Here is a 54,662-nt window from a genome sequence, read left to right as displayed (position 1 = left end):
CTCTACTTCGCCTCCCAGATGCTCGGCGCGGTCATCGGCGCCGGACTGGTCTGGGTGACCTACATGGGCCAGTTCACCGCCCACCTCACCGACCCTGAGATCGTCGGTGACAAGAAGGGCCACGAGGGCATGGTCGACAAGGCCGCCGCCCCGGACGCCGGCCCGGTGCTCGGTGTCTTCTCCACCGGTCCGGAGATCCGGAACACCGTGCAGAACATGCTCACCGAGATCATCGCGACCGCGGTGCTGGTGCTCGCGATCCTCACCCAGGGGCTCAACGGCGACGGCAACGGCCTGGGCATCCTCGGCGTGCTGGTCACCTCGTTCGTGGTGGTGGGCCTGGGCCTCTCGCTCGGCGGCCCCACCGGCTACGCCATCAACCCGGCCCGCGACCTGGGCCCGCGCATCGCGCACTTCTTCCTGCCGCTGCCCAACAAGGGCGGCTCGGACTGGGGCTACGCCTGGATTCCGGTCGCCGGTCCGCTGATCGGCGCCGCCCTCGCGGGCGGTCTCTACAAGATCGCTTTTGTCTAGCCTCCAGCTTCCGAACCGCACGCAGACTTCGCAGGAGACCACCACATGACCGAGACCCACACCACCGGCAGCCACGGACACGGCCCGTTCATCGCGGCCATCGACCAGGGCACCACCTCCAGCCGCTGCATCGTCTTCGACCGCGACGGGCGCATCGTCTCCGTCGACCAGAAGGAGCACGAGCAGATCTTCCCGAAGCCGGGCTGGGTGGAGCACAACGCCACCGAGATCTGGCAGAACGTCCAGGAGGTGGTGGCCGGCGCCATCACCAAGGCCGGCATCACCTCCGCCGACGTCAAGGCGATCGGCATCACCAACCAGCGCGAGACCACCCTGCTGTGGGACAAGGCGACCGGTGAGCCGGTGCACAACGCCATCGTCTGGCAGGACACCCGCACCGACGCCCTCTGCAAGGAGCTGGGCCGCAACGTCGGCCAGGACCGGTTCCGCCGCGAGACCGGCCTGCCGCTGGCCTCCTACTTCTCCGGCCCCAAGGTCCGCTGGCTGCTGGACAACGTCGAGGGCCTGCGGGAGCGCGCGGAGCGCGGCGAGATCCTCTTCGGCACCATGGACTCCTGGGTCATCTGGAACCTCACCGGCGGTGTCGACGGCGGCCGTCACGTCACCGACGTCACCAACGCCTCCCGCACCCTGCTGATGAACCTGCACACCATGGAGTGGGACGACAAGATCCTGACCTCCATGGAGGTCCCGGCGGCCGTGCTGCCGGAGATCCGGTCCTCCGCCGAGGTGTACGGGGCCGTCAAGGGCGGCGTGCTGGACGGCGTTCCGGTCGCCTCCGCGCTCGGCGACCAGCAGGCGGCCCTGTTCGGCCAGACCTGCTTCTCCGAGGGTGAGGCGAAGTCCACCTACGGCACCGGCACCTTCATGCTGATGAACACCGGTGAGAAGATCATCAACTCCTACAGCGGTCTGCTGACGACCGTCGGGTACCGGATCGGCGACCAGAAGCCGGTCTACGCCCTGGAGGGCTCGATCGCCGTCACCGGCTCCCTGGTGCAGTGGATGCGCGACCAGATGGGCCTGATCAACTCCGCGGCCGAGATCGAGACGCTGGCGTCCTCCGTCGAGGACAACGGCGGCGCCTACTTCGTGCCCGCCTTCTCCGGCCTGTTCGCCCCGTACTGGCGCTCCGACGCCCGCGGGGTGATCGCCGGCCTGACCCGGTACGTCACCAAGGCGCACATCGCCCGTGCCGTGCTGGAGGCCACCGCCTGGCAGACCCGCGAGATCACCGACGCCATGACCAAGGACTCCGGCGTCGAGCTGACCGCGCTGAAGGTCGACGGCGGAATGACCTCCAACAACCTGCTGATGCAGACGCTCTCCGACTTCCTGGACGCGCCGGTGGTGCGCCCGATGGTGGCCGAGACGACCTGCCTCGGCGCCGCCTACGCCGCCGGTCTCGCCGTCGGCTTCTGGCCGGACACCGACGCGCTGCGCGCCAACTGGCGCCGCGCCGCCGAGTGGACCCCCCGTATGGAAGCGGACGTTCGCGACCGCGAGTACAAGAACTGGCTCAAGGCCGTGGAGCGGACCATGGGCTGGATCGAGGACGAGGAGTAATCATATGACCACCCTGCAGAGCGCCCCGGCCCTCGGGGCGCACCCGGCTGCCGGTTCGAACCCGAGCCGCGCCGAAACCCGGGAACAGCTGTCCAAGGCTTCGTACGACCTCCTGGTGATCGGCGGCGGCATCCTGGGCATCACCACTGCCTGGCACGCCGCGCAGTCCGGACTGCGGGTGGCCATGGTGGACGCCGGCGACTTCGCCGGCGCCACCTCCTCCGCTTCCTCCAAGCTGCTCCACGGCGGCCTGCGTTACCTCCAGACCGGCGCGGTGAAGCTGGTCGCGGAGAACCACTTCGAGCGGCGCGCGGTCTCCCGCAGCGTCGCCCCGCACCTGGCGAACCCGCTCACCTTCTACCTGCCGGTCTACAAGGGCGGCCCGCACGGTGCGGCCAAGCTGGGCGCGGGCGTCTTCGCCTACTCCGCGCTCTCCGCCTTCCGCGACGGCGTCGGCCACGTCATCTCCGCGGAGAAGGCCGCGCGGGACGTCCCGGAGCTGCGCACCGAGGGGCTGAAGGCGGTCGCGGTCTACGGCGACGGCCAGATGAACGACAGCCGGATGGCCCTGATGACCGTCCGCGCGGCCGCCGAGGCGGGCGCCACCGTCCTCAACCACGCGGAGGTCGTGGGGCTGCGCTTCACCGACGGCCGGGTGACGGGTGCGGAGCTGAAGGACCGCACCGACGGCACCGAGTTCGGCGTCAACGCCCGCCTGGTGCTCAACGCCACCGGTCCGTGGGTGGACCACCTGCGGAAGATGGAGGACCCGAACGCGGCCCCCTCCATCCGGCTGTCCAAGGGCGCGCACCTGGTGCTCAAGCGCACCGCGCCCTGGAAGGCGGCCCTGGCCACCCCGATCGACAAGTACCGCATCACCTTCGCCCTCCCGTGGGAGGACATGCTGCTGCTCGGTACCACCGACGAGGAGTTCGAGGGCGACCCCGCGGACTGCCGGGTCAACGACAAGGACATAACCCAGATCCTGGACGAGGCCGCGTTCTCCATCCGGGACCAGCAGCTCTCCCGCGACCTGATCACCTACTCCTTCGCCGGTCTGCGGGTGCTGCCGGGCGGGCCCGGCGACACCGCCAAGGCCAAGCGGGAGACCGTGGTCACCGAGGGCAGGGGCGGGATGCTGTCCATCGCGGGCGGCAAGTGGACGACGTTCCGGCACATCGGCCGTACCGTCATGAACAAGCTCGCCGCGCTGCCGGGCCACCCGCTCACCGACGACATGGAGCCGGTCTCCCAGCTGCCCAAGCACGTGCCGCTGCCGGGCCTGGCCAACCCGCACGCGGTCGAGCACCGGCTGCTGGTGGACGGCGGCACGCCCGGCCCCCGGATGGCCGCCGACACCGCGCGCCACCTGGCGACCCACTACGGCTCGCTCTCCTTCGACATCGCCCGGCTGGCCAACGAGGACCCGGCGCTCGCCGAGCGCATCCACCCCGACGCCCCGGAGATCTGGGCACAGGTGGTCTACGCCCGGGACCTGGAGTGGGCGCAGACGGCGGACGACGTGCTGCGCCGCCGGACCACGCTGACCATCCGCGGCCTGGACACCGACGAGGTGCGGGCCAAGGTCCAGGACCTGCTGGACCGCCGCGCCTGATCGCGCCACGGCCGGCGCCCGGGGCGCCGGCCGGCACGGGGGGAGGGGCTCCGCCGGGCCCCTCCCCCCGTCGGCTTCCTCCGCACCGGCCCGCACCGGCACCCCTCGCGACCCGGCCCGCCCGCACCGTGCCGCGCCGGCCCACGGCGACCCACACCGGCCCACACCGGCCCGGCACCTTCCGCGACCCGCCCCGTGCCCGCCCGCACCGTCCCGGGCCGATCCGCCGGCCCGCACCGGCACCCCCGCGACCCGCCCGGCGCCCGCCCCGCCGCACCACCCCCGGCCACGACGCGGCGGTGCAGCGGAACTCCACAGCGACTCGCGTCCCGGCTGGAAGAGTGGGCGCGGGTGCGCGTCCGGTGCGCCGCGCGCCCGCACCCCACTGGCCTGACGCCGCGGCAGCGGCGGGATGCGAGGAGCCCGTATGGATGTGCACACCTCCCTCACTGCGGCGGTCGGCAACACCCCGCTGGTCCGCCTCAACCGGGTGACCGCCGGCCTCGGCACCCCGGTGTACGCGAAGCTCGAGTACGCCGGGCCCGGCGGCAGTGTGAAGGACCGCGCCGCGCTGTCCATGGTGGAGGCGGCCGAGGAGGCGGGGCTGCTGCGGCCCGGCGGCACCATCGTCGAGGGCACCTCGGGCAACACCGGGGTGGGGCTGGCCATGGTGGCGGCGCAGCGCGGCTACCGGTGCGTGTTCACCCTGCCGGACAAGACCAGCGCCGAGAAGATCGCGGTACTGCGGGCGTACGGCGCCGAGGTGGTGGTCTGCCCCAGCGGCCTGCCGCGGGAGGACCCGCGCCATGTGTTCAACGCCGCGAAGCGGATCGCGGCCGACACCCCCGGCGCCTGGCACTCCAACCAGTACGACAACCCCGCCAACCCGGCCGCGCACTTCCGCACCACCGGCCCGGAGATCTGGCGGCAGACGGACGGCCGGGTCACCCACCTGGTGGCCGGGGTCGGCACCGGCGGCACCGTCACCGGGACCGGCGAGTACCTCAAGCAGGCCAGCGGCGGCCGGGTGACGGTGGTGGGGGCCGACCCGGAGGCGTCGGTGTACTCCGGTGGCGACGGGCGCCCGTACTTCGTGGAGAGCATCGGGCTGGTCCGGCACGCCGAGACGGTGGAGAACCCCTGGCCGGAGTCCTACCGCCCGGCGGTGGTGGACCGGTTCGAGCGGATCGGGGACCGGGAGTCGCTGCACACCGCGCGCCGGCTGGCCCGCGAGGAGGGGCTGCTGGCGGGCGGTTCGGCGGGCACGGCGGTGGCCGCCGCGCTCCGGGTCGCCGCCGGGCTGGGCCCGGAGGACCTGGTGGTCGTGGTGGTGCCGGACTCGGGCCGCAACTACCTGTCCAAGGTCCACGACGACGGCTGGCTGCGGCGCTGGGGCTTCCTCGACGGGGACGGCACCCACCCGGTGGTGGGCGACGCCCGGTCGGTGCCGCCGGTGCCCGGGCTGCGGGCCTCGGACACCGTCAAGCAGGCCCTCGCCACGCTCGACGAACCCGCGCCGGGCCGCCCGGCGGAGGCGGACCACCCGGTGCTGGTGTCGGCGGCCGGAGCGCGGGCGGACGGGGTGATGACGGCGTCGGAGGTGCTGGGCTCGGTCACCGCCCGCGGACTGCGCACCGCGCTCGATTCCGGTGCCGCGCGGTCCGACGACCCGGTGCGCTCCCTCCTCGCCCCGCCGCCGCCCGCGTTCGGCGTGGGGGAACCGGCGGCCCAGGCGCTGGCGGCGCTGGAGGAGAAGGCCGCGGACATCGCCGTGGTGGTCCTCGACGGCCGGGTGCACGCGCTGGTCCGCCGCGCCGCGCTGGCCGCCGCCGTCCGCGGGGCGAGGGCCGGGCAGGCGGCCGGGGACGCGGTGCCGCGTCAGCCGGAGGGGCGGCCGGGCGGGGTACCCGCGCAGGACGCGCACGGCGGGTGAGGCCGGGCCCGGCCGGCTCCCGGCCGGCCGGCGGCGCGCTGCGTGCGGTTCCCGTGACGTCTCCCGGGTTCGCCGCCCGGGTCCCGCACCCGCGCGTACCGCACCCGCGGCCGGCGGCTGAGCTTCGCGGACCGCACCCCGGGCGGTCCGGCCACGGGTTACGGTGCTCAGTGGCCATGGCCATGCAACGTCGCGCGGCCGTGACCTCGCCCTGGTCGGGGGAATCACCGGTCCGCGGTTCCCGGCCCCAGTCGCCGAGCCCTTGAGGAGTGCGTCGTGACCCTGCTGACCACGTGGCCGGAAGCCGGCCCCGACACCGGCGTGCGCCGCGCCACCGCCCCCGTGCCGACCGGCACCGGGCCGGCCGGGCTCCGCCTCCCCCGGGCGGACTGCCGGATCGGCGGCCCCACCGGCAGTGGCATCGCCGGGCGGTCCCCCGGCCTCGACGGGCCGGCGGCCGGGCGGGCAGCCGCGTGACGGCCTCCTTCACGGCGCGCTCGGTCGTCCTCGACATCGAAGGCACCATCAGCGCCACCGGTTTCGTCGTGTCCGAGCTCTATCCGTACTCGCGGGCGCGGTTCGGTTCCCTGCTGACCGACCGCGCCGCCGAACCCGAGGTGAGCCGGGCGGTGCGGCAGATACGCGAGCTGATCGGCGAGCCGGACGCGGACTCCGCGCTGCTGGAACGGACGCTGTGCCGCTGGCTCGACGAGGACCGCAAGGCCGCCCCGCTGAAGACCCTGCAGGGGATCATCTGGTCCGAGGGGTTCGCCCGCGGTGATCTCGTCTCGGACTTCTATCCGGACGTGATCCCGGCCCTGCGCCGCTGGCACGCCGCCGGGATCCGGCTGATCAGCTACTCGTCCGGATCGGTGGCCGCCCAGCTCGCGTGGTACCGCTCCACCCCCGACGGCGATCTGCTGCCGCTGCTCGACGGGCTGTACGACACCGAGAACGCCGGGCCCAAGCAGTCCCCCGGCTCCTACCGGGCCATCGCCGCGGATCTGGCGGCCGCCCCCGGCAGCCTGCTGTACCTCTCCGACCGCCGCGCCGAACTGGACGCGGCCCGGGCGGCCGGGTGGTCCACCCTCGGCGTGCGGCGGCCGGGCGAGCGGTACTACGGGGAAGGCGTCGGCGACCACCCGGAGACCGCGTCGTTCGACCGGATCGGCATCGGACGCGGCAGGGCCTGACCGGGCCCCGGGCCCGGCGGAGGCGGGTGCCGTACCGGCAGCCGGGACCGGCGGGTTCGCCTCCTCCGGCCGGACGCGCCACTCCGCCGGCCACGTCTCCGTCGCGCCGGGCCGCGGCCGCGACCCGCTGCGGGCGGCGGTCACCGCACCGGGGTGGCCTCCCGGCCCGTCGCCGGCGGCCGGCCCGCCCGGGCCCCCGACGGACCGGCCGGCGGCCACCCGCCCGGTCAGCCCTCCCCCACCCGCACGAGCATCTTGCCGGTGTTCTCACCGCGCAGCATGCCGAGGAAGGCGTCCACCACGTGGTCGAATCCCTCGACCACGGTCTCGTCCGGGACGACCCGGCCGTCCCGCAGCGCGGGCGCCAGGAAGTCCTCCAGTTCCTGCTGCAGGTGGCCGTACTCGTGGACCAGGAAGCCCTCCAGCCGGATGCTCTTGCCCACGATGTCGTAGAGGTTGCGGGGCGCGGCCGGCGGTTCGCCGCCGTTGTACTGGGCCACCGCGCCGCACCAGGCGATGCGTCCGTGGTCGCGCAGCACCTCGATCGCCCCGGCCAGGTGGTCGCCGCCGACGTTGTCGAGGAAGACGTCGATCCCGTCCGGCGCCGCGCGGCGCAACTGGTCGCCGACCGGGCCGTCGTGGTAGTCGAAGGCCGCGTCGAAGCCGAGGTCGTCCACCAGGTGCCGGACCTTCGCCGCGGACCCGGCGCTGCCGATGACCCGCCCCGCGCCCAGCAGCCGGGCGATCTGCCCCGCGGCGGAGCCGACGCCGCCGGCCGCCGCGGAGATGAACACCGACTCCCCCGGCCGCAGCTGGGCGATCTTCACCAGGCCCACGTAGGCGCTCAGTCCGGTGCCGCCCAGCACGCTCAGCCAGGCGCTGAGCGGGACGCCCGGCAGCGGCTTCAGCACCCGGCTCTCCTCCGGGCGGACCAGGGCGTGGGTACGCCAGCCGTGCCGGTGGAAGACGATCGCGCCGACCGGCAGCCGGGGGTCCCGGGAGGTCACCACCCGCCCGATCGCCCGGCCCTCCAGGGGGGTGTGCAACTCCCACTCGGCGTCCATGGATTCGCGGTGGTAGGGGTCGACGGAGAGGTAGAGGTTCTCGACCAGGGCGGTGCCCGGCCCGGGTGCGGGCAGCGGGCCGGCCACGAAGGCGAAGTCGGCGGCGGTGGGGAAGCCCTGGGGTCTGCTGATCTGGTGCACGGCGCGTGCGGTGGTGGACATGACGCTCACGCTAGGGGCCGGGACGGCGGCCGGGCAGACCCGATCGCTGCTGGAAGACCCCCATCCATGAGAGTTCTTCATGGGTGGGGTAGGTTCGGCGGCGTGACCGATCTCGCCCCTCATGAACTGCGCGTACTGGCCGCCGTGGACCAGGAGCGCAGCTTCACCGCCGCGGCCGCCCGGCTGGACCTGACCCAGTCCGCGGTCTCGCACACGGTGCGCGTCTGTGAGCGCAAGCTCGGCGCGGTGGTCTTCGAGCGGGGGCGGTACGGCGCCCGGCCGACCGCTGCCGGTGAGCGGGTGGTCGCGCACGCCCGGCAGATCCTGCGGCTGCTGGAGTCGATGGGCGCGGAGGCGCGGGCCGCCGGCCGGGAGGAGCCCGCGGCGCTGTCCGGGCCGCTGCGGATCGCGGCCTTCCGCAGCGCCGCGGCCCATCTGCTGCCGCCCGTGCTGGAGCGGCTCACGGCCCGGCACCCGGGGCTCACCCCGCAGGTGCGGATCGTACGGGAGATCGACCGCGGCACCGCGGGCGAAGTGGCGGACGGGCGGGCGGACCTGGCGATCGCGACGCTGTCGGAGGGGTCCGTCACGCCACCCGGGCTGCTGGTGTCCGAGCTGTACCGGGAGACGTACGCGCTGGCCCATCCGGTGGGGCACCCGGACCCGCGCCGCCTCCCGCTGATCGACTGGCAGGAGAACTGCGGTTCCTACACCCGGCGTTGGTGGGCCGAGCAGGACTGGCTGCCGCCCGCCACCGTCACCGCGGAGGACGACAGCGTGGTGCTCTCCATGGTCGCCCAGGGCATGGGGATGGCCGTCGCGCCCGAGCTGACCCTGGCCGGGGCGCCCGCCGGTATCGCGGTGACCGACCTGGGCCCGCACCCGCCGACGCGTGGCATCGGCTACGTCACCACCCCGGCGCTGGCCGGCACCCGCGCGGTGCGGGAACTGGTCCGGGAGTTGCGCGCGGTGCGGCGGGAGCGGCCGCCGGTCCCGGACCGGTCCGGGGAGCCGGTCCGGTAGGGCGTACGCCGGGCGCACGGTGCCGGGTGCCGACCGGGCGCGCGGCGCCGGCCCGCGAGCCGGCGGCCGGCGGCTATCAGGTGGTGCCGATCCATGTCCACTCCTGACGAGGGGCTGCGGCCGGATGCCCGGGAAGCCGTAGGCTGGGGGCGCACGCACTGGAACTGCAGCCGGCGGCGGTACGGACCGTCCGCCCCGGCCGGAAGGAGGCGCTGGGTGATCGAGCTTGAGGGAGTTCCCGAGCTGATCGACCCGGTCATGATCTGTGCCTTCGAGGGCTGGAACGACGCCGGAGACGCCGCCTCCACCGCGGTGGGGCACCTGGACCGGGAGTGGAAGGGCGAGGTGTTCGCCGCGCTCGACGCCGAGGACTACTACGACTTCCAGGTCAACCGGCCGACGGTGTGGCTGGACGGCGGGGTCCGGAAGATCACATGGCCGACGACCCGCCTCTCCGTGGTCCGTGCCGGCACCGGCGACAAGCCGCGCGACCTGGTGCTGGTGCGCGGCATCGAGCCGAGCATGCGCTGGCGCTCGTTCTGCAACGAGATCCTGGGATTCGCCCACGAGTTGGGCGTGGAGATGGTCGTGGTGCTCGGGGCGCTGCTCGGCGACACCCCGCACACCCGGCCGGTGCCGGTCAGCGGTGTCACCTCCGACCCGGACCTGGCGCGCACCCTGGATCTGGAGGAGACCCGCTACGAGGGCCCCACCGGCATCGTGGGCATCCTGCAGGAGGCGTGCACCCACGCCGGGGTGCCCGCGGTCAGCCTGTGGGCGGCCGTGCCGCACTACGTGTCGCAGCCGCCCAACCCGAAGGCCACCCTCGCGCTGCTGAACCGCCTGGAGGACCTGATCGGGATCCGGATCCCGCTCGGCGAGCTGTCCGAGGACGCGCGCGCCTGGCAGCTGGGGGTGGATCAACTGGCCGCCGAGGACAGCGAGGTCGCGGAGTACGTGCAGTCGCTGGAGGAGGCGCGGGACACCGCCGAGCTGCCGGAGGCGTCCGGCGAGGCCATCGCCCGCGAGTTCGAGCGGTATCTGCGCCGGCGGGACGGCCAGCCGGGACCGGGCGGCCACGCGGCGGAGCCCGGCGGCGTCGCCGACGTGCGGGACGCGGCCTCCTATCTGCGGGACGCGTCCAGCGGCCGTACCCGGCCGCGCAAGCCGCCGGCGAAGGACCAGGCGGCGGAGTCCGGCGCGGGCGGCCCGGCGGACGGGGCGCCGGACGACGGTACGTCCGCCGCCGGGGACGCGGGCAACGGAGACACGGACGCCGGAGACGCGACGGGGCCGGAGGCCCCCGGGAGCGGCGGGTCCGGCGGCCGGGCGGACCGCGACGGCGGCCCGGGCACCACCGGCGGGGGCGGCGACACCCCCGGTGACGACGCTCCCGGTGACGACGTTGACGGGGCCGACGCCCCCGGTGACGACGGGGCCGACGGCCGGGACTGACGGCCGGGGCCGACGGAGCCCCCGGACGGGCGGACCGGCCGGTGGTTCGGCGATCGGCCGCCGTCCCGCAGGGCGCGCTCGGCCCGGCGCCGCCCGGCACGAAATCGGGGCGGCCACCCCCGGAACGACCCGGGGGCGGCCGCCCCGAGCACGTCAGCGCCCGCCGGTCACGGCACGCGCGAACCGGTGGCGGCGGGGGCGCGGGCCCCCACCGCCACCGGTCGGCCGCCGGTACCGCCGGGCGGTCCGGCTACAGCGCGACGCCGAGCAGCGCGTCCACGGTGCGGGACACCAGACCGGGCGCTCCGGTGTCGGTGCCGCCGCCCGCTTCCTGGGCGGCCGCCCAGCGGTCCACGGCGGCCAGCGCCGCGGGCGTGTCGAGGTCGTTCGCCAGGGCCTCCCGGATCTCCTCCAGGAGCGCGTCGGCGGACGGTCCGTCCGGGCGGGACACCGCCGCGCGCCAGCGGCCCAGCCTGGCCACCGCCTCCCGCAGCACCTCGTCGGTCCACTCCCAGTCCGAGCGGTAGTGGTGCGCCAGCAGGGCGAGCCGGATCGCCACCGGGTCCACGCCCTCGCGGCGCAGGGTGGAAACGAAGACCAGGTTGCCCTTGGACTTGGACATCTTCTCGCCGTTCAGCGCCACCAGGCCGGCGTGCACATAGGCCTTGGCGAAGGGGTGCTCGCCGGTCAGCACCTGGGCGTGCGAGGCGCCCATCTCGTGGTGCGGGAAGGCCAGGTCGGAGCCGCCACCCTGGACGTCGAAGCCCATGCCGAGGTGGTCCAGGGCGATGGCGACGCACTCGATGTGCCAGCCGGGGCGGCCCGGGCCGAGCGAGGCCCCGTCCCAGCTCGGCTCACCCGGGCGGGCCGACAGCCACAGCAGCGGGTCCAGCGGGTTCTTCTTGCCGGGCCGGTCCGGGTCGCCGCCGCGTTCGGCGGAGAGCAGCCGCATCGCCTCCGCGTCCAGGCCGGAGACACCGCCGAAGGCCGGGTCGGACTCGACGGAGAAGTAGATGTCGCCGTCCAGCTCGTACGCGGCGCCGGCGTCCCGGAGCCGCTCCACGAGCGGAACGATCCCGGGTATCGCCTCCACCGCGCCGATGTACTGGGCGGGGGGCAGGATCCGCAGCGCGGTCATGTCCTCGCGGAACAGAGCGGTCTCCCGCTGGGCGAGCTCGGTCCAGTCGTCCCCGTTCGCCGCCGCCCGCTCCAGCAGCGGATCGTCGATGTCGGTGACGTTCTGGACGTAGTGAACCTGCCGCTTGGTGTCGAGCCACACGCGCTGCACCAGGTCGAACGCGTTGTAGGTCGCCGCATGACCCAGGTGGGTCGCGTCGTACGGGGTGATACCGCAGACGTAGATGCGGGCGACGGGGCCGGGGTCGAGGGTGATCGGACCCCCGGTCGCGGTGTCGTGGATCCTCAGGTCGCGGCCTCTGCCAGGCAGGGCGGGAACCTCGGAAGCGGGCCAGGCATACATGTCATGAGCGTAACCGGATGCGGCTTCCGGATACGAACCGGATCTGCACGGTTGGCCGAAGAGGCGCTCTTGCGCCGGGGGCGGTGATCTGCTGCACCGCCCCTCGGGCCGCGAGGCCGCGGGGACCGGTCACCACAGATCCCCGCGGGCCCCACCGGATGCCCGCGGACCCTCCCGGGAGCACCCGGAACGCCGCGGACATGCACAGAAGCGGCACCAGCGGTGCTCTCGTGACGGATGCGCTCAGACCGGGGGCCAGGGGATCGCCGGCCACTGACCGCTCGGCTCCGGGTGCCGGCCGGTGTCCAGCAGGGCGTCCACCCGGGCGCGCAGCGCATCGATCTCGGCCGCGGTGAGGAGCTCCGCCAGCCGGGTGGCGAGCGGCCGCCCCTCGGCGAGGGCCTCGGCCAGCCGGCCCAGGACCGCCAGCGCGTCCTCGGTCAGCGCCTCACCGGCCCAGCCCCACAGCAGGGTGCGCAGCTTGTCGTCGGCGTTGAAGGTGACCCCGTGGTCGATGGCGTAGACCCGGCCCTCCGCGGTGGGCAGCAGGTGCCCGCCCTTGCGGTCCCCGTTGTTGATCACCGCGTCGAGGACGGCCAGCCGCCGCAGGGTGGCGTCGTCGGCGTGGACCAGCAGCGCGGTCTGCCCGGGCCCCACCTCCGCGAAACCCACGGCCTTCCATCCGTCGGCGGGCTCGTCGCCCTCCACCAGGGCCAGCAGTTCGGGGGCGTCGCCGTCGGTGGTGGTCTCTATCCACAGCTGGCACATGCCCGGGCCGTACGGCCCGTCGCGCAGCACGGTCGGCGGGATCAGCCCCCAGCCGGTGGCCTCGGAGATCTCGTACGCGGCGACCTCGCGCTGGGCGAGGGTGCCGTGCGGGAAGTCCCACAGCGGGCGCTCCCCGGCGACCGGCTTGTAGACGCAGGACGCACGGTGACCCTGGTACTCGACGGTGCAGAAGAGCACCGCGTTGGACGCCTCCCGGACCTGGCCGCGGACCGTGAGCTCCCCCCGGGCCAGCAGTCGGGCCGGGTCCGGCGGACCGTCACCGGCCGCCGGCGGCGTCACGCTCCGCGACGGTATCCGTTCTGGCGCGGGCATACGTGTCCCTCCGGGTCGAGCGGAAGACTGCACAGCGGGCAGGGCGGGCGACCGGCGTTGACGACGTCCAGCGCGCGCTTGGCGAAGGCCCGGGCCTGGGTGCCGGTGAGCCGCACCCGCAGCATCGGCGGGCCGTTCATCTCGTCCTGGAGCAGCCGCTCCTCGGCCTCGGCGAGGTCCTCCTCGGAGTCCGCGTCCAGCTCGACCAGCGCCTGGGCTTCGACGATCATGCGCTGCTCGTCGCCGTCCCAGGCGAGCGCCATGGTGCCGACTCTGAACTCCTCCTCCACGGGGGTGTCCAGCGGCGCGGTGTCACTGAGTTCGGTGGGGGCCACGGCCGGGACCGCCGCGTTGCCCCCGGTGCGCCGCACGACCTCGTCCAGCAACTCGTCGATCCGCTCGGCGAGCGCCGCGACCTGGGTCTTCTCCAAGGCGACACTGGTGACCCGGCCGCCCGCCGAGGCCTGCAGGAAAAACGTACGGCGGCCAGGCAGCCCGACCGTACCGGCGACGAACCGGTCCGGCGGGTCGTAGAGGAACACCTGACGGGTCAACGTCCTGCTCCCTGGGGTCTCGGGTGGTCGTGGTGCTTCGACCGCTGAAGATCGAATGCCTTGCGCGCGACGGGACGGCGCCGCGGCACCACCCTACTGCGCGCGCAGATCATGGCGCGCCCGCGCCACCTCCCACGGCCGCTTCCGGGCCCGCCGCGTCGCCTCGTTCCTCGCGCGGGGCGAGCCCGCCCAGCTCACCGGTGTCGCCGAGCCGCACCACGAAGGGCCGTACCGGGGTGTAGCGGATCGCGGTCACCGAGCACGGGTCGACCGCGATCCGCTGGAACAGGTCGAGGTGCAGGCCGAGGGCGTCGGCGACGAGCGACTTGATGATGTCGCCGTGGGAGCACATCAGGTAGACGGCGTCGGCACCGGACTCGGCCTCGATCCGGTCGTTCCAGTCGCGCACCGCGTCCACCGCGCGCGCCTGCATGGCCCGCATCGACTCGCCGCCGGGGAACGCCGCGGCCGACGGGTGCTGCTGCACCACGGCCATCAGCGGCTCGTCGGACAGCTCCGACAGCTTCCGCCCCGACCAGTCGCCGTAGTGGCACTCGCCGATCCGCTCCTCGGTGTGCAGCGCCAGTTCCGGACGGGCGGCGAGCAGCGGGGCGAGCGTCTCCTGGCAGCGCTCCAGCGGCGAGGACACGGCGGCGGCCAGCGGGACGCCGGCGAGTCTGGCCGGCAGCGCGGCGGCCTGCCGGGCACCGCGCTCGTCGAGGTGGACGCCGGGCGTCCAGCCCGCGAGCACCCCGGCGGTGTTGGCGGTGGACCGGCCGTGCCGGACGAGGATCAGCGTGGGCATGCCGCCACCCTACGGCCCCCGGCGCGCCCGGCGTCCCCGCTCGCGGGTGCGGTCCGGGCCGGAGAGCGGCAGAATGCGCCGGGTGATCGTGGATTGTGCCGTCTACCGTGACGGGCACCGGGAGGACTGCCCGGCCGACTTCTCCGGTGCGCTGGGCCAGGCCCGGGCGGCGGGCGACGCGTTCCTGTGGATCGGCCTGCACGAGCCGACGGAGGAGGAGTTCGCCCGGGTGGCCGGGGAGTTCCGGCTCCACCCGCTGGCCGTGGAGGACGCGCTCAAGGCCCACCAGCGCCCCAAGCTGGAGGTGTACGACGACTCGCTTTTCCTGGTGCTCAAGCCGGTGCGGTACACGGAACGGGACAGCACCGTCACCACCGGCGAGCTGATGGTCTTCGTCGGCGACTCCTTCGTGGTGACCGTCCGGCACGGCGAGGCCAACCCGCTGCGGACGGTGCGGGACCAGCTGGAGCACGCCCCGGAGGTGCTGCGGCAGGGCCCGACCGCGGTGATGTACGCGGTCTCCGACGCGGTGGTGGACCACTACCTGGAGGTCGCCGAGGCGCTCCACACCGATCTGGAGACGCTGGAGGCGGAGGTGTTCAGCCCGGAGCGCGGCCCCGGCGGGCGCACCGCCCGGCGGATCTACGCGTTCAAGCGCCAGGTGCTGGAGTTCCGCCGGGCGACGGGGCCGCTGGCCGAGCCGATGGCCCGGCTGGCCGGTGCCGGGGTGCCGTTCGTGCACGCGGGCTCGCAGCCGTTCTTCCGGGACGTGGGCGACCATCTGACCCGCACGAACGAGCAGGTGGACGGACTGGACCGGCTGATGTCGGACGTGCTGGCCGCGCACCTGGCGCAGACGGGCGTCCGGCAGAACGACGACATGCGGAAGATCTCGGCCTGGGCGGCGATGGTGGCCGTCCCGACGATGATCGCGGGCGTCTACGGCATGAACTTCGCGCACATGCCGGAGCTGGGCCAGGTCTGGGGGTATCCGGTCGCGGTGGGGCTGATGGCCGGGATCGTGCTGGGGCTGTACCGGTTCTTCAAGCGGCGCGGCTGGCTGTGAGCGGTCCCCGGCGCCGCCGGGGCCGGCCTGCCGGGCCGGCGGCGCCGCGCGGGCCGCGGTGGGCGGACCGGTCGGCTGCCGCAGGCCCCGGGCGCGGGCCGGTTCCGGGCCGCGGCCGCCCGCGCGGGCCGGTCGGTCAGGCGAACCCGGGCTCGGCGGTGGCGGCGCCGCCCAGCGCGTCCCGCCGCTCGGGCATCCGCAGCGACACCATGCGCCGCCAGCCGCCGAGCCGCTCGACGGCGTACACGGCGTGGACGCCGGCGGTCAGCACCGCGGACTTGGCGCGCGGCCAGCGCAGGATGCGGCCCATGTGCGCCATCACCGCGAGGCTCACGTCCCGGTACACCTCGGCCTCCGCCAGGGCGCTCTCCCGGAGGGTGCGCTGGATCAGCCTGCCGTGTCCCGCGGCGGCCAGCCCGAGCAGTTCCTCATGGCAGTAGGCGAGGTGGTTGTCCTCGTCGGCGGAGATCATCCGGACCGCGCGGCCGACGTCCGGGTGGTCGCCGAAGTACTTGCGCAACATCCTCATCTGGGCCGCGGCGCGCTCCTCGGTGACCCGGCTGTGCGCGAGGTAGACCACGATGTCCCGTTCGGTGAGCGGTTCGTCCCGGCGCAGCTTGTCGTGGGCGAGCCCGATCCCCCGCGACTCCAGCAGCATGGTGTAGTCGGTCTCGCGCGGCACTTCGACCGGTTCCAGGCCGCGCTTGCGCAGCAGCGCGTTGAAGATGCGGCCGTGCTTGTCCTCGTCCGCGCCATGCCGCGCGATCTTGGGGGCGAGGTACCGCCGGCTGTCCGGTACCAGGGCGGCGATGCGGCCGTTCTCCCAGCCTCCCTGGGCCTCTCCGCTGGCCGCGATCGAGCAGAACAGCCGGAAGGAGTCGTCGTCGTCGAGTATCTCCGTGAACACGCTTTTCGCCGTGAGCATCTGCCACCTCCGTGCGACGTCCGCGCAGGAGTCCAGTGAAATCCCGGCTCGGGGACGGGGCAACAGCTGGCCCGGCGGGGCTGGGCCGTACGGGGGACACCGGCCACCGGACGGCCGCCGCCGGATGGCGCGCCGCGCCCGCCGGGGGTAGGCGGGTGAGCCCGCGGGGCCCGGGCGGTGCGGGAGCCGGTGGTCCGGAAGCGACCGGTATCGGCACGGGCGCCCTCTCGGGCGTCACGGGACCGCGGGCGGCACGGGCCGGCCGCCGGGCCTCGGGTGCGGCGCGGGCGGCGCCGGGACGGACCGGGAAGGCTGGGGCGGTGCCGGGGCGGGGCGCAGGTACGCCTGCGGGCCGGTGCCGGAGGGGACGAAGGGGGCGCGAGGGCCGCGCGGGCGGGGCCGGGGCGGCCGGAGGGGCCCGGAGACGGGTGCCGGGACGGACCGGGAAAGGCTGGGCCGGTGCCGGGGCCGCCCCGGGCCCGGGGCGGGCCACCGCCCGGGACCGGCGGTGGTCCGCACCACCGCCCGCCCCCGCCGCGTAACCGCCCGGCGGCCGGGGCGTTGAGTGGGGTGACGGCCGTGGCGGGGAAGACCCCCGAGCCCCCACCACGGCCGCAGAGCTCGCGGGCGGCGCCCGCCCGGGCCTCCCGGAGGGCAGCGGCGCACCGGAGACCGGAGCCGGGGCCGGCGGCCGGGCCGAGGAGCCCGGCCGTCGGCCCGGTCGCAGGCCGGGCGCCCCGTCCGGCGTCAGGCCAGGCCGGCCCGCTCCAGCGCCTCGGTGCCGGCGCGCAGCGCCGCGATTCGCTCGTCCAGGGTGAAGCCCGCCGGGGCGAGGGTCAGCGTGGTGACACCGGCCTCGGCGTAGCGCCGCATGCCGTCCGCGATCCGGTCCACCGAGCCCAGCAGCGTGGTGGAGTCGATCAGCTGCTCCGGGATGGCCGCGGCCGCCCCCTGCTTGTCGCCGGACAGGTACTTGTCCTGGATCTCGGCGGCCTCCTTCTCGTACCCCATGCGCCGCGCGAGCTGGTTGTAGAAGTTCTGCTTGCGGCTGCCCATGCCGCCCACGTACAGCGCGGTGTACGGGCGGAAGGTGTCGGCCAGCGCGCTGACGTCCTGGTCCGCGCCGAGCGCCAGCGGAACGGTCGGGCAGACGTCGAAGCCGTCCATCGTCTTGCCGGCCTTCTCCCGGCCCGCCCGCAGGTGCCTGAGCGCGGTCTCCTCCAGGTGCTCGGCCGCGGGGAAGATCAGCAGCGCGCCGTCGGCGATCTCACCGGTCTGCTCCAGGTTCCGGGGACCGATCGCCGCGATGTACAGCGGGATGTCCGGGCGCTGCGGGTGCACGGTGAGCTTGAGCGCCTTGCCGGGGCCGTCGGGCAGCGGCAGCGTCCAGTGCTCGCCCTCGTGGGTCAGCCGCTCGCGCGACAGCGCCTTCCGGACGATCTCGGCGTACTCCCGGGTGCGGGCCAGGGGCTTGTCGAACTTGACGCCGTACCAGCCCTCGGAGACCTGCGGGCCGGAGACGCCGAGCCCCAGCCGGAACCGCCCGCCGGAGAGCGAGTCGAGGGTGGCGGCCGTCATCGCGGTCATCGCGGGCGTCCGGGCCGGGATCTGGAAGATGGCCGAGCCGACGTCGATCCGCTCGGTCCGGGCCGCCACCCAGGAGAGCACCGTGGGCGCGTCGGAACCGTACGCCTCGGCGGCCCAGCAGACCGAGTAGCCGAGGCGGTCGGCCTCCTGGGCCACCGCGAGGTTGTCCGCATCCATCCCGGCACCCCAGTAACCGAGGTTGATCCCGAGCTTCATGCAACTCCCCTTACCGATGAGTAACGTCCCTTTCCGGGGACTCTAGCGCGCCTCGCCGTGGTACGTCAGTGCCACGTTGTCCACAGGGCGGCACAGCCGGTCGCACGCCCAGTAATCTCGACGTCCATGGAGCTAAGGCACCTCGGCCGCACGGGCCTGCGCGTGTCCCGGATCGGGCTCGGCACGCTCACCTGGGGGCGGGACACCGACGAACACGACGCAGCCGAGCAGCTCAAGGCGTTCTGGGACGCCGGCGGAACACTCGTCGACACCGCCGACGTCTACTCCGACGGCGGTGCCGAGTACCTGCTCGGCCAGTTGCTGGAGGATCTGGTGCCCCGCCGCGACCTGGTCATCGCGACCAAGGCGGGCAGCGTGCCGGACCCGGACCGCCGGTTCGACGGCTCCCGCGGCCATCTGCTGGCGGCGCTGGACGCGTCGCTGGAGCGGCTGGGCACCGACCATGTCGACCTGTGGCAGGTGCACGCCTTCGACCCGCTCACCCCGCTCGAGGAGACCCTGCAGGCCCTGGACATCGCGGTCAGCAGCGGCCGCGCCCGGTACGTGGGGGTGTCGAACTTCTGCGGGTGGCAGCTCGCCAAGGCCGCGACCTGGCAGCTCGCCGCACCCGGCGCGGGGCGTACCCGGCTGGCCAGCACGCAGATGGAGTACTCCCTCCTGCAGCGCGGGGTCGAGCGGGAGGTGCTGCCCGCCGCGCTCGACCTGGGCGTGGGGCTGCTGCCCTCCTCACCGCTCGGCCGCGGGGTGCTGACCGGGAAGTACCGGCACGCCACCCCCGCCGACTCGCGGGGCGCCTCCGAGCATCTGGCCCCGTTCGTGGCCCCGTACCTGGACGACGAGGCCGGCCGGATCGTCGACGCCGTGACCACGGCGGCGGACGGGCTGGCGGCCACCGCCCTGCAGGTGGCGCTGGCCTGGGTCAGGGACCGGCCGGGGGTCGTCGCCCCGATCATCGGCGCCCGGAACGCGCAGCAGCTCAGAGCGGCGTTGTCGGTGGAGGCGCTTAGTCTTCCCCCCGAGATCCGCCAGGCGCTCGACGATGTGTCGGCGCCCGTGCACCGCTACCCCGACCAGGACTGGAGCACCCTGTGAGTACCGACCGCCTCGCCGGCGAGGACGCCACCCCGCCCGAGGAGGAGCCCGAGACCCCGACCGCCGCGGACCCCGGGCCCGAGGCGGCAGCGGCGGGCCCGGCGGACGCCCCGGAGGACGGCGGCCCCGCGGACCCGTCCCGGTCCCCGGAGGGTGCGGCGCCCGCCGACGGCGGCGCGGACTCCGAGGGCGACCGGCAGGCCGGGGGCGTCCCGGACGACGGCCGGCGGCCCCAGGACACCGGGGACACCCCGCGGGCCACCGGGGACACCGGGGGCGCGGCGTCTCCGGGCGCGCCGGAAGGCGCGCGGAAGCGGTCGGCCGCGGCGGAGGCGCTCGCCGCGGCGGTGCGCGCGGTGGAGAGCGGCGAACGCTCGGCGGCCTCGTTCTTCACCGAGGAGTCCCGGCCGGCCGGGGCACCCCGGCCCGGTGCGCCCGCCGGGCGGCCCGCGGGGGCGACCCCCGCTCCCGGCGGCGGGCCGGCCGGCGGTGGTCCCGCCGGTGGACCGGCGCCGTCCGGCGTGCGGCCGCCGGCCCCCCGCCCGGTGCTCGCCGACACCGCGGGGATCCGCGAGGTGCTGGCCGCGGGCGGCGCCCCGGAGCAACTGGCGGTACCGGTCGCGGAGGCCCTCGGGGAGCGGGCCGCGGTGGCCCTGCGCGAGGACCCCTGGCAGCTGCTGGACGTGCCCGGGGTGCGGCCGGAGCAGGCGGACTCGTTCGCCCGGGCGCTGCTCGGCGCGGACTGCGGCCCGGACGACGAGCGCCGGGCGCAGGCCCTGGTGCGCTGGGTGCTGGAGCGGGCGGCGCTGGAGGGTCACACCGCGCTCGAGGCCGACGCGGTGCGCCGGGCGCTGGCCGGACGGGCGGTGCCGGACCCGGACGAGGGCCTGCGCGTCGCGGTCGGCGCGGGTGACGTGCTGGTCTTCCAGGACGCGCTGGACGAGGTCCCCGGCGGTGGCCGGCCGGCCACCGCCGGGGACGCGTCGGAGGAGGCCCCTCCGGTGCGGGTGCTGCTCGGCCTGGAGCGGTTCGCACTGGCCGAGGAGAGCCTGGCCGACGGCCTGGCCCGGCTGATCGGCACCGTCGTGCCGCCCGGGGCGGCGGAGGCCGCGGACGGCGCCGTGGATGGCGCCGCGGACACCGCGGTACCCGGCGCGGACGCCTGGGAGGCCGCGGCGGCCGGGGCCGGTTCGCCGTCCGCCGCCGAGCTGGTGGCCGCCGTCGCCGGACACGGCCTGGTGGCCCACAGCGGCGGCGAGCAGGCCCGGGCCGAACCGGTGGCGCTGGTCGCCGCGGCCCGCGCGATGGGCCTGCGTGCCTACGCCGCCGCGCACGGCGAGAACGGGCGGCGGCGGCTGGCCGCCGCGCTCGGTGCCGCCCCGGCCGGCGAGGCCGGGGCCGGACGGGAGCCCGCCGGGGACGCGCCCGCCGTCACGGTGGCCGGGCTGCTCTCCGGCGCGGAGGGGCCGGGCCGGGACGGGGACGGCGCGCTCGCCCTGGACCTGCTCGCCGTGCTGGACGCCCCCCAGCTGGACGTGGAGACCGCGGCGATGCTGGTGGAGTCCCTGCCGGACGGCGCCCGCCTGGTGCTCAGCGGCGACCCCGGGGTGCTGTGGTCGGCGGGTCCGGGCCGGGTCTTCGCGGACCTGCTGGCCGCCCGCCGCTGCCCGCAGGTCGTCTCCCGCACACCCGACCCCGGGCCGATCGGCGAGCTGGTGTCGGGCATCGGCGTCGGGGAGCTCGGCGAGGTGGCGGCGCCCGGCAAGGAGGTCGTGATCGTGCCGGTGCGGGACGCCGGGGAAGCGGTGCACCGGACCGTGCAGCTGGTGGCGGACTCGGTCCCCCGGGTGATCGGCGTTCCGGCGGACCAGGTGCAGGTCGTCACCGTGGGCCACGGCGGCGCGGCCGGCACCCGGGTGCTCAACCAGGCCCTCAAGGAGCGGCTGAACCCGGGCCCGGGGCAGTTCGGCGGCTTCGACCCGGGAGACCGGGTCGTGCTGGTCACGGCGCCGGGGCGGACCCGGTCCGGGACGGTGGTCTCGGCGGACGCCGAGGGCCTGCGGCTGGACTGCGCCGGCACTCCGCTGGTGGTGCCCCGGGAGCAGGTCGCCGACGCGGTGCGGCACGGTTGGGCGGTCACCGCCCACCAGGCCGCGGGGCAGCGGTGGCCCGCGGCCGTGGTGGTGCTGCCCGGCGACGCGGCGGCCGGTCTCACCCGGTCCTGGGTCTACACCGCGTTCAGCCGGGGCGAGCGCCACCTGTCCGTGGTGCACGGGGTGGAGGAGGCGCTGCCGCGGGCGGTGGCACAGATCCCGGCCAAGGAGCGGACCACCCGGCTGCGGTCCCTGCTGGAGGCGCAGCGCCCGCCGGCCGGGTGACCTGCGGTGTCATGGCCCCGGGCGGTCAGCGCTCGGGGCCGAGCACCTCCAGGTCGTCGTCCGCGTCCACCACCTCGTCGTCGTCCCCCTCCGCGCCGCGGACGACGTCCGCGGCGCCCAGCCTGCCCTCGATCTCGTCCTCGTCCTCGTCCAGCTCCTGGTCGAAGACCTCGCTGACGTCGAAGCGGCACACCACCCGCTCCGGATCCACCTGCTCGAACGGGGTGGACAGCCACTCCCCCGGCTCGGCGAGTTCGTCGGCGGCGGCCACCCAGAGGGTGGAGTCGCCCTCCTCCAGGCCGAACTCCGCGTGGCGGGAGGCGATCTCGTCCGGCTCGTACTCGCCGAAGACCACCCCCAGTGCGGCGTGGACGCTGCCGCCGACCGTGCCCGTCGCCCCCAGGGCGCCGTTCCCGGCCGTGACGTCGGGGTCCAGATCGGCGACCCGCTGGGCCTGGGCCAGCAGACGTTGCGGTTCGGCGAGCGCGTAGTCCCTGCGGATCAGCACGCTCACCGCGGACGGCTCCTCCGGCCCGGCATAGGCGGGCATGCCGTCGCTGGGGATCTCGAAGGGGGTGACCTCGTCGTAGGCGTCGTAGAGCAGCTCGTCGTAGGCCTCGGCCGCCGCGGCCAGCTCGTTGAAGGCGGCGTAGACAGCCGGGTCGTCCTCGCCCGAACGGCGTTCGACAGCGTCGAGGTGTCGGTCCAGCGCGATCTTGACCGCTTCGGCGGCGGCCCGTACCTCGGCAGCGGATGGCTGCGCAGCATCAGACATAGTGCAGACGCTATCCGTATCAGGGCAGTTCCCGCACAATAGATGCGATGCCGGAATACGAATTCTGCGATGTGTATGTGCCGAGGGGGGTCTCCCGCAAGGCCGCCACACGCCTGCTGACCGACCACGCCGAGTACGGACACTGGGAGTTGGACCGACTTCGACTCAATCCCGACGGCAGTCGCAAGGTGCGCCTGCGCCGCCGGATCATTCGCCAGCTCCGGGCCACGTGGTGATTCCGGCCACCTGGTGAATGCTCCCTGAAGAACCGAGAAACGGGCCTCGCAGTGCGAGGCCCGCTCCGTTTCCGCCGGGAGGGCGGCTCAGTGCTGACGCGCGCGGGTGCGGCGGTAGAGGATCCCGCCTCCCAGCAGCAGGCCGGCGCTGGCCGGGATCAGGACCTCCAGGGAACCGGCACCGGTCTCGGCGAGCTGCTCGGTGTCGTCGTCCTGCTGGGCGACCGGCTGGGTCCGCGACACGTGGCGGATCTGCTCCGGCGCCGGGCCCTGCGTCCGCGGCGGGGTCTTGCCCGGCTGCTGCGGCTTGGGCTTGGCGTGCTTGGGCGGCTGCACCGGACGCTCCCGGACCGGGGCCTCGCCGTCGTTCACGCAGGTGTTGCCGCCGGCCGTGTTGAGGAGCCCGACGACGTCGATGCTGTTCCCGCAGACGTTCAGCGGGATGTTGACCGGCACCTGCACCTGGTTCCCGGAGAGGATGCCCGGCGAGCCGTGCGTCCGGCCCTCGGCCACGGCGCCGCCGCCGTGGTCACCGCCGGCCCGGGACCCGTCGTGGTGCGAGCCCTGGCCCTTGGTGCCGGAGCCGCCCTGCGGGTCCTTGGCGTGCTTGCCTCCCTTGGCGTGCTTGCCACCCGTGGTGTGCTTGCCGCCCGCGGCGTGCTTGCCGCCGGAGCCGTTGACGCAGACGTTGCCGGCGGCCGTGTTGAGCAGACCGACCACGTCGACGGTGTTCCCGCAGACGTTGATCGGCACGTTCACCGGCACCTGCACCGTGTTGCCGGACACGATCCCCGGGGAGCCGCTGGCGCCGGCCTCGGCGCTCGAGCCCGCCGCACTGGCGTAACCGGCGGTCGCGGCGAGCACGCTGCCCGCCGCCGCAACCGTCATCAGACTGTTTCTCGCAACCTTGCGCATGGGTCCGTCCCCTGCCTTGCCTTGCCTCGTAATGACCTGCGCGCGGGCAGAGCGCCCGTGCGTCGAACCCGTGTGGTCCCGGAGTGCCCGAGGAGCACTCCGGGACCACACGGGGATGGCTCCCTGGGAGCTGCGGCTCAACGTCAGCCGTTGATGCAGAAGTTGCCGAAGGCGGGGTTCAACAGTCCGATCAGGTCGATCGTGTTGCCACAGACGCTCGCCGGCACGTGCACCGGCACCTGGACGACGTTGCCGGAAGCGATGCCGGGCGAGCCCGCCGCGACACCCTTCGCTCCCGAGTCGGCAACGGCCAGGCCCGCACCGGCGAGCACGAGGCCCCCGGTGGCGGCCGCAGCAGCGACGACCTTCTTGATCATTGTTCCTCCTTGCTGGCAATGCGGTCCGATCACTCGGACCGCACCCCCTGTAACGAGGAGGGGTGAGGCAGGCTACGAAGCGAAACTTCCATTCACCCGTTCCAGCGAACAGCGCCGGAACGGTGACGTGTTCAGCAGTTGTCCAGGAAGCGGTCCAGGACCCGCACGCCGAAGGTGAGCCCGTCCACCGGCACCCGCTCGTCCACGCCGTGGAACATGCCCGCGAAGTCCAGCTCCGGGGGCAGCTTGAGCGGTGCGAAGCCGAAGCACCGGATGCCGAGGTCGTCGAAGGACTTGGCGTCCGTGCCGCCGGAGAGGCAGTAGGGGACGGCCCGTGCGATCGGGTCCTCCGCCTTCAGCGCCGTCTGCATCGCCTCGACCAGCGATCCGTCGAAGCTGGTCTCCAGCGCCTTGTCCGCGTGCACGTCCTCGCGGTGCACCCGCGGCCCGAGGATCCGGTCCAGATCGGCCAGGAACTCCTCCTCGTACCCAGGCAGGAAGCGCCCGTCGACGTGTGCCGTGGCCTGGCCCGGGATGACGTTGACCTTGTACCCGGCGCCGAGCATGGTCGGCTGCGCGGTGTTCTGCAGCGTGGCGCCGATGATCTTGGCGATGCCGCCCAGCTTGGCGAGCGTCTCCTCCATGTTCTCCGGGTCCAGCGGGGTGCCGAGCGCGTCGGAGAGCTCGTCCAGGAACGACCGCACGGTCTTCGTCACCCGGACCGGGAACTTGTGCCGTCCCAGCCGCGCCACCGCCTCGCTCAGCTCGGTGATCGCGTTGTCGTTGTTGGTCATCGACCCGTGGCCGGCCGTGCCGTCCACCGTGAGACGCATCCAGTGCATGCCCTTCTGGGCCGTCTCCACCAGGTACAGCCGCAAGTTCTCGTTCACGGTGAACGAGAAGCCACCGACCTCGCCGATCGCCTCGGTCACCCCCTCGAACAGGTCCGGGTGCCGGTCGACGAGGTGGCGGGCGCCGTACACGCCGCCCGCCTCCTCGTCGGCGAGGAAGGCGAGCACGATGTCCCGCGGGGGCTTGCGGCCGGAGCGCATCCGGTCGCGGATCACCGCCAGGGTCATCGCGTCCATGTCCTTCATGTCGACCGCGCCCCGGCCCCACACGCAGCCGTCGGCGATCTCCCCGGAGAACGGGTGGTGCGTCCAGTCGTGGGCGTTGGCCGGGACCACGTCGGTGTGGCCGTGGATCAGCAGCGCCGGCCGCGACGGGTCCTCCCCCTCGATCCGGGCCACCGTGGAGGCCCGGCCCTTGTGCGATTCGAAGATCTGCGGCTCCAGCCCCACCTCGGCGAGCTTCTCGGCGACGTACTCGGCCGCCGCTCGCTCACCGGGACCGGAGTGGTCGCCGTAGTTGCTGGTGTCGATACGGATCAGATCGCGGCACAGCTCGACGACCTCGTCCTCACCGGTGACGGCACCACTGCCTGTCGCGGCCGACATCGACTCGCTCACTCTGCCTCCTCGTCGTTTCGCTGCCGCGGGTGCCCTGGGTCGGGGCCGTGCTCCACGGCGGGTCCACCCGCCATCCTCCCGCGCTCTCCCGTCCGGCCCAAGGCGGCAATGCTGCCGTCACACGGCCGACATCGGGCCACGCCCCGGCACCGGTCGGGTGATCGGGCGGGTCCGGATGTTTGCTATGGTTTCCCACGTCGGAACGGCCGCGGGCCGCCCGGCAGACACCTGGTCCGGGTGGCGGAATGGCAGACGCGCTAGCTTGAGGTGCTAGTGCCCTTTATCGGGCGTGGGGGTTCAAGTCCCCCCTCGGACACCACCGAAAGACCCCAGTTCACCTGGGGTCTTTCTGTTTTTCCCGCTCGTTTTCCGGTTCGGTGGCCGGTGCCCGCGCGGTGGCCGGTCCGTCGGCCGTGAGCAGGGTGGCGGCGGCGCCGGAAGGTCGGCCCCGCTGGAATCGCGCACCCGGGGTACCCCCGCGCGGGGAGGCCCCGGCTCGGGCGCGGGGGTTCGCCGTGACTCGTTCGCCGGTGCCTGTGCCGCGGACCGCGACCCCGCCGCCCGTGACGGGTGGCGGGGCCGCGGCCGGCGCGGGTTCAGTTGCCGGGGAAGTAGGTGCTCAGCGGCACCAGCCGGCACGAGGAGACCTCGCCGCGGTAGAAGTGCATCCAGGCCGTCCGGCCCTCGTCCTTCGCCGTGAAGCGGACGTTCTGCACGGTGACCGTGTCGCCCGGCCGCAGCACATGCGTCCCCGGCAGCGGCTCACCAGGCCGCACCGGCTTGGCGTCGGTGATCTCCCCCGGCTTCGGCAGCGGCCGGCCGGGGTCCGTCCCGTCCGGCACCGGCTTGCCCTCCGTCAGCTCACCCGGCTCCGGCAGCGGCCGGCCGGGGCCCGTCCCGTCCGGCACCGGCTTGCCCTCCGTCAGCTCACCCGGCTCCGGCAGCTTCTCCTTCGTCACCTCTCCCGGCCTGGGCGTGGACCGGCCGGAGCCGGCCTCCCCGGCGGGGGCGTCGGCGGTCTCCGACGCCTCGGGGGCGCCCTGCAGCATCAGGCTGTCGCCCAGATGCTTTCCGCGCGCCTCGTCGCAGACCTTGCCGACCGGCGGGGCGGAGATGTGCGCGGCGACGCCCGCCGCGCGCAGTTCGTCGGCGAGTTCACGCTGCTCGGCCTCGCTGAGGCTGACGTCCTCGATGCTGACCGTGATGGTGCCGTCCGCGTTCTTCTCGACCGCGTATGCCGGGCTCGCCCCGGGCGACCCGGGCAGCGCCACGACCACGGCGGCCGCGGCACCGCACGCGGCCAGCCCCCAGCCGGCGCCGCGCCGTGCGACCGTCCGGCGCACCGGGACCGGCTCGGGCCGTTCGGCCGCCCTCCGCTCGACCTCGCAGGTGAGTTCCGCCAGCAGCCGGTCCTCGAACTTCGTTGTCATCCTTCACCCCTTGCGTATGAGAAGTGCGCGGCGCCGGCCTGTCCGCCGGCCGGCCGCTGCCTGAGGTCGCCGCCGCCGGGTCGCCCGGCGGCATCCCGGCGGGCGGGCCCGTCCCTTTCGGCGGCCGCGCGCAGTGTCTTGCGGGCCCGGTGCAGCCGCACCCTGGCGGTGACCTGGCGGATCCCGAGAGCCGCCGCGGCCTCGGCGACGGTGAGCTGGTCGACGGCGACGAGTTCCAGCACCGCCCGCTCGCCCTCGGGGAGGTCCGCGATCGCGGCGAGGGTGCCGCGGGCGGCGGACTCGGCGTCGATCCGTTCCTCCAGGCGCGACACGTCGTCCGCTTCCAGCAGCCGCCGGCCGGCTATCCGGGTCGTGGCGCGCGACTCGCGTGCCACCCGGCGCCACTCCGCGGAGACCACGTTGCGGGCGATGCCGTACAGCCAGGCCGTCTCGCTCCCCCGCCCCGGCCGGTAGCCGTCCGCCGAGTCGAGCATCGCCAGGAACACCTCGGCCGTGACGTCGGCCACGGTGTGCGGGTCGGCGATCCGGCGTGCCACGAACCGGGTGACGCCCTCGATGTGGCGCCGGTAGAACTCCTCGAACGCGGCGGGATCCCTTGCAGCGTGCACGCGACCGTCCTCTCGTCTGTTCTCGTCGTGCCCTGGTTCCACACCCTTCTTGGCCGATGTGCCGCCGGGCGTTACAGACGCGGGTCGCCGCCCCGCCGCCGCGGGGTCGTGTCGCGGCCGGGCGGCCGCCCGGAGCGGCCGGGTGACGGTAGCGGGGGCGCGCCGGGCGCGGTGCGGCGGGCGCTTCCGGTGGAAATGCGTCGGGCCCGGGTCGAGTCCGACCCGGGCCCTGCTCCAACTGCGCGGGAACCACCGCGCGGGGGGGGTGCGGCGACGGCCGTCCCCCGCCCGTGTCCCGGCGGCGTCCGTGCGGCGATGCCGCCGCACGGATCTCTAGCGCGCCACGAACTGCGTGAGTATGGCCTGCACCTCGTAGATGTCGACGCCCTTGGTGAAGGTCTTCTCGACCGGGGTGGGGCTGCCGGAAATCCAGATCTTGAGCTCGGCGTCGAGGTCGAAGGTGCCGGCGGTCTCCACCGCGAAGTGCGTGATGCTCTTGTACGGGATGGAGTGGTACTCGACCTTCTTGCCGGTGATGCCCTGCTTGTCGATGAGGATGAGCCGGCGGTCGGTCAGCAGGATGGTGTCCCGGATCAGCTGGTACGCGGCGTACACCTGCTCGCCCTGCCCCATCAGCTTCGCGAAGTCCCGCTGCGCCTTCCCCGGATCGACCGTGTGCGCGTTGCCGAAGAGTGCCATTCCAGCCCCCCAGTCAGTGCCATGTGTGTGATCGCCGCACTGTACCCCGGACATCTCGGTCACCCCGTCCGCGGGTGCGGCGGCGCCGTACCGGGCGGGCCGGCCGTGCGGCGGGCCGTGCCGTGCGGCGTCAGTAGCCGCCGTCCTGGTCGCCGCCGTCGTTCGGCTCCGTGATCCGGTCGCCGTCCGGGCCGAGCACGAACCAGGTGGCCCCGAACTGGTCGAGCCCCTGGCCCGCGGTGTCGCCGGGCTCCCGGTCCCCCACGAAGTGGTACAGCGGGTGCTCGTCGTAGGTCACCTGGGTGGCGCCGCCGTCCCGGGTGGTGGTCCCGAGCAGGTCCGCGTCGGCCCCGTCGCCGGCGTCGGGGCGGCCGGTGGTGAGCAGTGGCGGCCACGCCGCCGCGCACGCTCCGGTGCAGTTCGACTTCCCGCCCGTGTCGGCTTCGAACAGGTACAGCGTGCGGCCCCGCCCGTCGGTCAGGATCCGGCCGAGCGGACCGGAGCGTACCTCCACGGCGGCGGCGCCCCGGGGGGAGGCGGTCCCCTCGGTGGTCCGGTCCGGGGACGGGGAGGGCTCCCCGCCGTCCCCGCCGTCCCCGCAGCCCGCGCTCAGGGCGGCGACCAGCGCGGCGATGACGGCGGCGGTCGCCTTGGCGGCGTGCTTCATGGTGTGCTCCTGCGGGCGTGACCGCCGGTCCGGGCGGGGCGCGGTAGGGGGCGCGGGCCGCCGGGGCGGGCCGCTCCCCCTATCACTACGGGGGCCGCACGGGGGTGGGCAACCGGGCTGGTCCGTCCGGCGGACCCGGCCGCGCGTGCCGGACGCGGGCGCGCCCCGGAGGGAGCGGGCTGCCGCCGGGCACGGCGGTGCCGGTGGCCGCCCGGCCCGGCGCGCCGGCTCAGGCGTGGCCGGGGAAGGACCGGCGGTACTCCGTCGGGGAGACCCCGATCTGGCGGAGGAAGTGGTGCCGCAGGTTGTTCGCGGTGCCCAGCCCGCTCAGTTCGCCGATCCGCTCCACCGGCAGGTCGGTGGCCTCCAGCAGGCTCTGGGCCCGGCCCAGGCGCTGGTTGAGCAGCCACTGCAGCGGGGTGGTGCCGGTGGCGGCCTGCAGTCGGCGGTAGAAGGTGCGCGGGCTCATCGCGGCGCGCCGGGCGAGGTCCGCCACGGTCAGCGGCCGGTCGAGTCGCTCCATCGCCCAGGCGAGCACCGGGGCGAGCCCCTCGTCGTCCGCGGCCGGCACCGACAGGTCGATGAACTGGGCCTGTCCGCCGGACCGGTGCGCGGGCACCACCATGCGGCGGGCCAGCTGGTTGGCCACATGGGCGCCCAGGTCGCGGCGGACCAGGTGCAGGCACAGGTCGAGTCCGGCGGACAGGCCGGCGCTGGTGAGCACATCGCCGTCGTCCACGTAGAGCACCGAGGCGTCGACGTCCACCTTCGGGTAGCGCTCGGCGAGTTGGGCGGTGTGCATCCAGTGGGCGGTGGCACGGCGGCCGTCGAGGATGCCGGCCTCGGCGAGCGCGAAGGCGCCGGTGCACAGCGAGACCATGCGGGCGCCCGCGTCGTGGGCGCGGCGCAGCGCGGCGGTCAGCTCGGGCGGGGGCGGTACGCCGTCGTCGACGCAGGCGTCCGGTACCGAGGTGACGATGACGGTGTCCGCGCCGACCAGGTCGGCCAGGCCGTGGCGGGTGCGGAAGGCCAGCGCGTCTCCGGTGGGCGGTCCGTCGCCGGTGCCGGTGCTGCACAGGCGCAGCTCGTACCAGGGGTCGGCGAGGTCGGGCTGCGGCTTGCCGAAGACGGTGCACGGGATGCTGAGTTCGTACAGGTCCCAGGACGGCATCTCGATGTGGTGGGGGACGACCACGGCGATCGAACCGGCGTTCATGCCCTGAGCCTACGTCACCATGCTGGCAGGAATTTGGTGCAGACCGTCATCCCGGTCACTGTCCGGACCGGCGGCGCGGTGCGAACGTGGTCCGTACGTGATCAACCGCCGCGTGGCGGATGTACAAGGAGAAACCAGATGAATTCCGGACGCGAAGCGGTGACCGTGGTGGGCCTGGGTTCCATGGGGGTGGCGCTGGCCGGCGCGCTGCTCGCCGCGGGGCACCCGACGACCGTGTGGAACCGCACCTCCGGCAAGGCCGACGCGCTGGCCGCCCGGGGCGCCCGGCCGGCGGCCACGGTGGCCGAGGCGGTGGCCGCGAGCCCGCTGACGATCGTGTGCGTCCTGGACTACGACGCGATGTACGAGGTGCTGGAGCCGGTGACGGCCGAGCTGGCCGGGCGGGCCCTGGTGGTGCTCACCTCCGGCTCCCCCGAGCAGGCCCGGGAGGCGGCCGGGTGGGCGGCGGCGCGTGGCGTGGTCTACCTGGACGGCGCGATCATGACCACTCCGCCCGGGGTGGGGAACCCCGAGATGATGTTCCTCTACAGCGGTGACCCCGCCGTGGTCCAGGCGCACCGGACGGCCCTCTCCGCACTCGGCGACGTGCTGCACCTGGGGACCGACCCGGGGCTCGCCTCGCTCTATGACGCGGGGCTGCTGGGGCTGATGTGGTCCACGTTCACCGGTTGGCTGCACGGCACCGCCATGGTGACGGCGGAGAAGGTGACGGCCGAGGCGTACACCGCGCTGGCGGTCCGCTGGCTGTCCGCCGTCACCGGGTTCATGACCACCTATGCCGCGCAGGTGGACGCCGGCCGGTACCCGGGGGACGACGCCACCGTCGATGTGCAGATCGCGGCGATCGAGCACCTGGTGCACGCCGCCGAGGCCCGCGGGGTCGACAACGCGCTGCCGCTGCTGCTGAAGGAGACCATGGAGCGGGCCAGGGCGGCCGGTCACGGCTCCGACAGCTACGGCAGCGTCATCGAGGTGCTCAGGAAGGGGTCGCCCACGGGCTGAGCGGGGTCGCCGGGCGGCGGCCCGCGCGGCCCCTGGGCCACCGGGTTCCGGGCGGCCGCGGGGGCCGGCGCGGTCTCCGGTCCGGGCGCTCGCCCGGACTCCCCGGGGCCGGCCGGTCCGGGGCCCGCGTGGCCGGTCAGTCCGGGGAGCCGCACGCTCCGGCCGCGACGGCGAGCAGTGCACGGGCGGCCTCCCGGGCCTGCCGGGCGGGCTCGGGGCCGCCGCCGACCGCGGCGGTGGTGATGGCCCCCTGGGCCAGCAGGAACACCGGAGCAGCGGTGGCCGGGGGCAGGCCGGCCTCGGTGACCAGCCGGGTCAGGTAGTCCCGTACGGCCGCCTGGTGGGCCCGGGCCGCCTCGCGGACCGGGCCGCTGGTGGCGCCGAGTTCGCCGAAGGAGTTGATGAAGGCGCAGCCGCGGAAGTCCGGTTCCCGGAACCACGCCTCCAGCCAGTCGAACACGGCCAGCACCCGGTCCGGGCCGGGCGGCCGTTGTTCGGCGTGCCGGGCCAGGGCGGCGCGCCAGCGCTCGTCGCGCCGGAGCAGATAGGCCCCCACCAGCGCCTCCTTGGACGGGAAGAGCTGGTAGAGGCGCTTGAGCGAGACCTGGGAGGCGCTGCGCACGGCGTCCATGCCGACGTTCTGCACACCCCGGCCGTAGAAGAGGGCCTCCGCCGCGTCCAGGACCCGGGTGGTGGGTTCCGCCGTCTCCATGTCACCTCTCGCCTTGCCTGAGAATCACCGTTCTCCTAGGCTACCGGCAACGACGGAGAACGCTCGTTCTCCGCAGGAGGGGAAGTGTCATGACCGACCGCAGGCCACCGTTGCCCCCGTTCACCGCGCAGACCGCCGAGCAGAAGGTCCGGGCCGCCGAGGAGGCGTGGAACAGCCGGGATCCCGAACGCGTCGCGCTCGCCTACACCGAGGACTCCGAGTGGCGCAATCGCGATGTCTTCCTCACCGGGCGGACGGAGATCGTGGCGTTCCTGCGCGACAAGTGGGCGCGCGAGCTGGGGTACCGGCTGCGCAAGGAGCTGTGGGCCCACACGGACGACCGGATCGCGGTGCGCTTCGAGTACGAGTGGCACGACGCCGAGGGCCGGTGGTTCCGCAGCTACGGCAACGAGAACTGGGAGTTCGACGCCGACGGCCTGATGAGCCGCCGCTACGCCTCCGTCAACGACGTCCCGATCAGCGCGGCGGAGCGGCGCATCGCGCGCTGACACCTCGCTCGGGTCCCCCGGCGGCGCCGCCCGACCCGGCGCCACCGGGGCCGGGCGGCGGGCCCGCTCAGAGCCAGCCGTTGCGCCGGAAGCCCCGGTGCATCACGGTGCAGATCGTCACGATCACCACGAGGACCAGCGGGTAGCCGAACTTCCAGCGCAGTTCGGGCATGTGGTCGAAGTTCATGCCGTACACCCCGCAGAACATGGTGGGCACGGCGATGATGGCCGCCCATGCGGTGATCTTCCGCATGTCCTCGTTCTGGGTGACGGTCACCTGCGCGAGGTGGGACTGGAGGATGGAGTTGAGCAGGTCGTCGAAGGCGCAGATCTGCTCGGCGACCCGGGCCAGATGGTCGGCGACGTCCCGGAAGTACTTCTGTATCTCCGGGTCGATCACCCGAATCGGCTGGGTGGCGAGCATCTGCAGCGGGCGGTCCAGCGGCGCCACCGCCCGCTTCAGCTCCAGCAGTTCCCGCTTGAGCTGGTAGATGCGACCGGGGTCGGCGCCGTGCACCGGCTCCCGGGCGAAGACGTCGCTCTCCACCTCGTCGATGTCGTCCTGGACCGCGTGCGCGACCGCGAGGTAGTCGTCGACCACGTGGTCGGCTATCGCGTGCAGCACCGCCGAGGGCCCCTTGGCCAGCTGCCCGGGGTCCGCCTCCAGCCCCTCCCGGAGCGGGCCGAGCGAGCCGTGCCGGCCGTGCCGCACGGTGACCACGAAGTCGGGTCCGGTGAACACCATGATCTCCCCGGTCTCCACCACCTCGCTGGTGGCGGTGAGCCGGTCGTGATCGACGTAGGCGACCGTCTTGAAGACCGCGAAGAGGGTGTCGTCGTACCGTTCCACCTTGGGCCGCTGGTGCGCGTGCACCGCGTCCTCCACGGCCAGCGGGTGCAGCCCGAAGAGCTCGGCGATCCCGGCGAACTCCGCGTCGGTGGGCTCGTGCAGCCCGATCCAGACGAAACCCCCGGCCGGCGCCGCGCGGACCTGCTCGATCGCCTCGGCGAGCGGACGCTCGCCGTCCTGCCGCACCCCCTCCAGATACGCCGCGCAGCTGACCACGGCGGTGCCCAGGGGGGAACGGGCGGGATGGTTGAGGTCGACGGGCCGGCGGCGGAGCGGCAGTCGCACCGCCTTCCGGAGTTGGTGCGCCACGGACATACGGTGCTCCTTCGGCTGGGCACCGCCAGTCTGTCAGCACTCCGCCGCGGGGCGCACCGACCCGGTGCCGCGCGGTGCCGCCTGATGTGGCGCGGCGCCGCCGGCCGGCCCGGGCAGGCCGGGCACGCGGGGCGCGGGCCGGGCCGGCGGTCGGGACGCGGGGTGTGGCGTGCGGGCCGAGCGGCGGCCGGCCACCGCTCGCGGGTCGGCGCCACGGGTCGGCTCCGCGGGTCGACCCCACGGTCAGCGCCACGAGTCAGCGCGCCGGGGGGCGGCGCCACGGGACGGGACGGCCCCACGGGACAGCCCCGGGTCAGCGCCGGGTCAGCGCCGCGGGTCGGTGCCGCGAGGTCAGCGCCGCGGGGTCAACGCCGCGGGTCGGAGAGGGCGGGGAACGGGCGGTGCGGCGCGGCGGGTACCGGGCCGCGGGCGCAGCCGTCCGGGCCGTGCCCCGCGGTGCGGTCGTAGAGCGCGGCCAGCCGGTGCGCGGTGCGCTGGACGGCGTACCGCTCGACGGCCGGGGGGACGGGCAGCCGGTCGGGCCCGGAGGCGGCGTGGTCGCGCAGCGCGGCGGCGATCAGCGCGGCGTCGGGGGCGATCCGGCGGGCCCCGGGCGCGGCCTCGGGGGGCAGTTCGTCGAGCGCCGGGCTGGCCACGTGGAGCACCGGCAGCCCGGCGGCGAGCGCCTCCACCACGGCCACCCCGAAGGTCTCCGCGGGTGAGGGGGAGACGAACACGTCCATGGCGGCGAGGAGTCCGGGGATGTCGGCGGGCCGGTCCCCGGCCGTCTCCACGGCTCCGTCCCGCTCACCCAGCAGGCGGACCCGGTCGGCGGCGCCGACGGCGAGGGCCAGCGCGCGCAGCCGGTGGCGCTCCGGTCCGTCGCCGACGAGCAGCAGCCGGGCCTGCGGCACCGCGGCGACCGCGCGTACCAGCAGGTCGTACCGTTTGCCGGGGGCCAGTCGCCCGACGCCGCCGACCACGAAGTCCCCGGCGGCCAGACCGAGCCGGTTGCGGGCCGCCGCACGGGCACCGGCTTCGAAGCGGAAGTGGCGCGCGTCGATGCCGTGCGGGATCAGCTGGACGCGGTTGCTGGGGACGCCCAGCTCGCGGAGCCGGTCGGCGACGGTCGCGGAGACCGCGACGGTCGCCGAGCCGAGCCGTTCGGAGGCGAGGTAGAGGGCGCGGGCCGCGGGACGGAGCGCGCGGCCTTCCGGGCGGGTGCCGCCGAGCGAGTGCTCGGTGGCGATGACGGCCCGCACCCCGGCCATCCGGGCGGCGATCCGGCCGTGCACGCAGGCACGGAACAGATGGGTGTGCACCAGGTCGTAGCCCCCGACGCGGATGTGCCGGGCGAGCCGGGGCAGGGCGGCGAGGTCCCGGGGGCCGCGGGCCCCCAGGTGGGTGACGGGCGTTCCGTCCGCGCGGATGCCGTGCGCGACGGTGCCGGGTTCGGTGAGGGTGACGACGTCGCAGCGCACCGGCAGGTGGCGCAGCAGCAGCCGCAGCTGCTGTTCGGCGCCGCCGGCGCCGAGGCCGGTGATGATGTGCAGGACTCTCATCGCGTCGCTCCGGGGGCTGGGGGGACGGCCGTGGCCCAAGGGCGCCGCACCCGGTCGGCGTACGGCGCCGGCGCGGGCCGCGCCGGCACCTCCGGTGGCGCCGGGTCGCCCGGCCACCGGCCACCGGTTTCCCGGCCGCCGGCCACCGGTCTCCGGGCCGCGGGACGGCGGGGGCGGGCCGCTCGCGGGGGCCGCGAGGGCTCCACCCGGCCGGGTCCGGCGGCGGGCCGGGCCGCCTCCGGACCATGACAGATGCCGCGGGGCAAAGCACGCGGGACGCGCCTGGATGGGCCATCGGGGTGGCCGTCCGCCCGGGCTCCTGGACGCGCCACGTTTCGGATTTGCCCGAATATGACCGATTAATTGTTACCTTCACATCTTGGGCGATCACCGGATGAATATCCGTGGCCTGGACGACCGCCCCGTGAGACCGGACCCCACAGCCTTGCGGGAGTGGCCCAGATGACGTCGCCGAGCCCTGTCAACGAAGTGGCCGAGGACGAACGCGCCGGGCCGGTCTACGACTACGAGCGCTACAGCCGGCTGGCGGGCCCGCTGACCGAGCCGGAGCCGGGCCCGGACGCCGTCTACCGGGTGCGCTACCGCAACCTGCTGGCCCAGGAACCGCACCGGATCCGCGCCGCCCTGCTGCTGTGCGCGGCGCCGCTCTTCTCGGCGGTGCTGCTCCTGTGGCTGCTCCAGCCGGCCCACTGGGTGCACCGGGCCGGGGTGGCCGGCTGGGAGCGGGCCGCCGACGTGATCATGCTGGTGTCGATCGCGCTGATCGAGTCGTTCCGGCTGTTCACCGTGGTCTCCAACGCCCACGCCACGCTGGTGGCGTGCGACCCGGTGCCGGTGACCGCCGAACCCGGGACCCGGGTCGCCTTCCTGACCAGCTTCGTACCGGGCAAGGAGCCACTGGACATGGTCCGGGCCACCCTGGAGGGGGCGATGCGGCTGCGGCACGACGGGGAACTCGACGTGTGGCTGCTCGACGAGGGCGACGACGACGAGGTCAAGGCGCTGTGCGCGCGGCTGGGCGTGCACCACTTCTCCCGCAAGGGCGTCGTGAAGTGGAACCAGCCGCACGGCCACTTCCGGGCCAGGACCAAGCACGGCAACTACAACGCCTGGCTGGACGCGCACGGTGCCGCGTACCAGTTCATGGCCTGCGTGGACACCGACCACATCCCACTGCCCAACTTCCTGGAGCGCATGCTGGGCTATTTCCGGGACCCGGACGTGGCGTTCGTGGTGGGGCCCCAGGTGTACGGGAACTACGACTCCCCGGTCACCAAGGCCGCGGAGAGCCAGCAGTTCCTGTTCCACGCGCTGATCCAGCGGGCCGGGAACGCCTACGGCGGCGCGATGTTCGTCGGCACCAACAACGCGGTACGGGTGGCCGCCATCCGGAGTATCGGCGGACTGTACGACTCCATCACCGAGGACATGGCCACCGGTTTCGAGCTGCACCGCCACCGCAATCCGGCGACCGGCCGCAAATGGGTCTCGGTGTACACCCCCGACGTCCTCGCCGTCGGTGAGGGGCCCAGCGCGTGGACGGATTTCTTCACCCAGCAGCTGCGCTGGTCCCGCGGGACCTACGAGACGGTCCTCAAGCAGTTCTGGCGGGGCGTGTGGCAGCTGCCTCCGGGCAAATTCCTCAATTACGGCCTCATGGTCGCCTACTACCCGATGACCGCGCTCAACTGGATGCTCTCGGCCGTCTCCTGCATGCTCTTCCTCGCCGTCGGCGCCGCCGGGGTGCACATCTCCCCCGAGGTGTGGCTGATGCTCTACGGCGACGCGGCCGCGCTGCAGATCGGCCTCTACATGTGGAACCGGCGCCACAACGTCAGCCCGCACGAGCCGGAGGGCTCCTCGGGGGCCGCCGGGATGCTGCTGTCCGCGCTCTCCGCGCCGATCTACGCCAAATCGCTGTGCGACGCGGTACTGCGCCGCAAGAGCCGTTTCGTGGTGACGCCCAAGGGCGACTCCGCCAGCCCGGACCGGCTCGCCACCTTCCGCATCCACCTGGTGTGGGCGGTGGTGTTCGGCGGCTCGATCCTCGCCTCGTTCGCGCTGGGGCACACCCACGCGGCGATGCTGGTCTGGGCCTCGCTCGCGCTCGCGCTGAGCCTGTCCCCGGTGGCCGTCTGGTACGCCGGGCGGCTCGGGCCGGCCGGCCGGCCACCGGCCGCCGCGCCGGAGGTGCCGGAAGTGCCGGAGGTGCCGGAAGCCCCGGAGGTGCCGGACACGCCGGAGGTGCCGGACACGCGGGAGGCGCCGGAGGCGGAGGCGCCGGAGACGGAGGTGCCGGAGACGCGGGAGGCGCCGGAGGCGGAGGTGCCGCCCGCGCGCGGTGACGGCGGTGAGGGCGCGCCGGCGGCGGTGGCACCGCGGGACCGGACGCCCCGCCCGGAGGCGGGGGAGTCCCCGGCCGCCGGGCCGGACGGCGCCGCGGCGGGCCCAGCGGCGACGGGCGGGACCGGGGACACCGCGCAGGATCCGGTGTGCACCAGCTGACCCGCCGGGCCCGGGCGGCCGGCGGGCCGGCTGCCGCGGCGGACCGCCCGGCGCGGCACCCGGCTCAGCGCAGGCTGTTGCGGGCGAGCTCCAGCGCGTACCGCGGCCACCAGGCCCCGGCCGGCGGGCCGCCGTTGCAGGCGCCGTCCGACTCGCCGGGCCGCTTGATCCACAGGTACGCGTCCACCAGCGGGTCGCCGGTGCGGGTGGTGGGCGGTTCGCCCAGCGCCCGGCCGGGCGGGTTGCACCAGTGCCCCTCGTCGTCGGCCGTCCGGAACCGCGCCTTGGCCGTGTCCACCGACCCGTTGCCGTTGCGGCTGGTGTCGATCACGAAGTGGGCCCCGCCCAGCGCCTTGGCCACCCGGTGCCCGTACCGCCGGGTCACCTCGGTCGGCTGGAAGTTCGACACGTTGAGCGCGAACCCGTCGGCGCGCGCGATCCCGCTCCTGCGCAGCGCCGTCACCAGGGCGCGGACGTCCTTGATCCAGCCCGCGTTCCCGGCGTCCAGATAGACCCGGGTGCGGGGCAGCCGGGTGAGGGTGACGACGGCGTCGCGCAGCATCGCCAGCCGCTCGGCCCGCATCCCCGCCGGGACGCATCCGTCGACCGCCTGGGCGACCGCGTCCGGCTCCAGCACGACGACCGCCCCCCGGTCGCCGATGCCGGCCGCGAGCCGGTCGATCCACTCGCGGTACTCCGCGGCTCCCCGCGCGCCCCCGGCGGAGTGGTTGCCGCAGTCCCGGTACGGGATGTGATAGGCGACCAGCACGGGGAGCCGACCGGAGGTGCGGGCACGCCGGGTGATCGCCCTGGCCCGCTCCTCGGGCGCGTCACCGATCCACTCGGCCACCGGTTCCTCCGCGATCCTGCTGAGGAGTTCGGCCTCCGAATCCCGGCCCTGCGCCGCGTGCCGCCGGACCTCCCGTGCCGCCGTCGAGTCCGGATTCACCCACAATTCAGCACCGATCACCGGAGGATTGCTCCGATCGGCGGAACAGCCACCGAGCGAAAAGGCCGACAGCAGTGCGGCGAGCGCCACCACCGCTGGTCGTTCCGTGAATCTCCTCGTACCTTTCTCGTCCATTCGAGCCTCTTCCCGAGGTGCGGAACCCATTACTCCGCCGAATGATGCCATCGGGTGATCATGCGCACCCCGAGCCGTTTCCGGTCGTTGAGGAAATTGCCCCATTCGCAAGAACGAAAGGAATCTGACGGTGAAGCGAATCGTCAGGGCAGCGGGTATCGCCGCCGCCGGCTGTGTTCTCGTCGCCGGCGGCGCCGGTGCCGCCTCCGCTCACGGTCACGACGGCGGCGGCAAGGGCCACCACCACGCCAAGTCCCAGGGCAAGAAGAAGGGGCAGGGCAAGAAGAAGAGCCACGGCAAGAAGAGCGGCTACCAGAAGCACGACGAGTACGGCGCGGAGACCTACGCCGTGACCGCCGGCTCGCCCGGCATCCTGAGCGGCAACGCGATCCAGATTCCGATCGACGTGCCGATCAACGTCTGCAACAACAGCATCGGCATCCTCGCGGCGTTCACCGTGTCGGCGAACAACGCCTGCGTGAACGTGGTGCGCTAGCGAGACGGCTTCGCGCGCCGGGCCGCCGGGTTCCCGTACCCGGCGGCCCGGCGCGCGTTCCGTTCCGAGGCGCCGACCGCCGTCCGCTGCCGGGGCGGCCCACCGGCCCCTACTCCCACGGCGCCGGCCGGCCCTCTAGGATCGCGCGGTGACCAGAGAATCCCCCGCACCCTGCCGGGTGACGGTCTGCCGCGGCTGCTGCTGCGGGGACCCGCGGAAGATACCCGGTGTCGACCATGCCGGGCAGCTGCCCAGGCTCCGCGCCGCCCTCGGCGGCAGCGCCCAGGTGCGCGCCTCGGACTGTCTGGACGTCTGCGACCAGGCCAACGTGATGGTGGTCCAGCCCTCGTCCGCGGGCCGGGCGGCCGGCGGACGGCCGGTGTGGCTCGGGCTCGTCAACGACGACGACGCGCTGGAGGACATCGCCGGGTGGATCCGGGCCGGCGGTCCCGGCCTCGCCGATCCCCCGGGGGTGCTGGACCTGTACGAGTTCACCGTGTCCCGCCGGGTGCGCGCGGCCCTGGAGGACTGAGCCCGCGGCCCGCCCTCCGCCCCGGCCGCCGCCCGGGGCCGGGGAGCCCCGCGGCGGATCCGGCGCCCCGGACCCGTGCGACGGCCCCGGCCCCGGCCCGGAGCACCGGACCGTCCGACGGCCCGGCCGGCCGTACCGGACTATCCGACGGCCTCGGCCGCGGCCCGGCCCGCGGTCCGGCCGGAGAAGATGCAGCCGCCGAGGAAGGTGCCCTCCAGCGAGCGGTAGCCGTGCACTCCCCCGCCGCCGAACCCGGCCGCCTCACCCGCGGCGTACAGGCCGGGGACGGGGGCGCCCCTGCCCGAGCCGGCCCCGGAGCCGGCGGAGGGTCCGCCGCCTTCGGCCAGCACCCGGGAGGACAGGTCGGTCTCCAGCCCGCCGAGGGTCTTGCGGGTGAGGATGTGCAGCCGCACGGCGATCAGCGGACCGGCCCCCGGATCCAGCATCCGGTGCGGCGCGGCGGTGCGGATCAGCCGGTCCCCGAGGTATCTGCGGGCCCCGCGCAGCGCGGTGATCTGGGCGTCCTTGGTGTAGGGGTTGTCGACCTCCCGGTCGCGGGCGACGACCTCCCGGTGCAGCGCGGCGGCGTCCACGAGCGCTTCGCCGACCAGTTCGTTCATCCGGCGGACGAGGTCGGGCAGCGACGGTTCCGAGATGAAGTCGACGCCGTGGTCCAGGAACGCCTGGACCGGGGCGGGCGCCCCGCCGCGGGCGCGGCCGAGCACGTCCCGGACGCTGCGGCCGGTGAGGTCGGGGTTCTGCTCGGACCCGGAGAGGGTGAACTCCTTCTCGATCATCTTCCGGGTGAGCAGGAACCAGGTGTGGTCATGGCCGGTGCGCATGATGTGTTCCAGGGTGCCGAGGGTGTCGAACCCGGGGAAGAGCGGCACCGGGAGCCGGTTTCCCCGTGCGTCCAGCCACAGCGGCGACGGGCCCGAGAGGATGCGGATGCCGTGCCCCGGCCAGATCGGGTCCCAGTTCTGGACGCCCTCGGTGTAGTGCCACATCCGGTCCCGGTTGATCATGCGCGCGCCGGCCGCCTCGGCGACGCCGAGCATCGCGCCGTCCACATGCGCCGGGACCCCGCTGACCATGGTCTCCGGTGGGGTGCCCAGCCGCTGCGGCCAGTTGCGGCGCACCAGTTCGTGGTTGCCGCCGATGCCGCCGGAGGTGACGATCACCGCCTGGGCCCGCAGTTCGAAGGCCCCGCAGACCTCGCGGCTGCTGGGCGTGCCGCGCTCGGCGGCGGAGGGTTCCAGGATCTCGCCGCTGACGGTGTCCACCGCCCCGGCGGTGCGGGACAGGCCGGTGACCCGGTGGCGGAAGCACATCCGGACCAGGCCGCGGGCCACCCCGGCCCGGACCCGGCGTTCGAAGGGGGCCACCACCCCCGGCCCGGTGCCCCAGGTTATGTGGAAGCGGGGCACCGAGTTGCCGTGGCCGGTGGCGCCGTAGCCGCCGCGTTCGGCCCAGCCGACCACGGGGAACAGCCGCAGCCCCTGCGCCCGCAGCCAGGACCGCTTCTCGCCGGCCGCGAAGTCGACGTACGCCTCGGCCCAGCGGCGCGGCCAGTGGTCCTCCGGACGGTCGAAGGCCGCCGTGCCCAGCCAGTCCTGCCAGGCCAGTTCCCGGCTGTCCCGGATGCGGAGCCGGCGCTGCTCGGGCGAGTCGACGAGGAAGAGGCCGCCGAAGGACCAGTGCGCCTGGCCGCCGAGGGACTGCTCCGGTTCCTGGTCCAGCAGGATCACCGAGCGGCCCGCCTCGGCGAGTTCGGCGGTGGCGGCGAGCCCGGCGAGGCCCGCCCCGATCACGATCACGTCCGCGTCGTACGCCATGGGTTCGTCATCCCTGCCCGAGCTCGCCCGGAGCAGGCACCGGTTGTGCGGCCGCCGGGTGTGGGGGCGATCCTGCCTACCGGCTGGTAAGGCGTCAACCTCCCGGTCGGCACGTGTTCTGCTTGGATGGTGCCATGATCGGGGAACCACCGCGCTCGGCGGACGAACTGCTGGACATCGTGGACGAGGACGACCGGGTGGTGGGGCAGGCCCGGCGCGGCGAGGCCACGGCGCGCCGGCTGCGGCACCGTTGTGCGTTCGTCCTGGCGCGGGACGGCGCGGGCCGGATCTTCGTGCACCGGCGGACCGCGCGGAAGCTCGTCTTCCCCTCGCTGTACGACATGTTCGTCGGCGGTGTGGTCGGCGCGGGCGAGTCGTACGACCAGGCGGCGCTGCGCGAGGCGGAGGAGGAGCTGGGGGTCGTCGGACTGCCCGCGCCCGAGCCGCTGTTCGGCTTCCTCTACGAGACGCCGGAGCACGCCTGGTTCAGCCGGGTCTACCAGGTCCGCTGCGAGCTGCCGGTGCGTCCGCAGGTCGAGGAGGTCGCCTGGTACGACTTCCTCACCGAGGAGGAGCTGACGCGGCGGCTCGACGAGTGGGAGTGGGTGCCGGACGGTCTGGAGGCGTACCGGCGGCTGCGGGCCCGGCCGGCCGGCGGGCCGCCGGAGCGGGACGGCCGGTAGCGGCCGGTTCGCGGAAAGCGGGGGCCGCGGGAGGAGCGCCGGCGCAGAGCCGGCCGGCCGTACCGGAGGCGGGTCGCGGACGGCCGGTGAGTAGGCTCGGGCCATGTCCCGCGCCGTCCGGTCCGCCGCCGCCACCGCCTGGGGCCGGCTGGCCGCGGCCGTCGGCCAGGTGCGGCTGTGGTTCGCGCCCGCGCGGGTCCGTACCGAGGGCGACACCCCCGACTACCGCTTCTCGCTCGCCAACGAACGGACCTTCCTGGCCTGGCTGCGCACCGCGCTGGCGCTGGTGGGCGGGGGCTTCGCGGTGGACCAGTTCCTGCCGGACACCGACCGGGCGCTGCGCCTGACGATGGCGCTGGTGCTGCTGGCGGGCGGGGCGGCGTGCGCCATAAGGGCGATCAACCACTGGGTGCGCTGCGAGCGGGCGATGCGGCGCGGGGAGGATCTGCCCGCCTCGCGTTTCCCCGCCGCGCTGGCGGTGGCCGTGGGACTGATCGCGCTGGTGATGGTGGTGGTCGTCGCCCTGGGCTGGACCCGCTGATGGCCGCCCCCGGGGCTGCCCGGTTCCGCGCCGTCCGGCCGGGGCCGCCCCGCCGGGCCAGGGGGCCGCGCGGTGGCTGAGGCGCGGCGGGATCCGGGGCTCCAGCCGGAGCGGACCCGGCTGGCATGGCGGCGTACCACGCTCACCGGTGCGGTGGTGGGTGTGCTGGGGGTGCGGCAGGCCCTGCGCGGCGGGCCGCGGCCGGACACACTGCTGACGGCGGCGCTGATCGCGCTGGCGTGGCTGGCCTTCCTCGCCGCGGCGCACCGGCGGATCGGGGCGCTCGCCCTGCCGCGGCCGCCCGCACTGAGCGGTCGGGCGGCCGCGGTCGCCACCGGGTGCGTGCTGGTGCTGATGGTGTGCGGGGTGGCGGTGCTGATGTGAACGCGGGCGGGCCGGCCGGTCAGGAGACCCTGATCGCGATCTTGCCCCGGGTGTGCCCCTCGGCGCTGAGCCGCTGCGCGTCGGCCGCCCGCTCCAGCGGGAAGACCTCGGCGATCTCCACCGCGAGGGCGCCGTTCTCCACCAGCTCGGCGAGTGCGGTCAGATCGGCCGCGTCGGGACGTACGAAGATGTAGGTGCCGCCGTGCTCGGTCACCGACGGGTCGGCGATGGAGGCGAGCCGGCCGCCCGGGGCCAGGACGGCGACGGAGGCGGCGAGGGCGTCACCGCCGACGGGGTCGAGCACGGCGTGCACCCCCTCGGGTGCCAGTGCGCGCAGCCGGTCCACCAGCCCGTCCCCGTAAGAGACCGGTTCCGCGCCCAGGGACCGCAGGTGGTCGTGGTTGCGTTCGCCGGCCGTACCGATGACCCGGGCGCCGAGGTGCCGGGCGAGCTGTACCGCCATCGAGCCGACGCCGCCGGCCGCCGCGTGCACCAGCACCGTCTCCCCCGCACCGACCCGGAGCGCGTCGACCAGGCACTGGTAGGCGGTGAGTCCGGCCAGCGGGAGTCCGGCGGCCTCCTCGAAGGAGGTGTTCCGCGGTTTGGGGGCCAGGGTGCGCACCGGCGCCGCCACGTACTCGGCGAAGGTGCCGCGGGAGAGGAAGTCCTCCCGCACGTACCCGATGACCTCGTCGCCCGGCCGGAACTCGGTGACGCCCACGCCGGGGCGGACCACGACGCCGGAGACGTCCCAGCCGGGGACGACCGGGAACACCGCGTCCAGCGCCGCGTCCAGGTACCCGGCCTGCGCCTTCCAGTCGACCGGGTTGACCGCGGCGGCCCGCACCTCCACCAGGACCTGGTCGGGCCCGAGCTTGGGGTCCCGGACCTCGCCGTACTCGAGGACCTCGGGCCCGCCGTAGCGGCGGTAGCTGATCGCCTTCATCGGGGTGCTCCTCACACGTCGCGGGATCCGGGATCGGGGCGGGCGGTACGGCGGTCCGGGGGCCGCCGCCGGGTCAGGCGTCGGCGCGGGCCGGTCGCGCGCCGACGGCAGCGGGCTCCGCGCCGGCCGCGGCGGCCGGCGCGGAAGCGCCCTCGACCTCGACGGTCCCGGCCATCCGGATCCTCCGCAAGCCGAACCCGGCGACCGGGGCGACGAGCAGGAAGGCCGCGCCCGCCAGCACGAAGCTCAGCGTGAACTGGGATTCCGCGGGCAGCGGCGGGGCGCCGGCCGGCAGGTTCTCGGCCGTCCTGGACGCCAGCACGGTGGTGATCATCGCGCTGCCGATGGCGCTGCCGGTGGAGCGGGCGATGGAGTTGATGCCGTTGGCGATGCCGGTCTGGCGGGGCGGGACGCTGCCGACGATGACGGCGGGCATGGCGGCGTAACCGAGGCTGATGCCGGCGCCGACGAACAGTCCGGCACCGATCACCGACACGGCGTGCTGGTGGTCGAGGGCTATCCAGGCGAAGCCCAGGGTGCCGGCGAGCGAGGCGAGCAGGAGGACCGGGCGGGGGCCGTGCCGGTGCACCAGCCGGCCGCCGACGGGTGAGGCGAGCAGCGACACCAGGGTGCTGGGCAGCAGGAACTCCACCGAGGCGCGCAGCACGGAGGCGTCGAAGCCGTAGCCGAGGAGGTCGGAGGGCATCTGGGCGAGGAAGGAGACACCGATGAAGAGGGCGAACATCCCGAAGCCCACGAGCAGCCCCGCGAGGTTGGCGAAGAGCACCGGCGGGTGCGCGAACATGCGCATGTCGACCAGTGGTTCCGCCACCTTCCGCTCGACCGCCACCCAGACGGCGGCCATCACCACGGCCCCGGCGAACGAGCCGAGCGTGCGGCCGCTGGTCCAGCCCCACTCGTGCCCCTGGGTGATCGGGAGCAGCAGCAGCACCAGGGTGGCGCCGAGGGTCAGCGCGCCCAGCACGTCGGTGCGTCCCCCGGTGGCGGTGCGGGTGGCCGGGACGAGCAGGACCACGGCGAGCAGCGCCACCACGGCGAGGCCGGTGGCCAGCCAGAAGGCGGTGCGGTAGTCGGGGTCGTCGCCGGAGGTGAGCAGCCCGACGGCGACCAGGGCGAGGCCGCTGCCGAACGCGAGGGTTCCACTGACCAGTGCCATGGCGCCGGGGAGGCGGGCCGGGCGGATCTCCTCCCGGAGGACGGAGAGCGCCAGCGGGAAGATGGCGGTGGCGGCGCCCTGGAGGACCCGGCCGACGATGAGCCAGGTGAGGGAGTGGGTGGTGGCGGCGAGCACCGACCCGGCCACCATGACCACGAGCACCGCGACCAGGGTGGGCTTCTTCCCGTGCTGGTCGCCGAAGCGGCCGAGCAGCGGGGTGAACACGGCGGCGGACAGCAGGGTGGCGGTGGTGACCCAGCTGACCTCGGCGGCGGAGGCGTTCAGATCGTCCTGGATGAGGCCGAGGATCGGCACCACCAGGGTCTGCATCATCGACACCACCATGGCGGCGAGGCTCAGCGCGAGGACGGTCACCGTCTCGGTGCGGCGGCCCTCCGCCGGGTCGGCGGCGGTGGGGCTGGGATGACTCATACGAGAGGTCCTTAGGGGGGCGGGGGCGGCAGGCCGCTCCGGCACGTCACGGCAGGTATATGCTTGAGAACATCAAGCAATACGGAGACGGTAGACATCAAAGATTGAGGTCGTCAAGTTAATGATTGAGCAACTGAAATACTTTGCGTAGAGTTGACATATGAGCGCCCGCCCGCCGCACGCCCCGACCAAGCTCGAACTGCTGGAGCTCCTCGCCGCGATCGGCACCGCCCAGTGGCGTGACTTCACCGCGACGGCCGCGCGCCACGGCCTCACCGCGACCCAGGCGAAGGTGCTCGCCCAGCTGGGCAGCGGCCCGCTGCCGATGCGCGGCCTCGCCGACCGGCTGGTGTGCGACGCCTCCAACATCACCGGGATCGTCGACCGGCTGGAGGACCACGGCCTGGTGCGCCGCGAGCCCTCCGCCACCGACCGCCGGGTCAAGAACGTGGTCACCACCGAGCGGGGCCACGAGACGATCCTCCGGGTGCGCGAGGAGATGCAGGCCACCCACAGCGCCCTGGACCACCTGGACGACGAGGAGCGGGCGACGCTGCACGGACTGCTGGACCGGCTGCGTCCGTCCATGGAGTCCCCCTTCTGACACCGGCACCGGCCGGCAGCCGCCTTGACCCCGGCCGCCCCGGCCCGGCGGTCGCCCCGGCCTCCCCGGGTCGCGCGGGCACCCTCCCCGCCCCGGCCGCCCCGGGTCGCACGAGCACCGCCCCCGGCGACCCCGCGCCGCGCCGGCCCCTCCCCCGCCGCGCACGCCTCCGCCCCCTCCCGCCGGCCCCGGCGGAACCCCGGGGCGCCCCCGCGGGCCGACGGCCGGTCCGGAGACCCACTGGACGGACATACCGACTGGTCGGCATCATTGCCTGCGTCGTCCGACCCACCTCGTGAGGAAGTTCTCGATGAACCAAGGCAACCCCCCGGGACTGGACCTGGAGCGCCTGCGCGGCCATCTGGAGCGCGAACGCCCCGGGCTGGTGAACGGTCCGCTGACCGCCGAGCTGATCGAGGGCGGACGCTCCAACCTCACCTACCGGGTCTCCGACGGGCGCGACCGGTGGGTCGTCCGCCGGCCGCCGCTCGGCCATGTGCTGGCGACCGCCCACGACATGGGCCGTGAGCACCGGGTGATCAGCGCGCTGCACCGCACCCCGGTGCCGGTGCCCGCGCCGCTGCTGCTGTGCGAGGACGCCTCGGTCACCGGATCGCCCTTCTACGTCATGGAGTACGTCGAGGGCACCCCCTACCGCACCGCCGGGCAGCTGGCCCCGCTCGGCGCGGAGCGCACCCGGGGCGTGCTGCTCGGTCTGGTGGACACCCTGGTCGACCTGCACGCCGTCGACCCCGCCGCCGCGGGCCTGAGCGACTTCGGCCGGCCGGAGGGCTTCCTGGAGCGCCAGCTGCGCCGCTGGGGCAAGCAGCTGGCCGCCTCCCGGAACCGGGACCTGCCGGGCATCGACGAGCTGCACGCCTCGCTCGTCGAGGCCCCTCCGGTGTCCCCCGCCGCCACCGTGGTGCACGGCGACTACCGCCTGGACAACGTCCTGGTCGGCGACGACGACCGGATCAGGGCCGTCCTGGACTGGGAGATGTCCACCCTCGGCGATCCGCTGACCGACCTGGGGCTGCTGGTGATGTACAGCCGGCCGCTGGAGGTGGCCCACTCCCCGGTCGGCACCACCGCCGGGGCCCCGGGCCACCCCGACCCCGCCGAACTCGTCGAGCGGTACGCCGCCCGTTCCGGCCGCGACGTCTCGGACATCGCCTGGTACACCGCGTTCGCCTGGTTCAAGCTCGCGGTCATCCTCGAGGGCATCCACTACCGCTACACCCTCGGCCAGACCGTCGGCTCCGGCTTCGACCGCATCGGCGACCTCGTCCCGGTCTTCATCGACCACGGCCTCACCACCCTCCAGGAGCGCTGACCGCCATGGACTTCGCCTTCGACGCCCGTACCGAGGAACTCCGCGCCCGGCTGCTCGCCTTCATGGACGAGCACGTGTACCCGGCCGAGGCGGTCGCCGACGAACAGCGGGCCGCCCTGTCCTCCCCCTGGGACACGCCGCCGGTGGTCGGGGAGCTCAAGGCCGCGGCGCGCGCCCGGGGCCTGTGGAACCTCTTCCTGCCGGACACCGAGTACGGCGCCGGGCTCACCAACCTGCAGTACGCGCCGCTCGCCGAGATCACCGGACGCAGCCCGCAGCTGGCCCCGACCGCCCTGAACTGCGCCGCGCCGGACACCGGGAACATGGAGCTGCTCGCCGAGTTCGGCTCCGCGGAGCAGCGCGAGCGGTGGCTGGAGCCGCTGCTCGCGGGCGAGATCCGGTCCGCGTTCGCGATGACCGAGCCGGACGTGGCGTCCTCCGACGCCACCAACGTGGAGACCCGGATCGAGCGGGACGGCGACGCCTACGTCGTCACCGGCCGCAAGTGGTACATCTCCGGGGCGATGAACCCGGACTGCGCGATCTTCATCGTGATGGGCAAGACCGACCCCGACGGCGCCGACCCGCGCCGCCAGCAGTCGATGGTCCTGGTCCCCCGCGACACCCCGGGCGTCGAGGTCCGCCGCGCGATGAAGGTGTACGGCTACGAGGACCACTACCACGGCGGTCACGCCGAGGTGGTGTTCGACCGGGTGCGGGTGCCGGCCGCGAACCTCATCGGGGAGGAGGGCGGCGGGTTCGCGATCGCGCAGGCCCGGCTGGGTCCCGGTCGCATCCACCACTGCATGCGGCTGATCGGGATGGCCGAGCGGGGCATCGAGCTGATGTGCCGCCGGGCCGCCTCGCGCACCGCGTTCGGCAAGCCGCTGGCGGCCCAGGGGGTCGTCCAGGAGTGGATCGCGGACGCCCGGGTGGCGGTGGAACAGCTCCGGCTGCTGGTGCTCAAGACGGCCTGGCTGATGGACACCGTCGGCAACCGGGCCGCGCACACCGAGATCCAGGCGATCAAGATCGCCACACCGCGGACCGTGGTGGGCATCCTGGACCGGGCGGTGCAGCTGCACGGCGCCGGCGGCGTCGGCCAGGACTTCCCGCTGGCCGAGCTGTGGGCCGCGGCCCGCACACTGCAACTGGCGGACGGCCCGGACGAGGTGCACCAGCGGTCGCTGGCCCGCCGCGAACTCAAGCGGTACCGCTGACGGACGGGCCCCCGGGGCGGCGGCCTGGTACGGCCGCGGCCCCGGGGGCCCGTCGGGTGCCGGCTGCCGCGGTCCGGCCCGGCGGTCCGGCCGCCTCCTCGGGCGGCCGCCGGGGCGGCCGTCCCGCGGTCGGCGCGCGGTCAGGCCGGTCCGGCGGTGACGGCATCGGTCGCCCCGGCGGCGCCGGGCCGCGGGCGGCGCAGCAGCACCAGGGCCGCCAGGAAGGCGGTGACCAGCAGGCCGGTGCCCACGCCGAAGGCGAGCCGGTAGCCCTCGGTCAGGGCCTGCGCCGCGGGCTCGCCCCGGCCGAGCCCGTCCTCGGTCCGGGAGGCGGCCAGGGTGGAGAGGACCGCGACCCCCAGGGCCATGCCGATCTGCTGGGTGGTGTTGAACAGCCCGGAGGTGAGGCCGGCGTCCTTCTCGCTCGCTCCCGACATGCCGAGCGCGGTCAGCGCGGGCAGGGCGAGGCCGAAGCCGGCGGCGAGCAGCATCACCGGGAACAGGTCGGTCGCGTAGTCGGCGCGCACCGGGAGCCGGGTGAGCAGGGCCAGCAGTCCGGCGAGCAGCGCCAGCCCGGCGAGCAGCACGGCCCGCTCGCCGAAGCGGGCGATCAGCCGGGCGGACACGCCGAGGGCGGTGACGCCGATGACGACCGCCGCCGGCAGCATCGCCAGACCGGTCTCGGCGGCGCTGTAGCCGAGGACCTTCTGCAGGTAGAGGGCGACCAGGATCTGGAAGGAGAACAGCGCGGCGACCATCAGCGTCTGGACCACGTTGGCTCCGGTGACGGCCCGCGAACGGAAGATCCGCAGCGGCATGAGCGGGGTCCGGGCGGTGGCCTGGCGGGCGAGGAACCCGGCGAGCAGGACGGCGGCCAGGGCACCGAAGCCGAGGGTGTGCGCCGAGGTCCAGCCGTGCTCCTCGACCTTGACGACGGCGTAGATGCCGACCATCAGGCCCGCGGTGACCAGGAGCGCGCCGAGGCCGTCCGCCCCGGCCCGGAGCCCGAGACCGCGGTCGGCGGGCAGCAGCGGCACGGCGAGCGCGAGGACCGCGAGGCCGATCGGCAGGTTGATGAAGAAGATCCAGTGCCAGTCGAGGGCGTCGGTGAGCACTCCGCCCAGCACCTGGCCCAGGGACGCCCCGGCCGCGCCGGTGAAGCTGAACACCGCGATCGCCTTGGCGCGTTCCCCGGCGTCGGTGAACAGGGTGAAGAGGATGCCCAGGCTGACCGCCGACGCCAGCGCGCTGCCGACCCCCTGCAGGAGCCGGGCGGCGATCAGCACGGCGGGGCTGGTGGCGGCGCCGGCCAGCAGCGAGGCCAGGGTGAACACCGCGGTCCCGGCGAGGAACATCCGCTTGCGGCCGATCAGGTCGCCGAGCCGGCCGGCGAGCAGCAGCAGGCTGCCGAAGGCGATCAGGTAGGCGTTGACGACCCAGCTCAGCCCGGCGGGCGAGAACCCGAGGTCGGTCTGGATGGCGGGCATCGCCACGGTCACGATGCTGCCGTCGAGGACGGTCATCAGCATGCTGGTGGCGATGACCCCGAGGGCCGCCCAGCGCGAGCGCACGGCGGGCGCGGGAGCGGGCGGGGCGGCCGTGGCCGGCGCGGTGCGGGCCGGCGCGGTTCCGGCGCGGCGGCTGGTTCCGGGCGGTGTGACGGTGGCGGACATGCCGATCTCTCCTGTCGATGGGAACGCGGCGACAAGAGAGACCGTAGCAGATAGTTTTGTTGCAGACGTTCTTTCTCGGGATTACTTTTCGCGCTGACGGGCCCGCCGGGCCGGCCGGGGGCTCTCCACAGGCGTCGCCAGATGGCCTTCGACCAGGTGCTTCAGGGCGCCCAGCAGCGCGGCGCGCTCGGCCTCCGGGAGCGCCTGGAGCGCGCCCTGGTGCACGCCGTCGACGATCCGCTGGCTCTGTCCGGCCACCCGGGCCCCCTCCTCGGTCACCGCGATGATCCTGGCCCGGCGGTCATGGCTGGACGGCCGGCGCTCGGCGAGGCCCGCCTTCTCCAGGGCGTCCACGGTCACGACCATGGTGGTCTTGTCCATGTCCCCGATCTCCGCGAGCTGCGCCTGGGTGCGCTCCGCCTCCAGGGCGTGGACGAGGACGCAGTGCATCCGCGGCGTCAGACCGATCTCGGCCAGCGCCGCCGACATCCGGGTGCGCAGCACGTGACTGGTGTGGTCGAGGAGGAAGGACAGGTCGGGTTCGGTACGGGCGGGCGCCATGGCAGTCATGGGTCCATGCTAACGATCCGATCCGTTGCGGATGGTCCACAACGGAACCCTGCGCCGGCTGCGGCGGTCAGGGCCGCAGCGCCCGCAGCAGCAGGTCCGCGAGGTGGTCGGCGACCTGCTGCGGGCTGAGCGGCCCGTCCGGCCGGTACCAGGTGCCGAGGTGGTGCACCGACCCGAAGTGGTAGTCCACCACCAGGTCGGCCGGGGTCGCCGCGCTGAACACCCCCGAGCGCTGGCCCTCCTCGATCAGCTCCCGGAACCGCTCGTGGTACCGGCGCCGTTCGGCCCGCACCTGCTTGTGCTTCTCGGGGCTCAGGTGGTGCATGGAGCGGAAGAAGATGGTGGCGTCGTCGAGGTTCTCGATGGTGGTGACCACCACGTCGGCGGCGGCGCCCCGCAGCCGCTCCGCCACCGGCGCGTCGGCGTCCGCGAACGCGTCCAGCCGCTCCTGCTGGAGGCGGAGCACCCGCCCGTACACCTCGTGCAGCAGGTCGTCCTTGGAGCCGAAGTAGTGGTAGAGCGCGCCCTTGGTGACGCCGGCCGCCTCCACGATCTCCTGCACGGAGGTCCGGTCGTACCCGCGCTCGGCGAACAGGCGGGTGGCGGCCGCCAGGAGCCGCTGCGGCACCGGTTTCCGGTCGTCCTCCGTCGTTCTGGCCATGGTCGCCACCTGCCCTTCGTTCCGTGCTGTCACTCGCGGGAACGCAGTTCCCGCCGGAGGATCTTCCCACTGGTGGTCTTCGGCAGCTCCGGCAGGACGGCCACCCGGCGCGGATACTTGTAGGCGGCCAGCCGCTCCCGGCAGTGGGCGATCAGCTCCTCCGCGGACGCCCGCGCGCCCGGCCGCAGGCTGACGTACGCCTTCACCGTCTCACCGCGGTACGGATCCGGGACACCCACCACGGCCGCCTCGCGGACCGCCGGATGGCCGTAGAGCACGTCCTCCACCTCGCGCGGCCAGACCTTGTAGCCGGACGCGTTGATCATGTCCTTCTTCCGGTCCACCACGTACAGCCAGCCGTCCGGGTCCATGAACCCGATGTCGCCCGTGCGCAGCTCACCGCCGGGCAGGCAGGCCGCGGTCTCCTCCGGGCGCCGCCAGTAGCCGGGGACCACCATCGGTCCGCGGACCGCTATCTCCCCCGGCTCGCCGAAGGGCACCTCCGCCCCCGCCTCGTCGATGATCCGCACCATCGTGTCCGGGCCGGGCACGCCGACCGCCAGAGTGCCGGAGACCGGGTCCACCGGCGCCTTCGCCCCGGGTGGCACGCTGGCGCAGGGCGCCGAGCACTCGGTGAGCCCGTAGCCGTTGTGGAGGTAGCGCCCGAAGTCCTCCTGGAAGCGCGCCACCAGGGCGGGCGGCAGCGGGGCGCCGCCGGAGGAGATGATCCGGAAGGACGCGAAGTGGTCGCGGGTGGCGTGCGGGTGGGCCATCAGCGCCATGAAGGCGGTGGACGGGCCGACGGTGTAGACGGGCCGGTGCTCGGCGAAGGCGTCGAGCACCGCCCCCGGCTCGAACCGGTGGGCGAGCACCAGCGTCCCCGCCCCGGCGAAGCAGGCGGCCAGCTGGCAGACCATGCCGGTGATGTGGAACAGCGGCGCCAGCGCGAAGAACACCGACCCGGGCGGCAGGCCGTGGCTCACCCGCTGCCGCTCCGCGTTGTAGCCGAGGTTGCCGTGGGTGTTGGTGGCGCCCTTGGGGACTCCGCTGGTGCCGGAGGTGTAGCTGATCAGGGCGATCGCGTCGGCGGCCGGCGGCGGGAGGACCGGGGGCCGGGCCCCGCCGCGGGCGACGGCGAGGAGGTCCTCCGCTCCTCCGTCCGGCACGGCCGCCGGGTCGCCGCGGTCCGCCGGGCCCGGCCCCGCGGCGCCGAACACCCGCGGGTCGTCGCGGGTCTGGAAGTCACCGTCCCGCGCGGTGAACGCCAGCCGGACCGGGGACCCGGCCGCCGCCTCCCGCGCGTACCCGTGCCACGCCCGCTCGCCGCAGACCAGCGCGGTCACCCCGGCGTCGTGCAGCAGACGCGCGAGTTCGCCCGCCTTGTACATCGGGTTGACCGGCACCACCACGCCACCCGCCTTCCAGGCGCCCAGCAGCGCCAGCACGAAGTGCGGGGTGTTCTGCAGCATGACGGCGAGCCGGTCGCCGGGCCGGAAGCCGCGCGCGGCGAGGTGTCCGGCCACCGCGTCGCTCAGCGCGTCCGCCTCGGCGTAGCTCAGCCGCCCGTCGAAGTAGGCCACGGCGGTGCGGTCGGGCGCGGCCCGGACGGCGTCCCGGAACGCGGCGAGGACACCGGGGCGCGCCCGCACGGGGGCTCGCTGGGCCTCGTTGAGCTGAGCGAGCCATGGTCTGTCCCGGTACGACGTCATGGATGCGGCCCCTGTCTGCGGATCGGTGCGCCACGGTACGGGCCGCGCCCCGGGCCGGGCGCGGCGGGGTGGACGGCGCGGCGGTCTGCCGCCGGTCAGGACGCGCCGGCGCGGCGGGGGCGCTCCGGGGCGGCCCCGCCGGCCCGGTCCCCGGTCTCCGCCGCGAGCCGCTCCTCCACCTTCCGCTGGATGTGGTTCATGCTCCCCAGCCAGCGGTCGGTGTCGGTGGCGCGGGCCGCGTAGTAGTCCCCCACCTCCGGGTGCGGAAGGATGAGGAAGCGGTCCGCGGCCATGCCGGCGAAGACCGCCGCGGCGACGGCCTCCGGCTCGATCGCGGTCGGCGCGAGGACCACCTCGCCGGTGGGGCCGGTGGCCCGCAGCATGTCGGTGCGGACCCCCTGCGGGCAGACCGCGTGCACCTTCACGCCCCGGTGCCGGTAGGTCGCGGCCAGCCACTCGGCGAACGCCAGCGCCGCGTGCTTGGACACGCTGTAGGGCGCGGAGCCGACCATGGTGAGCAGGCCGGCCGCGGAGACGGTGGCGACGAAGCGGCCGTCACCGCGTTCGAGCCAGTCGGGCAGCAGCTCGCGCGCGGCCCGGACGTGCGCCATCACGTTGACGTCCCAGGCGTCGGCCCAGACCTGTTCGGCGGCCTCGGGCCCGCCGACCGGGGCGACACCGGCGTTGGCGCAGTAGACGTCGATGGTGCCGCCGAGCGCCTCGCGGGCCCGCGGCACCACGTCGGAGGCGTCCCCGGGGACGGCGGTACCGCCGATCTCGCCGGCCACCCGGGCGGCCTTGGCGGCGTCCAGATCGTTCACCACCACCCGGGCGCCCTCTTCCGCGAAGCGGCGGGCGAGGGCCGCTCCGATGCCGCCGCCCGCCCCGGTGACCACTACCCGCGCGCCGCGCACCGTCTCCATCTGCCGCATCTCCCTCTCAGCCGGGTCTCCGCCGGCCCCGGTCACCCGGTGGCCAGGGGCAGACTAACCGGTCGGTATGTATCCGACCACCCCTCGCGCGGGCACCGCGGCGCACAGCGGGACACCGGGGTCGGGAGGCGCCTGCGGCCACCCCCGCG

General features: G+C 74.6%; 51 protein-coding genes and 1 tRNA gene (1 of these 52 only partly in view). 24 read left to right on the top strand and 28 right to left on the bottom strand.

All coding sequences use genetic code 11. The features are described 5' to 3' along the window. The 6 genes from ACH4B3_RS15345 to mtnC form a co-directional block, all read left to right on the top strand. Positions 1–534, top strand: partial view of an MIP/aquaporin family protein gene (locus tag ACH4B3_RS15345; RefSeq protein ID WP_398463317.1) — the 3' portion only. 258 nt of this gene lie to the left of the window's left edge; the window shows 534 of its 792 coding nt (coding positions 259–792); the start codon falls outside the window, past its left edge; the stop codon is at positions 532–534. Positions 535–579: 45 nt separating this feature from the next. Next, positions 580–2,121, top strand: a complete 1,542-nt coding sequence (gene glpK, locus ACH4B3_RS15340) for a glycerol kinase GlpK (protein WP_398463316.1) — start codon at positions 580–582, stop codon at positions 2,119–2,121. A gap of 4 nt (positions 2,122–2,125) precedes the next feature. Continuing rightward, the gene (locus ACH4B3_RS15335) at positions 2,126–3,736 is read left to right on the top strand and encodes an FAD-dependent oxidoreductase (RefSeq protein WP_398463315.1); all 1,611 of its coding nucleotides are present in this window, start codon (positions 2,126–2,128) and stop codon (positions 3,734–3,736) included. 427 nt (positions 3,737–4,163) lie between these two features. After that, positions 4,164–5,669, top strand: a complete 1,506-nt coding sequence (locus ACH4B3_RS15330) for a PLP-dependent cysteine synthase family protein (protein WP_398463314.1) — start codon at positions 4,164–4,166, stop codon at positions 5,667–5,669. 276 nt (positions 5,670–5,945) lie between these two features. Then, positions 5,946–6,146: a hypothetical protein gene (locus ACH4B3_RS15325; protein WP_398463313.1), complete on the top strand. Its 201-nt coding sequence runs from the start codon at positions 5,946–5,948 to the stop codon at positions 6,144–6,146. Next, positions 6,143–6,862: an acireductone synthase gene (gene mtnC, locus ACH4B3_RS15320; protein ID WP_398463312.1), complete on the top strand. Its 720-nt coding sequence runs from the start codon at positions 6,143–6,145 to the stop codon at positions 6,860–6,862. The genes ACH4B3_RS15325 and mtnC overlap by 4 nt, the downstream gene beginning before the upstream one ends. A gap of 227 nt (positions 6,863–7,089) precedes the next feature. On the opposite strand, the gene ACH4B3_RS15315 is transcribed toward mtnC, so the two are convergent. Continuing rightward, complete coding sequence (locus ACH4B3_RS15315; protein WP_398463311.1) at positions 7,090–8,088, bottom strand: NADP-dependent oxidoreductase; 999 nt, start codon at positions 8,086–8,088, stop codon at positions 7,090–7,092. A 66-nt stretch (positions 8,089–8,154) separates the two neighbouring features. Between ACH4B3_RS15315 and ACH4B3_RS15310 the strand changes: the two genes are divergently transcribed. Continuing rightward, positions 8,155–9,111 (top strand): LysR family transcriptional regulator, encoded by a 957-nt coding sequence (locus ACH4B3_RS15310; RefSeq protein ID WP_398463310.1) that lies wholly within the window; start codon positions 8,155–8,157, stop codon positions 9,109–9,111. A gap of 216 nt (positions 9,112–9,327) precedes the next feature. Further along, positions 9,328–10,566 carry a PAC2 family protein gene (locus tag ACH4B3_RS15305; RefSeq protein ID WP_398463309.1) on the top strand — a complete coding sequence of 413 codons (1,239 nt, stop codon included), beginning with the start codon at positions 9,328–9,330 and terminating at the stop codon, positions 10,564–10,566. Between the two features lie 250 nt (positions 10,567–10,816). Here the strand turns inward: ACH4B3_RS15305 and mshC are convergent, their stop codons facing one another. From mshC to ACH4B3_RS15285, 4 genes are all read right to left on the bottom strand, one after another. After that, a complete protein-coding gene (gene mshC, locus ACH4B3_RS15300; protein ID WP_398463308.1) occupies positions 10,817–12,046 on the bottom strand; it encodes a cysteine--1-D-myo-inosityl 2-amino-2-deoxy-alpha-D-glucopyranoside ligase in 1,230 nt (409 codons plus the stop codon). A 243-nt stretch (positions 12,047–12,289) separates the two neighbouring features. Next, the gene (locus ACH4B3_RS15295; protein ID WP_398463307.1) at positions 12,290–13,147 is read right to left on the bottom strand and encodes an SCO1664 family protein; all 858 of its coding nucleotides are present in this window, start codon (positions 13,145–13,147) and stop codon (positions 12,290–12,292) included. After that, a complete protein-coding gene (locus tag ACH4B3_RS15290) occupies positions 13,111–13,701 on the bottom strand; it encodes a DUF3090 domain-containing protein (protein WP_398463306.1) in 591 nt (196 codons plus the stop codon). Before ACH4B3_RS15290 ends, ACH4B3_RS15295 begins: the two co-directional genes overlap by 37 nt. 109 nt (positions 13,702–13,810) lie before the next feature. Then, complete coding sequence (locus ACH4B3_RS15285; RefSeq protein ID WP_398463305.1) at positions 13,811–14,506, bottom strand: histidine phosphatase family protein; 696 nt, start codon at positions 14,504–14,506, stop codon at positions 13,811–13,813. A 73-nt stretch (positions 14,507–14,579) separates the two neighbouring features. Here ACH4B3_RS15285 and ACH4B3_RS15280 point away from each other — a divergent pair, with 73 nt between their 5' ends. Continuing rightward, on the top strand, positions 14,580–15,572 hold the full coding sequence (locus ACH4B3_RS15280; protein WP_398463304.1) for a magnesium and cobalt transport protein CorA: 993 nt from the start codon (positions 14,580–14,582) through the stop codon (positions 15,570–15,572). A gap of 136 nt (positions 15,573–15,708) precedes the next feature. Here the strand turns inward: ACH4B3_RS15280 and ACH4B3_RS15275 are convergent, their stop codons facing one another. Both ACH4B3_RS15275 and ACH4B3_RS15270 read right to left on the bottom strand, forming a co-directional pair. Next, positions 15,709–16,497 (bottom strand): ferritin-like domain-containing protein, encoded by a 789-nt coding sequence (locus ACH4B3_RS15275; protein ID WP_398463303.1) that lies wholly within the window; start codon positions 16,495–16,497, stop codon positions 15,709–15,711. Between the two features lie 747 nt (positions 16,498–17,244). Then, complete coding sequence (locus ACH4B3_RS15270; RefSeq protein WP_398463302.1) at positions 17,245–18,300, bottom strand: LLM class F420-dependent oxidoreductase; 1,056 nt, start codon at positions 18,298–18,300, stop codon at positions 17,245–17,247. Between the two features lie 126 nt (positions 18,301–18,426). Between ACH4B3_RS15270 and ACH4B3_RS15265 the strand changes: the two genes are divergently transcribed. Both ACH4B3_RS15265 and ACH4B3_RS15260 read left to right on the top strand, forming a co-directional pair. Then, positions 18,427–19,413 (top strand): aldo/keto reductase, encoded by a 987-nt coding sequence (locus tag ACH4B3_RS15265; protein WP_398463301.1) that lies wholly within the window; start codon positions 18,427–18,429, stop codon positions 19,411–19,413. Continuing rightward, the gene (locus tag ACH4B3_RS15260) at positions 19,410–21,791 is read left to right on the top strand and encodes a helix-hairpin-helix domain-containing protein (RefSeq protein ID WP_398463300.1); all 2,382 of its coding nucleotides are present in this window, start codon (positions 19,410–19,412) and stop codon (positions 21,789–21,791) included. Before ACH4B3_RS15265 ends, ACH4B3_RS15260 begins: the two co-directional genes overlap by 4 nt. A gap of 25 nt (positions 21,792–21,816) precedes the next feature. Here ACH4B3_RS15260 and ACH4B3_RS15255 read toward each other — a convergent pair whose 3' ends face one another. After that, entirely contained in the window at positions 21,817–22,566 is a 750-nt protein-coding gene (locus ACH4B3_RS15255) for a hypothetical protein (RefSeq protein ID WP_398463299.1), read from the bottom strand. Between the two features lie 47 nt (positions 22,567–22,613). Between ACH4B3_RS15255 and ACH4B3_RS15250 the strand changes: the two genes are divergently transcribed. After that, positions 22,614–22,802 (top strand): DUF5703 family protein, encoded by a 189-nt coding sequence (locus ACH4B3_RS15250; RefSeq protein WP_006607658.1) that lies wholly within the window; start codon positions 22,614–22,616, stop codon positions 22,800–22,802. A gap of 87 nt (positions 22,803–22,889) precedes the next feature. On the opposite strand, the gene ACH4B3_RS15245 is transcribed toward ACH4B3_RS15250, so the two are convergent. The 3 genes from ACH4B3_RS15245 to ACH4B3_RS15235 all read right to left on the bottom strand — a co-directional run bounded on the left by ACH4B3_RS15245 (position 22,890) and on the right by ACH4B3_RS15235 (position 25,563). Continuing rightward, positions 22,890–23,690: a chaplin gene (locus tag ACH4B3_RS15245; RefSeq protein WP_398463298.1), complete on the bottom strand. Its 801-nt coding sequence runs from the start codon at positions 23,688–23,690 to the stop codon at positions 22,890–22,892. A gap of 170 nt (positions 23,691–23,860) precedes the next feature. Next, complete coding sequence (locus ACH4B3_RS15240) at positions 23,861–24,094, bottom strand: chaplin (protein ID WP_398463297.1); 234 nt, start codon at positions 24,092–24,094, stop codon at positions 23,861–23,863. Between the two features lie 131 nt (positions 24,095–24,225). After that, positions 24,226–25,563: a M20/M25/M40 family metallo-hydrolase gene (locus ACH4B3_RS15235; protein WP_398463296.1), complete on the bottom strand. Its 1,338-nt coding sequence runs from the start codon at positions 25,561–25,563 to the stop codon at positions 24,226–24,228. A gap of 231 nt (positions 25,564–25,794) precedes the next feature. On the opposite strand from ACH4B3_RS15235, the gene ACH4B3_RS15230 reads away from it, so the two are divergent. Continuing rightward, positions 25,795–25,882, top strand: a tRNA-Leu gene (locus ACH4B3_RS15230). Between the two features lie 277 nt (positions 25,883–26,159). Here the strand turns inward: ACH4B3_RS15230 and ACH4B3_RS15225 are convergent. The 5 genes from ACH4B3_RS15225 to ACH4B3_RS15205 form a co-directional block, all read right to left on the bottom strand. Further along, a complete protein-coding gene (locus ACH4B3_RS15225) occupies positions 26,160–26,993 on the bottom strand; it encodes a hypothetical protein (RefSeq protein WP_398463295.1) in 834 nt (277 codons plus the stop codon). Beyond that, complete coding sequence (locus ACH4B3_RS15220; RefSeq protein ID WP_398463294.1) at positions 26,990–27,622, bottom strand: RNA polymerase sigma factor; 633 nt, start codon at positions 27,620–27,622, stop codon at positions 26,990–26,992. Before ACH4B3_RS15220 ends, ACH4B3_RS15225 begins: the two co-directional genes overlap by 4 nt. Positions 27,623–27,955: 333 nt before the next feature. Continuing rightward, complete coding sequence (locus ACH4B3_RS15215; RefSeq protein WP_398463293.1) at positions 27,956–28,321, bottom strand: PH domain-containing protein; 366 nt, start codon at positions 28,319–28,321, stop codon at positions 27,956–27,958. Positions 28,322–28,451: 130 nt separating this feature from the next. Beyond that, positions 28,452–28,988, bottom strand: coding sequence for a hypothetical protein (locus tag ACH4B3_RS15210; protein ID WP_398463292.1), 537 nt, complete (start codon positions 28,986–28,988; stop codon positions 28,452–28,454). A gap of 229 nt (positions 28,989–29,217) precedes the next feature. Next, positions 29,218–30,204: a GlxA family transcriptional regulator gene (locus tag ACH4B3_RS15205; RefSeq protein ID WP_398463291.1), complete on the bottom strand. Its 987-nt coding sequence runs from the start codon at positions 30,202–30,204 to the stop codon at positions 29,218–29,220. Between the two features lie 138 nt (positions 30,205–30,342). On the opposite strand from ACH4B3_RS15205, the gene ACH4B3_RS15200 reads away from it, so the two are divergent. Further along, positions 30,343–31,227 carry an NAD(P)-dependent oxidoreductase gene (locus ACH4B3_RS15200; RefSeq protein WP_398463290.1) on the top strand — a complete coding sequence of 295 codons (885 nt, stop codon included), beginning with the start codon at positions 30,343–30,345 and terminating at the stop codon, positions 31,225–31,227. A 136-nt stretch (positions 31,228–31,363) separates the two neighbouring features. Here ACH4B3_RS15200 and ACH4B3_RS15195 read toward each other — a convergent pair whose 3' ends face one another. Next, positions 31,364–31,939: a TetR/AcrR family transcriptional regulator gene (locus tag ACH4B3_RS15195; protein WP_398463289.1), complete on the bottom strand. Its 576-nt coding sequence runs from the start codon at positions 31,937–31,939 to the stop codon at positions 31,364–31,366. Between the two features lie 89 nt (positions 31,940–32,028). On the opposite strand from ACH4B3_RS15195, the gene ACH4B3_RS15190 reads away from it, so the two are divergent. Beyond that, complete coding sequence (locus tag ACH4B3_RS15190) at positions 32,029–32,448, top strand: nuclear transport factor 2 family protein (protein ID WP_398463288.1); 420 nt, start codon at positions 32,029–32,031, stop codon at positions 32,446–32,448. A 67-nt stretch (positions 32,449–32,515) separates the two neighbouring features. On the opposite strand, the gene ACH4B3_RS15185 is transcribed toward ACH4B3_RS15190, so the two are convergent. Together ACH4B3_RS15185 and ACH4B3_RS15180 are read right to left on the bottom strand one after the other, a co-directional pair. Further along, positions 32,516–33,613 (bottom strand): magnesium and cobalt transport protein CorA, encoded by a 1,098-nt coding sequence (locus tag ACH4B3_RS15185; protein WP_398463287.1) that lies wholly within the window; start codon positions 33,611–33,613, stop codon positions 32,516–32,518. A gap of 365 nt (positions 33,614–33,978) precedes the next feature. After that, positions 33,979–35,175, bottom strand: coding sequence for a glycosyltransferase (locus ACH4B3_RS15180; RefSeq protein WP_398463286.1), 1,197 nt, complete (start codon positions 35,173–35,175; stop codon positions 33,979–33,981). Positions 35,176–35,637: 462 nt separating this feature from the next. On the opposite strand from ACH4B3_RS15180, the gene ACH4B3_RS15175 reads away from it, so the two are divergent. Further along, on the top strand, positions 35,638–37,701 hold the full coding sequence (locus ACH4B3_RS15175; RefSeq protein WP_398463285.1) for a glycosyltransferase family 2 protein: 2,064 nt from the start codon (positions 35,638–35,640) through the stop codon (positions 37,699–37,701). A 64-nt stretch (positions 37,702–37,765) separates the two neighbouring features. On the opposite strand, the gene ACH4B3_RS15170 is transcribed toward ACH4B3_RS15175, so the two are convergent. Beyond that, on the bottom strand, positions 37,766–38,671 hold the full coding sequence (locus ACH4B3_RS15170; RefSeq protein WP_398463284.1) for a glycoside hydrolase family 6 protein: 906 nt from the start codon (positions 38,669–38,671) through the stop codon (positions 37,766–37,768). Between the two features lie 244 nt (positions 38,672–38,915). Here ACH4B3_RS15170 and ACH4B3_RS15165 point away from each other — a divergent pair, with 244 nt between their 5' ends. After that, positions 38,916–39,281 (top strand): chaplin, encoded by a 366-nt coding sequence (locus ACH4B3_RS15165; protein WP_398463283.1) that lies wholly within the window; start codon positions 38,916–38,918, stop codon positions 39,279–39,281. Between the two features lie 148 nt (positions 39,282–39,429). Continuing rightward, positions 39,430–39,813, top strand: a complete 384-nt coding sequence (locus tag ACH4B3_RS15160) for a (2Fe-2S) ferredoxin domain-containing protein (RefSeq protein ID WP_398463282.1) — start codon at positions 39,430–39,432, stop codon at positions 39,811–39,813. Between the two features lie 140 nt (positions 39,814–39,953). Here ACH4B3_RS15160 and ACH4B3_RS15155 read toward each other — a convergent pair whose 3' ends face one another. Further along, a complete protein-coding gene (locus ACH4B3_RS15155; RefSeq protein WP_398463281.1) occupies positions 39,954–41,648 on the bottom strand; it encodes an FAD-binding dehydrogenase in 1,695 nt (564 codons plus the stop codon). A 134-nt stretch (positions 41,649–41,782) separates the two neighbouring features. Between ACH4B3_RS15155 and ACH4B3_RS15150 the strand changes: the two genes are divergently transcribed. The 3 genes from ACH4B3_RS15150 (at position 41,783) to ACH4B3_RS15140 (ending at position 43,256) form a co-directional block, all read left to right on the top strand. Continuing rightward, positions 41,783–42,331 carry an NUDIX hydrolase gene (locus ACH4B3_RS15150; RefSeq protein WP_398463280.1) on the top strand — a complete coding sequence of 183 codons (549 nt, stop codon included), beginning with the start codon at positions 41,783–41,785 and terminating at the stop codon, positions 42,329–42,331. 103 nt (positions 42,332–42,434) lie between these two features. Beyond that, on the top strand, positions 42,435–42,872 hold the full coding sequence (locus tag ACH4B3_RS15145) for a YidH family protein (protein ID WP_398463279.1): 438 nt from the start codon (positions 42,435–42,437) through the stop codon (positions 42,870–42,872). 72 nt (positions 42,873–42,944) lie between these two features. Continuing rightward, positions 42,945–43,256, top strand: a complete 312-nt coding sequence (locus ACH4B3_RS15140) for a DUF202 domain-containing protein (RefSeq protein WP_398463278.1) — start codon at positions 42,945–42,947, stop codon at positions 43,254–43,256. A 19-nt stretch (positions 43,257–43,275) separates the two neighbouring features. On the opposite strand, the gene ACH4B3_RS15135 is transcribed toward ACH4B3_RS15140, so the two are convergent. Together ACH4B3_RS15135 and ACH4B3_RS15130 are read right to left on the bottom strand one after the other, a co-directional pair. After that, entirely contained in the window at positions 43,276–44,202 is a 927-nt protein-coding gene (locus ACH4B3_RS15135) for an NADP-dependent oxidoreductase (RefSeq protein WP_398463277.1), read from the bottom strand. A gap of 73 nt (positions 44,203–44,275) precedes the next feature. Then, entirely contained in the window at positions 44,276–45,811 is a 1,536-nt protein-coding gene (locus tag ACH4B3_RS15130; RefSeq protein WP_398463276.1) for an MFS transporter, read from the bottom strand. Positions 45,812–45,971: 160 nt separating this feature from the next. On the opposite strand from ACH4B3_RS15130, the gene ACH4B3_RS15125 reads away from it, so the two are divergent. The 3 genes from ACH4B3_RS15125 to ACH4B3_RS15115 all read left to right on the top strand — a co-directional run bounded on the left by ACH4B3_RS15125 (position 45,972) and on the right by ACH4B3_RS15115 (position 48,968). Further along, positions 45,972–46,415 (top strand): MarR family winged helix-turn-helix transcriptional regulator, encoded by a 444-nt coding sequence (locus ACH4B3_RS15125; protein ID WP_398463275.1) that lies wholly within the window; start codon positions 45,972–45,974, stop codon positions 46,413–46,415. A 310-nt stretch (positions 46,416–46,725) separates the two neighbouring features. Continuing rightward, positions 46,726–47,748 (top strand): phosphotransferase family protein, encoded by a 1,023-nt coding sequence (locus tag ACH4B3_RS15120; protein WP_398463274.1) that lies wholly within the window; start codon positions 46,726–46,728, stop codon positions 47,746–47,748. Positions 47,749–47,753: 5 nt separating this feature from the next. Then, positions 47,754–48,968 (top strand): acyl-CoA dehydrogenase family protein, encoded by a 1,215-nt coding sequence (locus ACH4B3_RS15115; RefSeq protein WP_398463273.1) that lies wholly within the window; start codon positions 47,754–47,756, stop codon positions 48,966–48,968. 140 nt (positions 48,969–49,108) lie between these two features. Here ACH4B3_RS15115 and ACH4B3_RS15110 read toward each other — a convergent pair whose 3' ends face one another. The 5 genes from ACH4B3_RS15110 to ACH4B3_RS15090 form a co-directional block, all read right to left on the bottom strand. Continuing rightward, positions 49,109–50,641: an MFS transporter gene (locus ACH4B3_RS15110; RefSeq protein ID WP_398463272.1), complete on the bottom strand. Its 1,533-nt coding sequence runs from the start codon at positions 50,639–50,641 to the stop codon at positions 49,109–49,111. Positions 50,642–50,722: 81 nt separating this feature from the next. After that, positions 50,723–51,211, bottom strand: a complete 489-nt coding sequence (locus tag ACH4B3_RS15105) for a MarR family winged helix-turn-helix transcriptional regulator (protein WP_398463271.1) — start codon at positions 51,209–51,211, stop codon at positions 50,723–50,725. 67 nt (positions 51,212–51,278) lie between these two features. Further along, positions 51,279–51,872, bottom strand: coding sequence for a TetR/AcrR family transcriptional regulator (locus ACH4B3_RS15100; protein ID WP_398463270.1), 594 nt, complete (start codon positions 51,870–51,872; stop codon positions 51,279–51,281). 29 nt (positions 51,873–51,901) lie between these two features. Then, on the bottom strand, positions 51,902–53,581 hold the full coding sequence (locus ACH4B3_RS15095) for an AMP-binding protein (protein WP_398463269.1): 1,680 nt from the start codon (positions 53,579–53,581) through the stop codon (positions 51,902–51,904). A gap of 95 nt (positions 53,582–53,676) precedes the next feature. Next, positions 53,677–54,504 carry an SDR family oxidoreductase gene (locus ACH4B3_RS15090; protein WP_398463268.1) on the bottom strand — a complete coding sequence of 276 codons (828 nt, stop codon included), beginning with the start codon at positions 54,502–54,504 and terminating at the stop codon, positions 53,677–53,679. Positions 54,505–54,662: the final 158 nt, after the last annotated feature.

The sequence above is a fragment of the Streptomyces sp. NPDC018031 genome, from assembly GCF_044327625.1.
Classification (GTDB): domain Bacteria; phylum Actinomycetota; class Actinomycetes; order Streptomycetales; family Streptomycetaceae; genus Streptomyces.
This window is presented reverse-complemented; position numbering and strand designations above follow the sequence as displayed.

What these genes read in the sequence shown, in the direction of transcription:
- ACH4B3_RS15250 (WP_006607658.1), top strand. Translation starts at nt 22,614, where the DNA reads ATGCCGGAATACGAATTCTGCGATGTGTATGTGCCGAGGGGGGTCTCC.
- ACH4B3_RS15275 (WP_398463303.1), bottom strand. Translation starts at nt 16,497, where the DNA reads ATGCTCACGGCGAAAAGCGTGTTCACGGAGATACTCGACGACGACGAC.
- ACH4B3_RS15210 (WP_398463292.1), bottom strand. Translation starts at nt 28,988, where the DNA reads ATGAAGCACGCCGCCAAGGCGACCGCCGCCGTCATCGCCGCGCTGGTC.
- ACH4B3_RS15135 (WP_398463277.1), bottom strand. Translation starts at nt 44,202, where the DNA reads ATGAAGGCGATCAGCTACCGCCGCTACGGCGGGCCCGAGGTCCTCGAG.
- ACH4B3_RS15245 (WP_398463298.1), bottom strand. Translation starts at nt 23,690, where the DNA reads ATGACGGTTGCGGCGGCGGGCAGCGTGCTCGCCGCGACCGCCGGTTAC.
- ACH4B3_RS15110 (WP_398463272.1), bottom strand. Translation starts at nt 50,641, where the DNA reads ATGTCCGCCACCGTCACACCGCCCGGAACCAGCCGCCGCGCCGGAACC.
- ACH4B3_RS15265 (WP_398463301.1), top strand. Translation starts at nt 18,427, where the DNA reads ATGGAGCTAAGGCACCTCGGCCGCACGGGCCTGCGCGTGTCCCGGATC.
- glpK (WP_398463316.1), top strand. Translation starts at nt 580, where the DNA reads ATGACCGAGACCCACACCACCGGCAGCCACGGACACGGCCCGTTCATC.
- ACH4B3_RS15240 (WP_398463297.1), bottom strand. Translation starts at nt 24,094, where the DNA reads ATGATCAAGAAGGTCGTCGCTGCTGCGGCCGCCACCGGGGGCCTCGTG.
- ACH4B3_RS15295 (WP_398463307.1), bottom strand. Translation starts at nt 13,147, where the DNA reads ATGCCCGCGCCAGAACGGATACCGTCGCGGAGCGTGACGCCGCCGGCG.
- ACH4B3_RS15280 (WP_398463304.1), top strand. Translation starts at nt 14,580, where the DNA reads ATGCGCCGGGTGATCGTGGATTGTGCCGTCTACCGTGACGGGCACCGG.
- ACH4B3_RS15285 (WP_398463305.1), bottom strand. Translation starts at nt 14,506, where the DNA reads ATGCCCACGCTGATCCTCGTCCGGCACGGCCGGTCCACCGCCAACACC.
- mshC (WP_398463308.1), bottom strand. Translation starts at nt 12,046, where the DNA reads ATGTATGCCTGGCCCGCTTCCGAGGTTCCCGCCCTGCCTGGCAGAGGC.
- ACH4B3_RS15185 (WP_398463287.1), bottom strand. Translation starts at nt 33,613, where the DNA reads ATGTCCGTGGCGCACCAACTCCGGAAGGCGGTGCGACTGCCGCTCCGC.
- ACH4B3_RS15200 (WP_398463290.1), top strand. Translation starts at nt 30,343, where the DNA reads ATGAATTCCGGACGCGAAGCGGTGACCGTGGTGGGCCTGGGTTCCATG.
- ACH4B3_RS15315 (WP_398463311.1), bottom strand. Translation starts at nt 8,088, where the DNA reads ATGTCCACCACCGCACGCGCCGTGCACCAGATCAGCAGACCCCAGGGC.
- ACH4B3_RS15205 (WP_398463291.1), bottom strand. Translation starts at nt 30,204, where the DNA reads ATGAACGCCGGTTCGATCGCCGTGGTCGTCCCCCACCACATCGAGATG.
- ACH4B3_RS15195 (WP_398463289.1), bottom strand. Translation starts at nt 31,939, where the DNA reads ATGGAGACGGCGGAACCCACCACCCGGGTCCTGGACGCGGCGGAGGCC.
- ACH4B3_RS15150 (WP_398463280.1), top strand. Translation starts at nt 41,783, where the DNA reads ATGATCGGGGAACCACCGCGCTCGGCGGACGAACTGCTGGACATCGTG.
- ACH4B3_RS15175 (WP_398463285.1), top strand. Translation starts at nt 35,638, where the DNA reads ATGACGTCGCCGAGCCCTGTCAACGAAGTGGCCGAGGACGAACGCGCC.
- ACH4B3_RS15155 (WP_398463281.1), bottom strand. Translation starts at nt 41,648, where the DNA reads ATGGCGTACGACGCGGACGTGATCGTGATCGGGGCGGGCCTCGCCGGG.
- ACH4B3_RS15090 (WP_398463268.1), bottom strand. Translation starts at nt 54,504, where the DNA reads ATGGAGACGGTGCGCGGCGCGCGGGTAGTGGTCACCGGGGCGGGCGGC.
- ACH4B3_RS15100 (WP_398463270.1), bottom strand. Translation starts at nt 51,872, where the DNA reads ATGGCCAGAACGACGGAGGACGACCGGAAACCGGTGCCGCAGCGGCTC.
- ACH4B3_RS15215 (WP_398463293.1), bottom strand. Translation starts at nt 28,321, where the DNA reads ATGGCACTCTTCGGCAACGCGCACACGGTCGATCCGGGGAAGGCGCAG.
- ACH4B3_RS15180 (WP_398463286.1), bottom strand. Translation starts at nt 35,175, where the DNA reads ATGAGAGTCCTGCACATCATCACCGGCCTCGGCGCCGGCGGCGCCGAA.
- ACH4B3_RS15120 (WP_398463274.1), top strand. Translation starts at nt 46,726, where the DNA reads ATGAACCAAGGCAACCCCCCGGGACTGGACCTGGAGCGCCTGCGCGGC.
- ACH4B3_RS15270 (WP_398463302.1), bottom strand. Translation starts at nt 18,300, where the DNA reads ATGAAGCTCGGGATCAACCTCGGTTACTGGGGTGCCGGGATGGATGCG.
- ACH4B3_RS15255 (WP_398463299.1), bottom strand. Translation starts at nt 22,566, where the DNA reads ATGTCTGATGCTGCGCAGCCATCCGCTGCCGAGGTACGGGCCGCCGCC.
- ACH4B3_RS15130 (WP_398463276.1), bottom strand. Translation starts at nt 45,811, where the DNA reads ATGAGTCATCCCAGCCCCACCGCCGCCGACCCGGCGGAGGGCCGCCGC.
- ACH4B3_RS15105 (WP_398463271.1), bottom strand. Translation starts at nt 51,211, where the DNA reads ATGACTGCCATGGCGCCCGCCCGTACCGAACCCGACCTGTCCTTCCTC.
- ACH4B3_RS15335 (WP_398463315.1), top strand. Translation starts at nt 2,126, where the DNA reads ATGACCACCCTGCAGAGCGCCCCGGCCCTCGGGGCGCACCCGGCTGCC.
- ACH4B3_RS15125 (WP_398463275.1), top strand. Translation starts at nt 45,972, where the DNA reads ATGAGCGCCCGCCCGCCGCACGCCCCGACCAAGCTCGAACTGCTGGAG.
- ACH4B3_RS15095 (WP_398463269.1), bottom strand. Translation starts at nt 53,581, where the DNA reads ATGACGTCGTACCGGGACAGACCATGGCTCGCTCAGCTCAACGAGGCC.
- ACH4B3_RS15310 (WP_398463310.1), top strand. Translation starts at nt 8,155, where the DNA reads ATGAGAGTTCTTCATGGGTGGGGTAGGTTCGGCGGCGTGACCGATCTC.
- ACH4B3_RS15115 (WP_398463273.1), top strand. Translation starts at nt 47,754, where the DNA reads ATGGACTTCGCCTTCGACGCCCGTACCGAGGAACTCCGCGCCCGGCTG.
- ACH4B3_RS15330 (WP_398463314.1), top strand. Translation starts at nt 4,164, where the DNA reads ATGGATGTGCACACCTCCCTCACTGCGGCGGTCGGCAACACCCCGCTG.
- ACH4B3_RS15145 (WP_398463279.1), top strand. Translation starts at nt 42,435, where the DNA reads ATGTCCCGCGCCGTCCGGTCCGCCGCCGCCACCGCCTGGGGCCGGCTG.
- ACH4B3_RS15225 (WP_398463295.1), bottom strand. Translation starts at nt 26,993, where the DNA reads ATGACAACGAAGTTCGAGGACCGGCTGCTGGCGGAACTCACCTGCGAG.
- ACH4B3_RS15190 (WP_398463288.1), top strand. Translation starts at nt 32,029, where the DNA reads ATGACCGACCGCAGGCCACCGTTGCCCCCGTTCACCGCGCAGACCGCC.